Genomic DNA, 55,911 nt, shown 5'->3' with positions numbered 1-55,911 from the left:
ACAACAGCAACTGTAGTTGCAGGCCCTGATGGTAAGTGGACAGCGCCAAACCCAGGTGACTTGCTTGATGGTCAAACAGTGACTGCAACAGCGACTGACCCAGCAGGTAACCCATCATTACCAGGTACAGGCACTGTAGATGCATTGGCACCGACCGTTGCCTTGAGTGACGTGTTAACCAACGACAGCACACCTGCATTAACCGGTACAGTGAATGATCCGACTGCGACTGTGGTGGTGACTGTAGATGGTGTGGACTATCCAGCAGTCAATAACGGCAACGGTACCTGGACACTTGCAGACAATACGCTTCCAGTGTTGACCGATGGTCCACATACAGTAACTGTGACAGCGACCGACCCTGCAGGTAATGTGGGGATAACAGGTGCAGTGGTGACTATCGATACGACAGCACCGACAGTTGCGTTAAGTGATGTAACCACCAATGACAGTACACCTGAATTAACCGGTACAGTGAACGATCCAACAGCGACTGTTGTGGTGACTGTAAATGGTGTGGAGTATCCAGCGGTCAATAATGGCAACGGTACCTGGACACTTGCAGACAATACACTTCCAGTATTGGCAGATGGTCCACATACTGTGACTGTGACAGCAACCGACCCAGCAGGTAACGTGAGTACAACCAGTGCGGTGGTGACTGTAGATACTGCAGCAGCGAACCTACTTGGTGCGATTACAGTACCTGATGACTTAAACATTGATGGCATCATCAATGCAGCAGAACTTGGCGCAGACGGCAGCTTTGATGCCCGTGTTGCGTTGGGTCCGGATGCAGTGGTGGGCACTGTCGTGAATGTTAACGGCACTGACTACACAGTGAGTGCAACTGACTTGACGAATGGCTATATCACCGCAGCGATTCCTGTGACAGCAGATGGTCCAATCACTATCCATGCACAAGCAGTGGATTCACAAGGTCATATCAGCAGCCCGGCAGATGTCACAGTAACTGTAGACACGACTCCGGCGAACTTACTTGGTGCGATTACAGTACCGGATGACTTAAATACTGACGGTATTATCAATGCATCAGAACTTGGCGTAGACGGTAGCTTCAATGCCCGTGTTGCGTTGGGTCCAGATGCAGCGGTAGGTACTGTCGTGAATGTTAACGGCACTGACTACACGGTGAGTGCAACTGACCTAGGCAATGGCTATATCACCGCAGCAATTCCTGTAACAGCAGATGGTCCAATCATCATCCATGCACAAGCGGTGGATGCACAAGGTAATATCAGCAGTCCAGCAGATGTCACTGTAACTTTAGACACTACTGCGCCAACAGTTGTGTTAAGTGATGTAACCACCAATGACAGCACACCTGAATTAACAGGTACAGTGAATGATCCAGCAGCGACTGTGGTCGTGACTGTAAATGGTGTGGAGTATCCAGCGGTTAATAACGGCAACGGTACCTGGGCACTTGCAGACAATACACTTCCAGTGTTGGCCGATGGTCCACATACCGTGACTGTGACAGCAACCGACCCAGCAGGTAATGTGATTACAACCAGTGCGGTTGTGACTGTAGATACTGCGGCAGCGAACCTACTTGGTGCGATTACAGTACCGGATGACTTAAACAGTGATGGCATCATCAATGCAGCAGAACTTGGCACAGACGGCAGCTTTGATGCCCGTGTTGCGTTGGGTCCAGATGCAGTGGTGGGCACTGTCGTAAATGTTAACGGCACTGACTACACAGTAAGTGCAACTGACTTGACGAATGGCTATATCACCGCAGCGATTCCTGTGACAGCAGATGGCCCAATCACCATCCATGCACAAGCAGTGGATACCCAAGGCCATATCAGCAGTCCAGCAGATGTCATAGTGACAGTAGATACACTACCAGCGAACTTACTTGGCCCGATTACAGTACCAGATGACTTAAATACTGACGGCATCATCAATGCATCAGAATTGGGTACAGACAATAGCTTCAATGCCCGTGTTGCGTTGGGTTCTGACGCAGCGGTGGGTACTGTCGTGAATGTTAATGGCACTGACTACACAGTGAGTGCAACTGACCTTGGTAATGGCTATATCACCGCAACAATTCCTGTGACAGCAGATGGTGTAATTACCATCCATGCCCAAGCAGTGGATGCGCAAGGTAATATCAGCAGTCCTACCGATGTCACTGTAACTGTAGATACGCTTCCAGCGAACTTACTTGGAGTGATTACAGTACCGGATGACTTAAATACTGACGGTATTATCAATTCATCAGAATTGGGTACAGACAATAGCTTCAATGCCCGTGTTGCGTTGGGTCCAGATGCAGTGGTAGGTACGGTCGTAAACGTTAATGGTACTAACTACACTGTCAATGCAACTGACTTGACGAATGGCTATATCACCGCAGTGATCCCAGTGGTTGCTGATGGCCCAATTACCATCCATGCACAAGCGGTGGATGCGCAAGGTAATATCAGCAGTCCTACCGATGTCACTGTGACAGTGGATACAACTCCAGCGAACTTACTTGGTGCGATCACAGTACCGGATGACTTAAACACTGACGGTATTATCAATTCATCAGAATTGGGTGCAGACGGTAGCTTTAATGCCCGTGTAGCATTGGGTCCAGATGCAGCGGTGGGTACTGTCGTGAATGTTAACGGCACTGACTACACAGTGAGTGCAACCGACTTGACCAATGGCTATATCACCGCAGCGATTCCTGTGACAGCAGATGGGTCGATTACCATCCATGCACAAGCGGTGGATGCGCAAGGTAATATCAGCAGTCCTACCGATGTCACTGTAACCGTAGATACAACTCCAGCGAACTTACTTGGTCCGATTACAGTACCAGATGACTTAAACATTGATGGCATCATCAATGCAGCAGAACTTGGCGCAGACGGCAGCTTTGATGCCCGTGTTGCGTTGGGTCCGGATGCAGTGGTGGGCACTGTCGTAAACGTTAACGGCACTGACTACACAGTGAGTGCAACTGACTTGACGAATGGCTATATCACCGCAGCGATTCCTGTAACAGCAGATGGTGCAATTACCATCCATGCTCAAGCGGTGGATGCGCAAGGTAATATCAGCAGTCCTACCGATGTCACTGTAACTGTAGATACAACTCCAGCGAACTTACTTGGTGCGATCACAGTACCGGATGACTTAAACACTGACGGCATCATCAATGCATCAGAACTTGGCGCAGACGGTAGCTTTAATGCCCGTGTTGCGTTGGGTCCAGATGCAGCGGTGGGTACTGTCGTAAACGTTAACGGCACTGACTACACAGTGAATGCAACTGACCTAGGCAATGGCTATATCACCGCAGCAATTCCTGTGACAGCAGATGGTCCAATCACCATCCATGCTCAAGCGGTGGATGCGCAAGGTAATATCAGCAGTCCAGCAGATGTGACGGTAACTTTAGACGCTACTGCACCAACAGTTGCGTTAAGTGATGTAACCACCAATGACAGTACACCTGAATTAACAGGTACAGTGAACGATCCAACTGCGACAGTTGTGGTGACTGTAAATGGTGTGGACTATACTGCGGTGAACAATGGCAATGGTAGCTGGACACTTGCAGACAATACGCTTCCAGTGTTGACCGATGGTCCACACACTGTGACTGTGACAGCAACCGACCCTGCAGGTAATGTGGGCACTGGCAGTGCGGTGGTGACTGTAGATACTGCGGCAGCGAACTTACTTGGCCCGATTACAGTACCGGATGACTTAAATAGTGACGGTATTATCAATGCAGCAGAACTTGGCACAGACGGCAGCTTTGATGCCCGTGTTGCGTTGGGTCCGGATGCAGTGGTGGGCACTGTCGTAAACGTTAACGGCACTGACTACACTGTCAATGCGACTGACTTGACGAATGGCTATATCACTGCAGCAATTCCTGTGACAGCGGATGGCCCAATTACCATCCATGCCCAAGCAGTAGATTCACAAGGTCATATCAGCAGCCCGGCAGATGTCATCGTGACAGTAGATACGCTACCAGCGAACTTACTTGGTCCGATTACAGTACCGGATGACTTAAACACTGATGGCATTATCAATGCATCAGAATTGGGTACAGACGGCAGCTTCAATGCCCGTGTAGCGTTGGGCCCAGATGCGGCGGTGGGTACTGTCGTAAACGTTAACGGCACTAACTATACTGTCAATGCGACTGATCTTGGCAATGGCTATATCACTGCAGCCATTCCTGTGACAGTGGATGGTCCAATCACCATTCATGCCCAATCAGTGGATGCGCAAGGTAATATCAGCAGCCCAACAGATGTCACTGTGACTGTAGATACCATACCAGCTGATTTGATTAGTGCGATCACAGTACCGGATGACTTAAACATTGATGGCATCATCAATGCATCAGAACTTGGCGCAGACGGTAGCTTTAATGCCCGTGTAGGATTAGGTCCAGATGCAGCGGTAGGTACGGTCGTAAACGTTAACGGCACCAACTACACTGTTAATGCAACTGACTTGAGCAATGGTTATATCACAGCAGCAATCGCAGTAACTGCAGACGGCCCAGTGACTATCCATGCACAAGCAGTAGATGCACAAGGCAATGTCGATAATGCTACTGATGTCACAGTAACTGTGGATACTACGCCACCAGACATCAATACAGCTGCAATTGCGATTAATCCGATTACAGGTGATAACGTCCTTAGTCCGGTTGAGACTGCAGGAACAGTAAATATTACTGGAACGGTGACTATTCCTGCTGATGCAACTATTACTTCGGTTGTTGTTAACGTTAATGGCACAGACTACACAGCTGTAGTAGATCCAGTAAGTGGAACATGGACAATAGGTGTACCTGGTAGCCAGCTTGTAGCTGATACTGATTTGACAGTTGATGCAAAAGCAACCTTTACGGATGCTGCTGGCAACAGTAGTAATTTGCAAGCTACCCAAAGTTATACAATTGCAAGTTCTTCTATCATTGCATATGACAACTTTGATACGGCTGTTCTGGCTCCACAACCATTACAAATTGCAAATGATGCGGCTCTTGGTAGCAAAACTTACTTGGCGCTTGTATCACTTGCTGGTCTTAACCTACAACTTGGTTCTGAAGCGGTTAACTTTAATGTAGCTGCAAATCAAGAAGGTAATGCGACATTCACCTACAGTGCTTTAATTGGGGTTAATGCTCTATCTGATTACTCATTAGTTGTACAAAAATTTGATACAGCTACTGGTCAATGGACTTCTATATATGGTGGTGGTCAAGCAGATATTCTTCATCTGACTTTATTAGGTTCTACACCAGGTGTTGTTATCGATGGGCTTGAGCAAGGACAATACCGTGCGTTCATGACTTATAACGGTCTAGCAGGTATTGGTTTACTCGGTACTTTAACAGGTACTATGGATATTTATGATACAACTCAAATCGGTAGTTTCTACACAGAAACTGCGGATGGTAATGTGATCGTAGATATTAACTCAAGCGGCCAAGCTGATGTCGTAACTCCAAATACAGTTGTGAGTGAAGTTAATAACCAACCTGTTCTTGCTAATGGCACAACCATTAATGGTACATACGGTACGTTGGTGATCAACCTTGATGGTTCATACGTTTATACTCCAAATCAAAATGCTTCTGGAGTTGGGCAAGTCGATCACTTTGTATATACCTTAAAAGATTCTGTAACTGGTGATGTAGCCCAAGCAGCACTTAACATTCAATTAAGTTCTGTTAAAGCTGCAGATAACTTGGCAGTTGCTGAAATTAACCCAGAATCTTTACTTGTTGCGAATGATGTAGCGCTTGGTAGTGCAAGTTATTTAGCAGCAGTATCGTTAGCAGGTCTAAATTTACAACTTCTTGGTAACCCAACAGTTGCATTTAATGTAGATGCTGACCGTCAAGGTACCGCGACATTTACATTCAGTGGTTTACTCAACGCTGGTGTATTGAATGACTATTCGATTGTTGTTCAAAAATATGATGCTGCAACAGGACAATGGGTATCTATTGGCGGAAACAACCCACAAGCGACTTTAGTTAGCTTATCTCTAATAGGAGGTACTCCAACCGCAGTCATTGAAGGGCTAGATCCAGGACAATATCGTGCATTCATGGGCTACAGTGGTCTGGCAGGTGTGGGTATTGGTGGTACATTGACAGGTACAATGGATGTGTATAACCCATATGTTGTATCTGGATATTCAGTTGATCCGATCTCTGGTAACGTCATCAAAGATGCAGGTATTAATGGTGCAGTAGATGCTGCAAGCAATAATGCAGTGATCTCAGCGGTGAACGGAAATGCTGTTAATGCGACGGGTACAACTACAATCACTGGTACTTACGGTACGTTAGTCATTGATCAACATGGTAATTATACCTATACACCAAATGCAGATGGTCTCAACCTTGGTAAAGTGGATCAGTTCTCGTATACGTTACTAGACCCAGCAACAGGTAATACATCTCAAGCTATCTTGTATGTCCACTTGGATAGTAACAAGGTTGCTATGACTTGGAATGCAGCAGATCCATCACAACCTGCGGTTATTACAGGTCATGTTCCAGTTGATGCAATGGATAACGTTGCTTCAGCAGCAATTGATATGGTTTACCCGACTACACAACAAGTTCTTAATAACGCGATTAGCTATAGCTGGTTGTTAGGTGTTGGTGGCGTTGTTGTTGGTTCTAAACAAGGTACAGCAACTTTTAATGTAGCTGAAGGACATGTGTCTGAAGCTATCATCTCGGTTAACTTTGGTTCAGTAGCTACAGTTGTTGATGGTTTACATGTGGTATTAACACGAGTAAATCCAGACGGTACTCGTACAGTAATTGCAGATAGCGCGAATACTGGTGTGCTTGACCTATTAGGTATCTTCGGCTCTGAAGTGAAATTCAAAGTTGATAATTTAGGTTCTGGTAGCTATGAGCTATTTATGGAAAGCAATACGCTTCTAACTGCTCTAGGTAGTGTCACTGCAAGTATTACTTTGAATAATGGTGATATTACGCAAGTACCTAACTTGGTTGTAACTCCGGTTACAGGCAATGTTCTTTCAGACGACAACTCGGCTGTATATGGACCAAACTATACGCCAGACTATATTACGACTACGACAGTTGTGACTTCTGTGTCTTCTGAAACAGGTAATACATCGGCTGTGAATGTAGGTTCATCAACAGTTATTGTGGGTGCTTATGGTTCCTTAACGATTAATGCTGATGGTACTTACAGTTATCAAGCTACAGCGAACACACAAAATATAGGAAAAGTTGATAGCTTTACCTATACAGTGACGGACCCTGTAACTGGTAGAACAGACACAGCAACATTGCATATTCAAATTGGTTCTCCAGATGTGAATATCACTTGGAACAATGCTAACCCTGGTGCAGATGCGGTAATTCCGTTACCTGTAGCAAATGCTGATATTAATCATGCAACTGTTAGTATGAAACAAGTGACTGATGCAGTTGCTGATGTACCAAGTGGCACAGTCACTATTGGTAACCTTGCAGGCTTCCCACCATTACCTGTATTAAGCAGTACAGTGACTTCGAACCAATTCGTTATTGCTGCTAATACGGTAAGTGATGTTCATGTACAGTTAGACTATACGGCATCATTAAGCTTGTCGGCTCTTCCAACAACTGGTTATAAAATCCAGCAGTTGGTTGGTGCAACATGGGTAGATACTGTTTACTCAGGTTCTGCGACAGCCTTGGCAGGAGTTTTAGGTGCACCAGCATACTCAGCTGACGTATCTCACTTATCTGCTGGTACTTATCGAGTGGTATTTAGTTTATCTAGTCTGATTTCTTTAGGAACTGTGACTCTAGATTCTGTAGTAACTACAAAAGCTACACATCTAGATCAATACACACCTGATGGTTTAACAGATTGGATTCACGGCAATATCTTGTTAGGCGACACAACTGGTGGAGTTGCAGATACTTCAGCTGCTTCTCAACTATATGTTGAAGTTACACCAGGAAATTACCAAATTGCTGCTGGTCAGGCGATCAATACTGGCGAAGGTACGTTGTATCTCTACCATGATGGTTCGTACTACTATAAAGCTCTTGATACTGCGGCAAATGCTACGATTGATACGATTAACTACAAACTCGTATCGGTGACTGGTGCGGAGTCAACTAGCACATTAACCATCAACTTAAGTCAAGAGTTGAATAGCCTAGCTGTTAGTACAGGAGCAAATGATACATTTACGCTCGGTAATGGCGCGGATACCTTGATTTACAACACATTGACTGCTGCTGGTGTAAACAACCCAACAGGTGGTAATACAACTGCAGGTGGTGTAGATACATGGACTGATTTCCATGTGGGTAATACAGCAACTGATAGTCAAGCTGATAAGATCGATATTAGTAACTTGTTAGTTACTCATCCAAACAGTTTAACCATTGGTCAATATGTATCTGTAAGCTATGACGCTGCCACACAAAATGCCACCATTAGTGTAGACCGTGATGGCTTAGGTTTAACTTATTCAAGTACGCAATTGTTGACGATTCATTTGGATCAAGCTAGAACATCATTAACGCTTAATGATCTTCTCAACAATGGTCAAATTATCTATTAATAGATAATTAACCAAATAAAAAAGAGAACCCTAGGGTTCTCTTTTTTTATGTTTAAACAATACGTTAACTTAGCTTTTAAAGACTTCATGCTATGATGTATTGAAAATTTTATAGAACAACAAATAACGAATAGGGACTTAATTCGAGTGTCGGTATTTCTAGACTTTAAAAGACAACTTAAGTTTTGGTTGGAACATTTCGTTCAGCATGTTTCAGACCTTCCAGAAGAAACAATTTTGTTTATGTCATTTGGTCCTAAAGATCAAAGATGTAGTGTCTGGCATACCGAAAAAACAGCTTTTTCACAAGCAACTATACAATTACTCGATTTTATTGATAAACAGTTTTCTCCAGATCAACTTCCAGACTATATAAAAATTGATGTTGCGTACAACCTAGAAAAACAAAGTTGGGGGCAAATAGAACAACTTGTTCATCATCAATTCCACAATAACCACTATCGTAGAGGAATTGCATTTGATGAAGCATGTTCGGTAGTTTTTCTTGAGCAAGAGATATATGGCAAAGCAATTATCCGGGGCTTAAGTTATGACAAACCTAACTTTTTTGATGAAACCAATCTGAACTATGCAATTAAGCAAAAATATAACGCTACTAAACCACAAATTAGACTACAAGAGCTGCAAGACGTTTGGACTTTCGATACCTATGCAACTTTTTATGAAAATGGACAGTTTATTAATTTAGCAAGCCGTTATGATGCAAATGGTATTAGAGGTATTACGGCCAACAAGAAGCAGCATTTTAGAGAGCTCATCGAGAAAAATGCCGCGTTTTTGCACAGCCAAATTCAAGAAAAGGGCAAATTCATTTATGGCTATTTTCCTGCCTTTGATCGAGATATCCGCAACTACAATACTGTACGTCATTGCACATCACTTTATGCACTATTAGAAACTTTCGAAGTACAAAATAAACCTGAATATTGGCCTAAAATCGTGAGTGCCATCCAATATGCACTTACTCATTTTTATAAAGAAAAAGACTCTACAACTGCTTTTATGATCGATGGAAAAGAAGGGGAGTTTGAAATTAAATTAGGTGCAAACGCAGCAGCTATTTTAATGTTAACGAAATATCAGGAAATTACTCAAAAAACAGATTATTTAAAATATGCAGAGAAACTTGCAAATGGTATTTTAAAATTAGTTGATTCAGATGGATTAACTACTCATGTATTAAATTATCCAGGCTATGATTTAAAAGAAAAGTTTAGAATTATTTATTACGATGGAGAAGCAGCATTAGCTTTACTTAGGTTGTATCAAATAAATCAGGATAAAAGATTATTAGATACCGTTAAATTAATGTTTGAAAATTTTATTTATAAAAGATATGAAAAATATCATGATCATTGGTTAAGTTACTGTACCAATGAGCTTACAAAAATATGCCCGGAAGAAAAATATTTTATTTTTGGTTTAAATAATTATTTAAAACATTTTATTTTTATTCGAAATAGAAAAACAACATATGCGACTTTGTTAGAAATGCTCATGGCCGCTTATAAAATGGTAAACCGTTTAAAAGAGCAAGGCCATCAAAAACTTTTTGAACAAGCCTATATGCACGAGTTAAAAAAACTCATTACATTTCGGGCTGAGTTTCAAACTACAGGCTTTTTCTATCCAGAAATAGCGATGTACATGGCGCGTCCAGATAAAATATTGCATGCATTTTATGTACGACATGATCGCTTTAGAGTAAGAATAGATGACCAAGAACATAACTTATCGGGCTATATAGCCTATGTAAAAGATTTCGAAGGAGAGGAGATATGACTGATCCTCTGTTTGAAATTAAGTTATTGGCAGCTCTTGATAATACGAACTTTGATGATGCAGTTTGGGAGTTTGAAATTGATGGAGACATTTCAACTTTATTGCTCATTGATTATGCATTAGAGCAGTTTCATCAAAAAAATATCAAAGCAGATAAGACCTATGTTGTATCTGAGCAAAAGCTTAAGCAAATTGGTGAGCAAAATTTAGGTTTAGAAAAAAATGAAACGTATACATTTGTCGAGCTCTTGCAATTCTTAATTTTTACTCAGGCAAATGATGTCAAACATGCTTTAAGCAATATGCTTTTTGATTCAGTTGAGCAAGCACAATTGACCTTGTCTCAAAGAGCAGGAAACTATCATTTAACTTTAAATCCATCTAATCAATTAAAAAAACTCTTTCTATTAGTACAGCACATTTATAGCTATCCAGCCGAGCTAAAAAATCTTTTCTTTATTAAAAACCTTTCTTTTAAAAATAAAGTATATCAACCCATTACGCCTTTGCTTGCTCATCCTGTGTTAACTTCGGTTTTATATATCTCACATACAGTTAGACAAATTTATATTACTTATCTTGAAGATAACCAGAGCATTGGCTTTTTCTCTTTTTTAGATGTCATTCACCGTCTTGAGCATTTGGTTCCTTATTATCACTATTTCCAAGAAGAGTATGTAAACGCGAAGAGTTGTACTTCACAGACTGGGATCATCAATATTCTTGGAGATACATATTTCGGTGAAATGTACACTGAAAAGCGTAAGTCTAGAGGACAAACAGATGCTTTACAGCAGTATGGATATCACTATTCATTTGAAAAAATACAGCCATTTTTAGGTAAAAATGACATAAACATAGCTAACTTTGAAGCAGTCTTTTCTCTAGAAAACCAATCACCATTAAAAGATAAAAAGCCATTCATTCTAAAAGCCGATGCTAAAAAGACATTAGAAGAGTTTAATAACGTTCATCTTAACTATTTGGTGTTGGCAAACAATCATCTGAAGGATTATGGCGATGAAGGGTTGGCCTATACATTACAACAATTGGATCAGGCGAATGTTTCATATATAGGTGCTGGACTAAATCAAAAAGATGCCCACAATTACTTTGAAATATCTTTTGAAAATAAGCACTATGCGATTTTTAATGGTTACTGGCATAGAGACACCGCTTATCTAGACTACGATTTCTATGCATTAGGACCACGAAGCGGAGTAGCTTGCTTAAATGGTGTTTTACTTGAGCAAATAGTACGTTATAAGCAGGCTCATCCTAAGCATAAAATTATTGTTATTTGCCATTGGGGAATCGACTTTAAACCTCCTACAAAAGAGCAAATTAAACTTGCCGCTATTCTTACACAGGCAGGGGCTGACCTGATCATTGGTCATGGTGCTCATACTATTCAACCCATTCAGATCATCAACCAAAAGCCAGTTGTGTTGGGTATAGGCAATGCTGTGTTTAATAGTGATGGAGAGTATGAACAGCAAAATGCTTTGCCATTTGGCTGTATAGTGAGACTAGATCTAGCAAATGACTTGCTTCGACTTTATCCAATTTATACGAATAACTTAAAAACTTTTTGGCAACCGTATCCTGTAGATACTGAGAATTTCTCAAAGGCCAGTACTTATATGACATCTTTACTGGCCCATGAGGATTACCTTACTACCAAAGATAGCTTGGGGGCGTATATTGAAATTAAATTTTAAGTATATTGTTTATAACTAGATAAAATGGTTTGAAGCTGTGCTTGAGTAAAGCCTAAGTTTCTTAAGCCACCACTGCCTAATTTACATTCAGCACTGGCCATAATATTGGTCGGAGTAGTTTTAGTAGCATTAGGTGCACATACATGTTTTAAGCCGAAAGCATGACCCATCTCGTGAATACTACCTGCTTGAATATTATAATTTAAACGATTCCAGTCTAATAAAATAAAGGGTTTTCCGTTATTACGGAATGTTCGACTGGTAACATCATCAAACTCTAAGTTTTTTGAATATGCATCGTATATAAAGATGATAACTTCTTTACGTGCTGTGCGCTTAGGGAAGCAGGCATTGGCACTTGCAGGGATAGAGCCTATAGAAATAGGACGAGCTTGGTTTATTTCATTACCAAGTTCGCAGTGCATTTTTGAAAAATCTTGGTAAGAAATATAACGGTTTAATTTGAAATTAAAGATTTTATTTCCTTGGTCATCTAAATAGTATTTATTTAAGATGCGAACTTCTTTTCGCATTTGTGTCAGATTATCGAAGCGTGCAGCAGAAGGATTGTCTGTAGTAAAAACGAAAGTGACTGGAACTACAGGTCTATTATTGGCAGGCTCCTCTGATAAATCAGGCGTTTGTAGAGGAGGACGGGTCGTACAAGAAACACATAGAAGTGTCCCTGTAATCATCATCAAGGTTTTTTTCATATTCATCGCATTGTCTCTGCATATTCTTTTAAAGAGATTTAAAGTAAATTTTTATATGATATGAACGATGTCAATTTTTATGGATTCCATTTTGACAACTCAGTATGAACTACATCGACAAATTTTAGAAGTCATCGCTCTAATTCCATATGGAAAAGTAGCAACTTACGGACAAATAGCACGTATGGCTGGGTTACCTAAACACGCCAGATTAGTGGGTTATGTTCTTAAACATCTTGAAGCAGATCATCAAGTTCCTTGGTACCGTGTTATTAACTCACAAGGTAAAATTAGCCTAAGTAAATTTAATGAAAAAGGTGAAAATGTTCAGCAGTTAAAGCTTGAAGCTGAAGGAGTCTATTTGCTGAATGGTAAAGTGAACTTAAAGCAGTTTGCTTGGCAACCTTAAAATGATTAAAGAGAACAAATACAAATGCAGAATTATAAATGGCGGAGTGTAGCCATATTACTACTCAGTTTAATAGTGCAATCGAGTTTTGCAGAGCAGACTATTTCAGCTCAACCTTTTATCAATGTGAAAGCTTCATCACAAGATATACATTCGATCTGTCAGCAGTTGAGTCAGAAATGTAGCGATGACGCTAAGCTATGGAAAGCCAAAAATACACAAGATCAGTCTTATTATTTAATAGATGAGACTCCGCAAATTGCTCAAGTTAAAAAGCTAAATAACCAATACACAGTAATAAATCAGTGGAATTTTAAAAATTATGAACATAGTAATAAAGAGCCACATTCTGATGATTTAGGCCCTAATGGACTCAAAATCTTTCCAGCACTATATCCGCTTAATAAAAGTGAATATGCCATAGCAGTGCTAAACACATGGTTTACTGGTTATTCTGGAGGAGGGCGTTTTGAGGAAAATGCTGATTTTGTTGAGCTTAAGCCTAAAGGGCAGTATCAGGTTGCATTAAAAGATATTGCTTTTTCTTCGAATGAAATGATTCGGGCATGCTTTTCAGAACAAGAGTATAAGAAGTCACCGCATTGCCATGATGAAACATGGATGACATTAAATATTAGGTTTAAAGATATCGGCCAATCTTACTATTTATGGCAGTTAAATTATAAACATTATTCTTGGGATGCTTTTAAAAGTAAAAAAACAATAACGGTTGAGCAATCAGGAGAAGACATTATTCCTTTTAAAAAATAGGTGCCTATCTGGCTGAATTGAGCCAGACAGGCAATTTTTTAGCGAACAATTAAAACTGGAATATGGCTTTCACCTAAAACTTTTTGTGCGACACTTCCTAAAACAAGTTTTCGCACGCCTGTACGGCCATGAGAGCCCATTACAATCAGGTCAGCATTAAGTTCTTGTGCAGCTTGCATAATTTCTTCGTGAACAACGAAACCTTCAAGTAATTTGGTTTCTACAGTAAGGCCTTCTTGTAAAAATTGTTGTTTGGCTTGCTCTAAAATATCGAGTAAGTATGTTCTAGTCCGCTCAATTAGTTCATTGGTTTGACCAGTCTTCACATAAAGATCTGCAATAATTGGATCAAGTGCCATGACCTGTACGATAGTAATTTTACTATTTAATGCTTTGCCAAGTTTGATCGCTTCTTTCATAGCGACCATAGAAGTTTCAGAACCGTCAATTGGTACAAGAATATGTTGATATAACATGAGATTGTTCCTTATTGTAATGATGCTTATTTATTCAATACTTTATACTTCTTTTCTTACGATTTAAATTCGAGCACGTAATCATTTGTGATTTTTAAACAAGAAAAACTTGAGAATATATTTTATTTGTCTCTTAAATTTTCAACATGTGCTGTTAAAGCATCAATATCATCAGTTTGCAAATATTCCCGCATTTTTAAAACTTGTTTTTCATCTAAATCATAAAGCTTTAAAGCGAGTAGTTTTTCTATTTGCTCGGGAGGAAAACGGTATTTAATAATTGTTGCTGGTACACCACCAACAATTGCGTAGGGTGGAATGTCTTTTGTTACGACGGCTCCAGTTGCAATTACAGCACCTTCACCGATTTTTACACCTTGCATAATCATTGCACGGCTTCCAATCCAACAACCATCTGCAATGATGGTGTCACCAGCTGCTAAAAAACTGCGGGTATCAAAAGGGAAAGTCGAAATCCAGTCTGGTCTATGAAGCTGATTACCACCCATCATAATCACGCACTCAGCCCCAAAACACACAAAATTACCAATATAAAGCTGATCGATAGGTTTGTCTGGTGTCGCAGCTTTGTCGTGTAAATAGCGCACGACACAACGTTCAAAACCTTGATCCCAATAGGCTGAGTAGTAAGAATAATTACCTTTAATATGGATATTCGGATTTTTTACAGTTTTGGAAATAAACTCAAATTCGCACCAATGACGGACTGGTGTGTTAATCAGAGGCGTGTCCATAATCTATTATCCAAACAAAAATGAGCTAAACCATATTAAATAAAAACCCCTCAGGAAGAGGGGTTCAAGAGCAGTATCTTAGAGATATTCTACGCTTACAACTTCATACTCAACTTCGCCTTGAGGAGTGGTGATTTTTACTTCATCACCTTCATTTTTACCCAAAAGACCGCGAGCGATTGGTGAGTTCACTGAGATTTTATTAATTTTAAAATCAGCCTCATCATCACCAACAATTTTATAAGTCTTGCGTTCTTCAGTATCAAGGTTTTCAATCGTTACCGTAACACCGAATACAACACGACCGTTTTGTTCTAAGTCTTTAACATCGATGACTTGTGCAGCACCCAATTTTCCTTCGATATCTTGGATACGGCCTTCACAGAAACCTTGCTGTTCACGAGCAGCATGATATTCTGCGTTTTCTTTTAAGTCCCCATGTTCACGTGCCTCAGCAATCGCTTGAGTAATACGTGGACGTTCAACAGATTTCAGATGTTGTAATTCTTTCTCTAAGGCACTTTTACCTTCAGGGGTCATTGGATAACGTTGCATTTCGGTCCCTCTTAAGTTGAGAAAACACAGTTAAAAAAATGAAAAAATCCCGCCACCGATAAGGTGGCGGGACTTATCGGAAAAAAATTAACCTACAGTTAAATCTTGCAAGCGGTATACATCCATTGGCAATTTCACAGCAAAGGCTTGGCAAACCGCTTCTGCACCATTGATAGTCGTTGTGTAATACACTTTGCCTTGTAGGGCAGCACGACGGATCATTGCAGAATCATATTGAGCTTGTTTGCCTTCAGTAGTGTTGACAATAAGGTGTATTTCACCATTTTTCAAGCGGTCAACAATATGTGGACGTCCTTCAGTTACTTTATTTACAGGTTCACATTCCAAACCAGCTTCTTTAAGTACTTTATACGTTCCACCTGTTGCTACCAGTTTGAAACCATATGCCACGAACTTTTTAGCGATATCAGCAATATATTTCTTATCAGATTCACGAACAGATAAGAAAGCAATCTTTTCTTCGCCTTCAGTTGGTAGGCCTGGTAAACGATCATTCGAACCTAAAACGGCTTTATAGAACGCTTCGCCAAATGTCTTACCAACGCCCATTACTTCACCTGTAGATTTCATCTCAGGCCCAAGCATTGGGTCTACGCCTTGGAACTTAGCAAATGGGAAAACAGCTTCCTTCACAGCAAAGTGAGTTGGAATGATTTCTTTAGTAAAGCCTTGAGATTCAAGTGATTGACCTGCCATACAACGAGCAGCTACTTTTGCTAAAGAATCACCAATACATTTTGATACGAACGGAACAGTACGTGATGCACGTGGGTTTACTTCAAGAACGTAAATATCGTCGCCTTTAACTGCGAACTGAACGTTCATTAAACCAACTACACCAAGTTCTTTCGCCATAGCAACTGTTTGACGACGCATTTCATCCTGAACTTCTTTAGAAAGAGAGTAAGGAGGAATAGAACATGCTGAGTCACCAGAGTGAATACCAGCTTGTTCGATGTGCTGCATGATACCGCCGATTACGACATCTTTACCGTCAGATACGCAGTCAACGTCAACTTCAGTTGCATCATCAAGGAAGTGGTCAAGAAGAACAGGCGCTTCATTAGAAGCCTGTACCGCTTCGCGAAGGTAACGTTTAAGTTCATCTTCGTTATACACGATCTCCATTGCGCGACCACCTAATACATAAGATGGGCGAACAACTAACGGATAACCAACTTTCGCAGCTTCAGAGATACCTTCTTCAGCAGATTTTACAATGCTGTTGTTTGGTTGGCGAAGTTGTAAACGTTGAATCATTTGTTGGAAACGTTCACGGTCTTCTGCGCGGTCAATTGCATCTGGAGAAGTACCGATAATAGGAGTACCAGCTTCTTCTAAAGCACGTGCTAACTTAAGTGGAGTCTGACCACCGTATTGTACGATTACGCCTTTTGGCTTCTCAGTACGTACGATTTCAAGAACATCTTCAAGTGTTACAGGTTCGAAGTATAAACGGTCAGATGTGTCATAGTCGGTAGAAACAGTTTCAGGGTTACAGTTCACCATGATTGTTTCATAACCGTCTTCACGCATTGCTAAAGCAGCGTGTACACAGCAGTAGTCAAATTCGATACCTTGACCAATACGGTTTGGACCACCACCAATTACCATGATCTTGTCACGGTTTGATGGATTTGCTTCGCACTCTTCATCGTAAGTTGAATACATATATGCTGTACCAGATTCAAACTCTGCAGCACATGTATCAACACGTTTGTAAACTGGATAAACACCCAAGTTCCAACGTTGTTTACGGAATTGCTTTTGTGAAATACCCATGAGGTGCGCAATACGAAGGTCAGATAAACCTTTACGTTTGAACGAACGGATATTTTCAGCAGTTAGATCACCAAAACCTAAAGTTTTTACTTGAGCTTCTGTCTTAACGATATCTTGAATTTGGATCAAGAACCAACGGTCAATCTTAGTTGCTTCAAATACGTCATCTAAAGAGAAGCCATGACGGAATGCATCTGCTACGTACCAAATACGCTCAGGTCCCGGAACTTTAAGCTCTTTTAAAATGGTTTCTTTTACATTTGTTGCACCAGCTTCGATTTTTTCATCGAAACCGCTTACGCCAACTTCAAGACCACGTAATGCTTTTTGTACAGATTCTTGGAAGTTACGGCCAATTGCCATGACTTCACCAACAGATTTCATCTGAGTGGTAAGAACTGGTTCTGCTTGTGGGAATTTCTCGAAGTTAAAACGAGGAATCTTCGTTACGACGTAGTCGATTGATGGTTCAAAGCTCGCAGGAGTTACGCCGCCAGTGATGTCATTTTTCAATTCATCAAGGGTATAACCAACAGCTAGTTTCGCAGCAATTTTTGCAATTGGGAAACCAGTTGCTTTAGAAGCAAGAGCAGACGAACGAGATACACGAGGGTTCATCTCGATCACAACCATACGGCCGTCTTTCGGGTTAATACCGAACTGAACGTTAGAACCACCTGTCTCAACACCAATTTCACGAAGAACCGCAACTGAAGCATTACGCATCAATTGATATTCTTTGTCAGTCAATGTTTGAGCTGGTGCTACAGTGATTGAGTCACCTGTGTGAACACCCATTGGGTCAAAGTTTTCGATCGCACATACGATAATACAGTTGTCGTTTTTGTCACGAACAACTTCCATTTCGTATTCTTTCCAGCCAATTAAAGATTCATCAATCAATAATTGGTGAGTAGGAGAGAGGTCGAAACCGCGTTCACAAATTTCAAGGAATTCTTCACGGTTATATGCAATACCGCCGCCTGAACCACCCATTGTAAATGATGGACGGATAATTACTGGGAAACCAAAGCGAGATTGGATTTCCAATGCTTCTTCCATGGTTTCAGCAATAGCAGCTTTTGGACATTCCAAACCGATTTTGCGCATAGCGATGTCGAAGAGTTTACGGTCTTCAGCTTTTTCAATCGCTTCTTTCGTTGCACCAATAAGTTCTACGTTGTATTTCGCTAATACGCCGTTTTCATCAAGAGCAAGTGCGCAGTTCAATGCAGTTTGTCCACCCATAGTTGGAAGGACTGCATCTGGACGCTCTTTTTCAATGATTTGAGCAACAGTTTGCCAAGTAATTGGCTCAATGTAAGTTGCATCCGCCATTGAAGGGTCAGTCATAATGGTCGCTGGGTTAGAGTTAACCAAAATAACACGGTAGCCTTCTTCACGAAGTGCTTTACATGCTTGAGCACCTGAGTAGTCAAACTCACATGCCTGTCCAATCACAATCGGGCCAGCACCAATAATTAAGATGCTTTTAATATCCGTACGTTTAGGCATTATTCGCTCCGTAATTACTGTTTAGATGCTTCGATAAGTTCGATGAAGTGATCGAACAAAGGTGCACAATCATGTGGACCAGGACTTGCTTCAGGGTGACCTTGGAAGCTGAAAGCTGGTTTGTCAGTACGGTGGATACCTTGTAAGGTGCCATCGAACAATGATTTATGCGTTGCTTTTAAGTTAGCCGGTAATGTCTCTGCATCTACAGCAAAACCATGGTTTTGAGAGGTGATCATCACTGTACCGTTTTCAAGATTTTGTACAGGATGGTTTGCACCGTGGTGACCATGATTCATTTTTACAGTTTTTGCACCAGAAGCGAGTGCCAAGATTTGGTGTCCTAAACAGATACCAAATACAGGTAATGTTGTGGTTTCAACAATAGTTTTTACAGCTTCGATTGCGTAGTCACAAGCCGCTGGGTCACCAGGACCGTTTGAAAGGAATACGCCATCTGGATTAAGTGCTAATACTTTTTCAGCCGGAGTTTCAGCAGGAACAACTGTAAGTTTGCAACCGCGGTCTGCAAGCATACGCAAGATGTTGGTTTTGACACCATAATCGTATGCAACCACATGGTATTTTAACTCAGGTTGAGTAAAGCCCTTACCTAATACCCATGAACCTTCAGACCATTCAAAACCTGTAGGATCACAGCACTCTTTGGCAAGGTCTAAACCATTTAAACCACCAAAAGCGCGAGCTTTAGCAATCGCTTCTTCTTCAGTAATATTTTCGCCAGCAAGGATGCAACCATTTTGTGCACCTTTGTCACGTAAGATACGAGTGAGTTTACGTGTATCAATATCTGCAATTGCAACCACATTGTGCGCCTGCAAATATTCACCTAACGACTGCTCAGAACGGAAGTTACTGTGTAGTAGTGGAAGGTCACGAATAATTAAACCATTCGCCCATACTTTATGGATACGACCAGATTCAACGTCTTCTTCGTTGCAACCAGTGTTACCAATATGAGGGTAAGTTAATGTCACAATTTGTTGTGCATAACTTGGGTCAGTCAAAATTTCTTGATAGCCTGTCATGGCTGTGTTAAAAACGACTTCTCCAGTCGTACTTCCCGTTGCGCCGATTGACGTTCCTTTAAAGATCGTTCCATCTGCGAGGGCTAAAATGGCGGGGGTGCTCAAACCAAAGCTCCTGAATTTCGGCTGTAAAAAAGCGAGTAGACCTAAAAAAGATAGGCGATGTTCTAAAAAAACATGCCCCTCCCTATCGGTCTGCCCGCTTGTAACTTAACAGCGCATTATACGCATGGAACCCTAAAAAGTCTATTTATTTTCTATTAAAAAATATAATTCCTTGCTTGCTTTTTGCAAAAAAATTCATCCGCTTGTCTGAAATTGATACTTTTAGCAAATTGTCTAACAATCTAGTGGCTGAAATAAGTCAATTCCACTTATTGTAATGCTAGCTAAAAAATAAACAATATGAGGAAATAGCATGAGCAATAATCAAGTTTCAAAAGATATAGCTGAGAATGCTTCGTCTGTAGCAGAGACGGTTAAGACCGAAGTAACTGAAGCAAAAGAAGCTGTAGCGAAAACAACAACTCGAGCTAAAAAAGCAGTGAGTACTAAAGCAACACAGGTAAAAGAAGTTGTAGCTCAAAAAACAGAACAGGTGAAAGAAGTCGCTCATGAAGCAACTTCGCAAGTTAAAGAAGCTATTGCAGAAACTCAAGAACACGTCAAAGCTGTAATTAGCGAGACTGAAGAAAAAATTGAGGCTGAAACTCAAGAATTGAATCAGAATATTCAAAACCAGTTTGCTCAGATTAAACAAGATATTTTACAACGTCTTGATGTGATTAAAGCTCAGTTCAATACTTCTCAAGAAGGACTGAATGAACTGAAAAATACATTGAAAGCTGAAATTAATGCGTTAATTGAAGATTTAACGAAAGTGACTAAAGAACTTAAGGGTGACATTAGCCAGATTTCTTTAAAACATAAAGACTCTTTAAGTGAGAGCTTAAAGCGCACTAAAAATAATGCGGTTGAGGCTTGGAACAAAGCAAGAGATCACTAAAGATTTAAGATTAAAATTCAATAAAAAAGCGAGAATTAATTTCTCGCTTTTTTATTTTTTAAAACTGATGCAGCCAATCACGTTTATTGTGAAAATCAGCATTTTTTCCACTATGCTGCATTGCATAGTACTGCATACCATCTTTTGTTTTTAAAACAGCAGTTAAACCTAAATAAAGGTTTGCCCATTTCAAACGGTGCTGTTGCATAAACTGGCCTAAATCAAGACTTACATTTAAACCATAATGAGTACGCTTGAGATGATTTAGTTCGATATCGTAAGCAACGAGGGGAGGCATGCTTTCTGGATATCGATATTCTTCAAACTGGTAGGTCTGCCATGCTTGAGAAGGGGAAAGGTTAATTTCCCGGTAGAAATCTTCATCATGCACGCCGATAAAAATTTCAAAACAAGTCTCTTCCCACAAAAAATCTTGACGAGGATGAGCCGCGACTTCTTGGGGCCAGATAATAAGTTGGTTTGGATCACGAATCCAAAAACCCACATTTAATGTATGCGGGGCTTGCTGTTCAATTGCGCCAACAACAGAAACAGCATGAAAACGATCAAAAGCTGAAAGTTCGTAACTTGCCATAAGTAGTCAATAAGTTAGTTTGCTAAGTGAGCGTGACGAACGAGGTTAGATAAGTGTTGGTTTTGCTTAGCTGCTTTTTTGTAGAGTAAAACGATTTTGCCGATTTTCTGCACAGCTTCAGCGCCAGTCGCTTCTACAATTGCATCAATTACAGCTGCACGAGCTTCACGGTCTTCACCAGCAATTTTTACTTTGATGAGTTCATGATCATTTAAAGCACGAAGAGTTTCTTCGATTACAGCATCTGTTAAGCCTTGTCCACCAATCATGACAACCGGATTAAGCACGTGACCAATTTGACGTAAACGTTTACGTTCATGAATAGATAAAGCGGCCATTAAAAATACCTGATTTTAAAAACGACTTAGTATAGCAAAAAACTTAAAATCAAATGTACGAAAAACTGTATAAATAATCGATCAACATTATTGGAAAAAAACTGTAAAAGTTATTGAGATTAGGTTACATCCGTACTGTAATGAGAGTAATTTTCACGTACAATGAACAATCAGAAGTTTTTTTGATATTTAGTGAGTTATGGCAACACGCATCACAAACCAAAAATTGTCTAAAAGTAGTCGTGCGTGGATGAGGGAACATCTAGACGATCCTTTTGTAAAAAAAGCACAAAAGGAAGGATATCGTGCACGAGCAGCATATAAACTTCTTGAAATTCAAGAAAAATATAAGTTGATCAAGCCAGGCATGACAGTGGTTGATTTGGGAGCAGCTCCTGGGAGTTGGTCGCAAATTGCTGGGAAACTTGTTGGTAGCAAGGGTTTAGTTATTGCTTCCGATATTTTGCCTATGGATGCTTTGCCGGATGTCACTTTCTTACAAGGCGACTTCAGAGAAGAAGCTGTATTTGAAAAATTGTTAAATATTTTAAACGGAAGACAAGTAGACATTGTAATTTCTGATATGGCCCCCAATACATCAGGTAATAGGGCTGTTGATCAACCTAGACAGATTTACTTGTGTGAACTTGCTTTAGACTTTGCTCAGAAAGTCTTGGGTCCAAATGGACAGTTTGTTGTTAAAGTGTTCCAAGGCGCAGGATTTGATGAGTTTCGTAAACAAGTAGTTGATAGTTTTGATGTGTTAAAAACAGCAAAACCAGCAGCTTCTCGGGCACGATCTAAAGAAGTTTTTTTGGTTGGACAAGGGCGTAAGAAAGCATTGCAATAAAGTTTACTTGCCAAGCTCCTAAAAATTGTGCATTTTGTATCTTTTAGGTTATCCGCAAGCAAGACAATTGCTGTTTTTAAGACGATCGGCCAAGATTGGGCATGATCAAATTAGATCGATATGGGAATAAAGCTTTGAGCGATTACTTCAAGAATGCCGTATTGTGGCTAATAATACTGGGTGTTCTGATTTTAATTTTCAGTAATATCAGTGACCGCAATAAGCCTACTGCAATGAAATATTCAGATTTTGTTGCAGCGGTGAATGCTGGCCAAATTAAGCAAGTCACGATTGACGGTTTAAATATTAGTGGTGAAAAAACTAACGGATCTCAGTTTGAAACTGTTCGTCCGCAAGTTGAAGACACTGAACTTATGCCAAGCTTAAACAAGCAAAATGTTGTTGTAGAGGGCACAGCACCACAACGTCAAGGCATTTTGATGCAACTTCTCATTGCTAGTTTCCCTGTACTGTTAATCATTCTGTTATTCATGTTCTTTATGCGTAACATGGGTGGTGGTGCAGGCGGTAAAAATGGTCCGATGAGTTTTGGTAAATCGAAAGCGAAAATGCTTTCTGAAGACCAAATCAAAGTGACTTTTGCTGACGTTGCCGGTTGTGATGAAGCGAAACAAGAAGTTGTGGAAATTGTAGATTTCTTAAAAGATCCTGCAAAATTCAAACGCTTGGGCGCTACGATTCCACGTGGCGTACTTATGGTTGGTCCTCCAGGTACTGGTAAAACGTTATTAGCTAAAGCAATTGCTGGTGAAGCAAAAGTTCCATTCTTCAGCATTTCTGGTTCTGACTTTGTTGAGATGTTCGTGGGTGTGGGTGCGTCCCGTGTCCGTGACATGTTTGAACAAGCAAAACGTCATGCACCATGTATCATCTTTATTGATGAGATTGATGCAGTAGGTCGTCACCGTGGTTCGGGTACGGGTGGTGGACACGATGAACGTGAGCAAACCTTAAACCAAATGCTCGTAGAGATGGATGGTTTTGAAGGTAATGAAGGCGTAATCGTTATTGCTGCAACAAACCGTGTTGACGTATTAGATAAAGCGTTATTACGTCCAGGCCGTTTTGACCGTCAAGTTATGGTTGGTTTACCTGATATCCGTGGTCGTGAACAAATCCTGAATGTACATTTGAAAAAGTTACCTTCAGTCACTGGCGTAGATGTTAAAGTTTTATCTCGTGGTACACCTGGTTTCTCTGGTGCTCAGTTGGCGAACCTTGTAAATGAAGCTGCTTTGTTTGCTGCTCGCCGTAATAAGAACACTGTCGATATGCATGACTTTGAAGATGCAAAAGATAAGATCTATATGGGTCCAGAACGTAAATCAATGGTTTTACGCGAAGAAGAACGCCGTGCAACTGCTTACCATGAAGCTGGGCACGCAATTGTTGCTGAGATTTTACCGGGTACTGACCCTGTGCATAAGGTAACAATTATGCCGCGTGGTTGGGCTTTAGGTGTAACTTGGCAGCTACCTGAGCAAGATCAGATTAGCCACTATAAAGACAAAATGTTAAATGAAATTGCAATTTTGTTTGGTGGCCGTATTGCTGAAGAAGTCTTTATTCAGCAGCAATCGACTGGTGCTTCAAATGACTTTGAGCGTGCTACGAAAATGGCTCGTGCGATGGTAACGAAGTACGGTATGTCTGACAAAATGGGTGTTATGGTTTACGAAGATGAAAATCAAAATGGATTCTTCGGTAACGTAGGTAGCCGTACAATTTCTGAAGCAACTCAACAACAGGTTGATCAGGAAGTACGCCGTATTTTAGATGAACAGTATAAAGTTGCTCGTGATATCTTGGAAAATAATAAAGATATCGCACATGCTATGGTTAAAGCGTTGATGGAATGGGAAACCATTGATCGTGAGCAAATCCGTGACATCATGGAAGGACGCGAGCCTCAACCACCTAAAGTTTATATTGCTGAAAATCCGGTATCGGCATTTGAACCACCGAAAGATGGTCCATCTACTCCACCGCCATTACCAGCGATGAATTAAGTTCAATAATGAAAAAGCCACAGTCATGTGGCTTTTTTTTTATTTGTATTAAAACTGGGTAAAGCTGAAAAGAAATCAACAGCATGTAACGTATAGTCTTGCTAAAATAGTCGCTGTTTTTTAACCGGAGCTTGTTATGCAGTTAATATCTTTACCCAAGCAGATTTTACAGTGTGGACAGCTTCAATTAGATTTATCTCAGCCACATGTTATGGGCATTTTAAATGTTACCCCAGACTCTTTTAGTGATGGTGGTAAACATAACCAATTAGACCAAGCGGTTGGCTACGCGCTTAATATGATTGAGCAAGGCGCGACTATTATTGATATTGGTGGGGAGTCTACCCGACCTGGTGCTTCAGAAGTTGCAGTAGAAGAAGAAATGCGCCGTGTGGTGCCAGTAGTTAAAGCTTTATCTCATCATAATGTTATTTTGTCGATTGATACGAGCCAGCCAGAAGTTATTCGTGCAGCAAAAGCAGCAGGGGCACATATCTGGAACGATGTTCGTGCCTTAACACGTCCGAATGCTTTAGAAACTGCTGTAGAGTTGGATATCCCTGTAGTGATTATGCATATGCGTGGTGAACCAACCACAATGAATCAGTTGGATCAGTACACTGATGTAACACTTGATGTGATGCAAGAGCTGCAACAACGCATTGATGAGGCTTTGGCTGCCGGGGTAAAAAAGCATAATATTATTGTTGACCCTGGATTTGGTTTTGCAAAAAATGCTCAGCAAAATTTAAAACTATTAAAAGAATTTTGGAAACTTAATGAATTGGGCTATCCAATTTTATCTGGTCTTTCTCGTAAACGCTTTATCGGGGAGGCTTTAAAAGGAGCTGCTGCTGATCAGCGTGCTGTAGGAAGTGTTACTGGCCATTTGTTGAGTATTCAGCAAGGAGCGTCGATTGTAAGAGCACATGATGTGAAAGCGATGCATGAGGCTGTTTTAGTTTGGCAGGCTATGCAACAAGCTTGAAATGTCATCTTGGAAAAGTAGACTAGATCATTGTCTATTTAAATAAAGTGGAAGAGTGAGTCGGGTAAAAATCTCGTGATTTTTGCGAAAATATGTTATAAGCGGCAAGTTTTTGCTGTTGTGTAATCTTTTGTATGTTCGAAGACCTACTTCTCCCGATGTTTGATGATGAATATTATCCAGATATTTTGGTCGCTGAACTTAAGCAGCTCATTGAACAATTTGCCAAGAAAGTTCAAAAACCTGCTTTAGCTGATCAAGATGTTTATCGATATGCTCATCAGACTGTAAATGAAATTAATGAAATGAAACCACAGTTTGAAGATCTGGATTCATCGCTTGATGATAGTGCTGCTGATTATATTGCTGAGGCAATGATGATGGTGGTACAGGATGCAGGATTTTTAGATCTTGAAATGGAAGAGCTGGTTATGAATCGAGAGTGGTAATTACTCTCGATTCTCAAAATTTTTGATCGCATCTAATAAATGACATGTCTCGTCTAAATGAACTTCGTCTATTTTCTCAATTTTTAAAATTAAATTTCCATTCTGCTGTTCATTTACTTCTGCCAATACGCTGACCCAATAGTTTTTTTGTTGCTGCTGTAACTCTTTAAATTGAGTAAATATCTCTTGAGAAGCTTCAATCAGATAGTCATCTTGAGTAATAGAGCAGCGTACAAAGTGCCAATCATTATTTTTGAACAAGACTGTGCCGTTAAAAATATCTCCAGCATTTGCAATGGATATAAAGAGTAATGTGTTTATAAATATTAGTATTCTTATCATAAGTGTCATTTTTAACAGGCATAAAAAAACCAGCTTACGCTGGATTCTTTGTAGCACCAAATTCAATAGTTGAAAATGGTGCCCGGGGCCGGACTCGAACCGGCACGCTTTGAGGGCGGGGGATTTTAAATCCCCTGTGTCTACCTATTTCACCACCCGGGCATGAGCGCAATAATAGAGGACAAGTGCGCGATTGGCAAGAGAAAATCAGAGAGTTTGCTTTATTTTCAATCAGTTCTTGTTTGTATTTATATAAATTAATCAATTTTTGTCATGATTTGTTCATCAAACTGAGATCAGCTGTTCATCTTATGTACTTAAGTTTAAAGCACTCATTGCTTAAAACTTAGAGAATTTTATGTCAGAGAAAATTTCACGCCGAGAATTAATTCAAAAAAGTCTACTCGGTTTTGGGGCTTTATCTATGCCTGTTGCTTTTAGCGGTTGCAACGATGGTTCCGATGATGAAAGTCCGCAAATACAAGCAGATTTTCTTCATGGTGTCGCAAGTGGAGACCCCTTGCAAGATAAAGTCATCTTATGGACACGTGTAACACCTACAGACTTAGGAGTGCGCTTAAAAGTTGTGTGGGAAATTTCAACCGATAATCAATTTAAACAAAATTTAAAGACGGGAATGGTTGAAACAAGCAAGACTGATGATTTTACAGTGAAAGTTGATGCAACTGGTTTGCAAGCAGATACGGTGTACTACTATCGTTTTAAGTTTGGTAGCAAGGTCTCACCAGTGGGGCAGACGAAAACATTACCAACATCGACCAATAAAGTAAGCTTTGCAGTATGTTCTTGCTCGAACTATCCAGCGGGTTACTTTTATGTTTATCGTGAAATGGCAAAGCAGAATGTCGATGTCATTATTCATTTGGGTGACTATATTTATGAATATGGTTCAGATGGCTATGCGACAGAAGATGCTGCAAAACTAGGTCGTACGTTACCTGCTGACAATAATAAAGAAATTATTAAATTAGATGATTATCGCAAACGCTATGCACTTTATCGTCAGGATAAAGATTTACAGGCAGCCCATCAGCGCCATCCTTTCATTGTAATTTGGGATGATCATGAGTTAGCGAACGATGCGTGGCGTGATGGTGCAGAAAACCATCAAAGTAACGAAGGGTCTTTCTCAGATCGTAAATTAGCAGCTCTGCAAGCTTATTTTGAATGGATGCCGATTCGTCCGGTTTCTAGTACGGATCATTTAAATATTTATCGCCAGTTTAACTTTGGCTCACTTGTTCAATTAACCATGCTAGATACGCGTATTATCGCGCGTGATAAGCAGCTTGAATATAAAGACTACATGACAGCCTCGGGCTTGGATATTGCAAAATTTCAAGCAGACTTAACAAATCCTGCGCGTACTTTAATGGGGTATACGCAAAGAGATTGGTTGGTCGATAAATTAAAGCAATCTACAGCAACATGGAATGTAGTAGGGCAACAAGTCTTAATGAGTAAAATGTGGATTCCAGCTGAGTTATTGGCATCGTTAGGGCAAATTACTTCAGGAGGAACTTCATCTGAAGCACTTGCTAAGATGAACGCACAAATTATTGAGTTGGTCACTTTAAAACTTCGTTTACAAAAAAATGATCCGACATTAACAGTTCAAGAAAAAGCAAGGATTATGACGGTTGCACCATACAATCTTGATGCTTGGGATGGTTACTATGCTGAGAGAGAGTTTGTGTATGACAAATTGGCAGAGTTGAATAAAAAGATGATTGTACTAGCAGGAGATACGCATAATGCATGGGCATCTTATTTGTATAGTCAAAAAGGAAAATATGTTGGAGTTGAACTTGCGACGAGCTCTGTATCATCTCCTGGCTTAGAAAAATATTTAAGTATTCCTTTGGCACAGTTACAGCAGTTTGAATTTGCATTTACTACATTAATTGATGAATTGGCCTATTGTAATTTAAACCAACGAGGATACTTGCTGGTTACTTTGGATCAGGCACAAGTTCACTCGGAATGGGTATTTTTAGATTCTATTAAAAATGCTGAATATCAAATCGATTCAAGTAGACAAAATGATATTGTATTGGATCTGAATTTGATGCCGTTAAAACAAGGTCAAAAGACGGCTTAAAATTTTAGAAGAATAGAGGGTTACATAGTAGCCCTTTTTTTAGGTATAAAAAAACCAGCTTACGCTGGATTCTTTATGACACCATATTCAGTACTTGAAGATGGTGCCCGGGGCCGGACTCGAACCGGCACGCTTTGAGGGCGGGGGATTTTAAATCCCCTGTGTCTACCTATTTCACCACCCGGGCTTTACCAAATTTGGAGGCGGAGGTCGGAATCGAACCGGCGTCCACGGAGTTGCAGTCCGCTGCATGACCACTCTGCCACCCCGCCTACATTTGGTGATGCACATATTAGCAACCTTTACAGAAAAAACAATACTGTTTTGAGCGAAGATGCACATAAAAACAGCATCTAGAATAAAATTGTCGAAATTATCATGTATTATTAGCACATTAAATTCATGTCTACCTTGGAGATGTGCTGTGGCATTGGTTTTAGACGGTCGTGCATTAGCAAAGCAAATTGAAGAAAATTTGTTGGTACGTGTTGAAGCTTTAAAAGCGAAAACAGGTCGTACCCCGATTTTGGCGACTATTTTAGTTGGGGATGATGGTGCATCTGCAACTTATGTACGTATGAAAGGTAATGCCTGCCGCCGCGTAGGTATGGATTCATTAAAAATCGAATTACCACAAGAAACGACAACAGAACAATTATTAGCTGAAATTGAAAAGCTTAATGCCAATCCAGATGTTCACGGTATTCTTTTACAACATCCAGTTCCTGCACAAATTGATGAGCGTGCGTGTTTTGATGCGATCTCATTAGCAAAAGATGTTGATGGCGTAACTTGCCTTGGTTTTGGCCGTATGGCAATGGGTGAAGCTGCATATGGTTCAGCAACTCCTGCTGGCATTATGACGATTCTTAAAGAAAACAATATCGAAATTGCTGGCAAACACGCGGTTGTAGTTGGTCGTTCAGCAATTTTAGGTAAACCAATGGCAATGATGTTGTTACAAGCAAACGCAACGGTAACGATTTGTCATTCACGTACACAAAACTTACCTGAGCTTGTGAAACAAGCTGACATTATTGTTGGTGCTGTAGGTAAAGCTGAACTTATTCAAAAAGACTGGATTAAACAAGGTGCAGTTGTTGTAGATGCTGGTTTCCATCCACGTGATGGCGGTGGTGTTGGCGATATTCAATTACAAGGTATTGAAGAAATTGCTTCTGCTTATACACCAGTACCGGGTGGTGTTGGTCCAATGACAATCACAACTTTGATTCGTCAAACTGTAGAAGCTGCTGAAAAAGCTTTAGGTTAATTTAATTTATTCACGGCGGCGTCCTAGCATTTAATGCAAATGTTAGGACTTCGTATGCTACTTTTCTTTCGGGATGAGTAGCGAAGCTACACAAGACCAAACCGTTGCAGCAATTAATACAGTGGAATTGAACTAACGTATTTTTAGTAACTAGTCACTATCATGCTTTAAGCTACTGTTTTAGTCTTGCTCGCGATGCAGATGATCAAATAGTAATTATAAATTGTTGAGCTTATTTATGAGCTGCACCTTTCAACTGTCCAAAGCCCCTGAACATTTACTTCAAGCCTTACATGAAGTCATTCCTCATTGTGAATTAATGGCACAACAGTTGCCAGAAACTCCAATTTCTTTATGGTTGATTCCACCTGTTTTTCCAACTGATCGATTGGATGACGAAGTTATTCGCCGTATCTGGAATGACACGCCGTATTGGATTTTCTGTTGGGCATCAGGCTTGGCGATGGCTCAGTGGATACTTGCAGAGCCGCACCATGTTAAAGATAAAGTGGTGTTAGATTTCGGAGCTGGTTCTGGTGTAGTGGCAATTGCTGCAAAAATGGCAGGAGCAAAACGCGTAATCTGCTGTGATATTGATCAGGTTAGCTTAAATGCTTGCCGTGAAAATGCTTTACTTAATGATGTAGAACTCGAATATTTAGATGATTTATATAAGGCTGAACAAGTCGATGTTTTACTTGCTGCCGATGTGTTATATGACCAATGTAATCGCTTTTTCTTAGACGAATTTTTAAAATTTGCACCAGAAGTTTGGGTAGCAGATAGCCGAGTTAAAAATTTTAGTCATCCAAAATATGAAAAAATTGAAGAAAGAAGTGCTACTACGTGGCCAGATCTGGATGAAGCAAGAGAATTTAGAAACGTAAGTTTTTATAAGACGCTGTAAAAGAACAGCGTCTTTTTTATGTTATGAACAAGTATAACGAACCACTTTTAATGTGCTTGGGCGAGCTTCAAGTGCTTGGCGAGTCGCATAGTCTTCACCATTATTTAAACTAGGTGTGTTTGATAAACCGAAAGAAGCACGAGTTTCACCGAGTTGAATTCCATACTGCTCATCTTTAGCTGGGTTTGGAATTTCGTTGATACTTAAAATTGATAATTTATAAACTTTCTGAGCACCTAACACATTCTGACAAGCACGTTGTAATTTACGCTCATCAAGTTGCTGGTTACTACGACCAGCTAAAGTATAAGCTAAAGTCGCTGAAGTTTTAGTTTGGTTTTCAATCTGATAGCCAGTTGAACCATTATATTGGCGAGGTGTAGTCTGGCAAGCAGTTAAAATAAACATACTACTTAATGCCAAACATAAAATACTTTTATTCATCAGTATCGTCCTTATTTTCTTATATGAAGTATCTCATAAAATAGAAGTGTTGTTGGTGCTTAATTCGCTTGCTTAGAGCCAATATTGAATGACGATATTGGCTCTAATTGTAAAATATTAATGCTCTTTAATTTTTGAATGGTGCTTGGTGTCTTTCATAAATATATAGATCAGTAATGAAATGAAAATCATAATACTGACATAAATAAAGAACCATGATTCATGACCAGCTTCTTTGAAACTTAACGCGAAAAACTCGGCTGTACCGCCAAATAAAGTATTGGCAATTGCATAAGGTAAAGCCACACCCAAAGCTCGAATATGTGCAGGGAAAAGTTCAGCTTTTACAACAGCGTTAATTGAGGTATAGCCGGTTACCATGACCAGTCCACCTAAACATAACCAGAATGCTGTCCAGTAGTTATGCGTGTTTGCAAGTGCATCAAATAAAATGTAGGTGAATAAAACACCTGTTACCCCGAATGCAATCATAAGCGGTTTACGGCCAATTCGATCTGATAATGCACCTGCCAGCGGCTGTAAACACATAAAGATGAATAGGGCTAAAGTGGTAATTTGAGTCGCTTCAGGCTTGGTAAAACCAGAAGTATTCACTAAATATTTCTGTAAATAGGTGGTGTAAGTATAGAAAGCTAAAGTACCACCAGCAGTTAAAAATAATACGGTGAATGCTTCTTTTGGGTAATGTTTAAATAACGCAAACATGCCTGATTTTGGCTGGTCTGTTTCTGCTTGTGCATTTTTAAAAGATTGGGTTTCCATTAAACCACGGCGAATACGGAACACTACAATGGCTAAAAGAGCCCCGATGAAAAATGGTACACGCCATCCCCAGTCGTGTAATTGCTGCTCTGTAAGTACCATTTGTAAAATGAGAAGTACACACAAGGCAGTGAGCTGTCCGGCAATTAAAGTGACATATTGAAAGCTTGAGAAGAAACCACGTCGGTCTTTTTCTGCCATCTCACTTAAATAAGTGGCGCTTGCACCATATTCACCGCCTACGCTTAAGCCTTGAATTAAACGTGCAACAACCAGTAGTAATGGGGCAAATACACCAATGCTTTCATAAGATGGTGTAACTGCAATGAGTAGAGAGCCAACACACATTAAAGTAACGGAAAGTGTAAGACCGGCCTTACGTCCTTTACGGTCTGAATAAATCCCCATAATCCATGCGCCGATGGGACGCATAAGGAAACCTACTGCGAAAATTGCAGCTGCTTGAAGAAGTTGAGCAGTTTGACTTCCTTTTGGGAAAAAGGCATGAGCAAAATAGAGCGTAAATGCGGCATACACATACCAGTCGTACCATTCGACAAGGTTACCGGCAGAACCGCCCAAAATTGATTTTAGACGAGTTTTTGTATCTAAATTAGAATGTGGAGTTGTTGCGGTAGAAGGTTGATCAACCATGAGTCGCTCCATGTTTCGCTTGGGTTGAATGCTAAAAAAGAGAAGATTTATTCCGTTTTTACATATTATCTAGAGGAGTATTTCACTTTATTTTTTTTATGTCTGTAAAACAATGTTTATTATTTAAGTAAGGGAATAAGTTGAATATTTATGTGATTTCAAATTAGCCAATCAGCTCATTTTGATGATCTTATTCGGATCTTTGGCCTATTATTTTTTTCCAAGTAGTAAAAACTGATAAAGAATGAGTAATGTTTGGACGAAGAAAACCTATATCTCTTAAAAATAATGATATATTCCAAAGAAAATTTTAAATAAATACAGTTAGGCATGATGTCTTAGCATTGTGGACTAGATGTGTGTGGATAATGAAAAGGACATTCAGATGTCAAATTGCCCGAAAAAATATATTGTTGCTTTTGATCAGGGAACAACAAGCTCAAGAGCAATTGTTTTAGACCATGATGCGAATGTTGTCAGTATTGCTCAAAAAGAATTTACCCAAATATATCCTCAGCCAGGTTGGGTTGAGCATGACCCTATGGAAATTTGGGCAACACAAAGTGCGGTATGGGTAGAGGCATTGGCTCAAGCTGGCATTAAGAGCGAACAAGTTGCGGCAATTGGGATCACAAATCAGCGCGAAACCACAGTTGTTTGGGATAAAAAAACAGGTAAGCCGATTTACAATGCGATTGTTTGGCAGAGCCGACAGACGACTGAAATTTGTAATCAATTGCATAAAGCAGGTTGGCAAGAATATATACGTAAAACAACTGGTTTAGTCATTGATCCTTATTTTTCGGCCACAAAAATTAAATGGATTTTAGACCACGTTGAAGGAAGCCGTGAGCGTGCTGAGCGAGGAGAGTTGTTGTTTGGTACGGTGGACACGTGGTTAATCTGGAAATTAACCAATGGTGCTGTTCACGTCACTGATTTTACCAATGCTTCACGAACCATGCTGTTTGATATCGAAAAGCTTGAGTGGGATGAAAAACTTTTGCAGGCCTTAGATATTCCTAGAGCAATGTTACCTGAAGTTCGTAGTTCATCTGAGGTTTATGGATATACGCATACTATTAGTGGGCAAGAAGTAGGGATCCCAATTGCAGGAATTGCAGGTGATCAACAAGCTGCGCTTTTTGGTCAAATGTGTGTTGAGTCAGGACAGGCTAAAAATACTTATGGTACTGGTTGTTTTCTTTTAATGAACACGGGTAAAAAGATTGTCCGTTCAGAGCATGGATTACTCACAACTATTGCATGTGGTGCGAGTGGTGAGGTGAACTATGCCTTAGAGGGCGCTGTATTTAACGGTGGTTCTTGTGTGCAGTGGCTACGTGATGAGTTAAAGGTCATTAAGAATGCTAAAGACTCAGAGCTTTATGCAACACGTGTAAAAGACAGTAATGGTGTATATGTGGTTCCTGCTTTTACTGGGTTGGGTGCACCGTATTGGGACCCGACAGCTCGAGGGGCAATTTTCGGTCTGACACGTGGAGCCAGCATTGAGCATATTATTCGCGCAACTTTAGAGTCCATTGCTTACCAGACAAGAGATGTACTTGATGCCATGCAGCAAGATGCAGAAGAAGAGCTTCGTACGCTCCGTGTTGATGGTGGAGTAACGGAAAATAATTTCTTGATGCAATTTCAGTCCGATATTTTAGCGACACCAGTCGAACGCCCAATAATGAAAGAAACTACCGCTTTGGGTGCAGCTTTCCTTGCAGGGTTAGCAACGGGTTTCTGGCAAGATCTTCATGAGTTAAGAAATAAATCTGCCATAGAAAAGGTATTTGAGCCAAAAATGTCTGCTGAACAATCTGAGCTGATTTATAAAGGTTGGTTAAAAGCAGTGAAACGCAGTCAAAGCTGGGCAGAGGATTGAGCTTTTTCTTAACTAGTTGAATTCAATAGTAGGGTAGTCAATGGATAGTTAAATACTAAAGGATGCAAATTTGATTATTCTACTTTTTAGATTGTTGTTTCATCAATTTGATGTTTTAATTTTTATAAGATCAACAATAAAAAGAATATGAGAAATGACAATACAATCTAATGATTATTCAAAAGTATATGATATTGCCGTAATTGGTGGCGGTATTAATGGCGTCGGTATTGCTAATGATGCAGTAGGCCGTGGATTATCCGTATTTTTATGTGAAAAGGATGATTTAGCCAGTCACACCTCATCTGCTAGCAGTAAATTAATTCATGGCGGTCTACGCTATTTAGAACATAAAGAATTTAGACTGGTCAGAGAAGCATTAGCAGAGCGAGAAGTGTTGTTGGCAAAAGCTCCACATATTATTGCACCAATGCGTTTTATTATGCCGCATCGGCCACATTTACGTCCTGCGTGGTTAATTCGAGCGGGCCTATTTTTTTATGATCATTTGGGAAAACGAGAAAAATTATTAGGTTCAAATCTTATTTATTTCAAAGAAGATAGCCCTTTAAAGCCAGCTATAACGCGTGGCTTTGAATATTCTGACTGTACTGTAGATGACGCACGTCTTGTTGTATTAAATGCGCTACAAGCTAAAGAGCAGGGTGCCAAAGTCGTGACACGAACACGATGTGTGAAGGCTTATCAAGAACAAGAACTGTGGCACTTGGAATTACAAAGTGGAGCTGAGGTTTATCAGATACGTGCAAGAGCTTTAGTAAATGCAGCTGGTCCTTGGGTTGAAGAAATTATTAGTGAAAACCTAAATTTAAGATCGCCTTATCAAGTCCGATTGATTCAAGGAAGTCATATTGTTGTGCCAAAGCTATATGACTGTCATAAAGCCTTTATTATGCAAAATGAAGACCGACGCATCGTGTTTGCAATACCATATTTAGAAAAATATACCCTAATTGGTACGACAGATCAGGAATATACAGGTGATCCACAAAAGGTAGAGATTACTGATGTAGAAATAGATTACCTTTTGACAGTCACAAATTCACATTTTAAAAAGCAGTTAACGCGAGCAGATATTGTAAGTCAGTACTCAGGCGTACGTGCTTTATGCGATGATGAGTCTGATAACCCTTCGGCAATTACCCGTGACTATACTTTGGCACTACAGGCAGAAAATACTAACGCACCATTGTTATCGATATTTGGCGGCAAAATTACGACCTATCGAAAACTGGCTGAGGCTGCTTTAGAGCATTTGTCTCCGTTCTTTAGTGAAATGGCAGAGGAGTGGACTGCCAATAAGCCATTACCAGGTGCTGAGAACTGGACCACACTAGATGATTTAATCAACCAGATTCAATTACGTGTAAGTGGAATTTCAGAATCCCTTGCCAAACGTTGGACACATGCATATGGCACAAGGGTTTGGAACATACTTCAAGAAAGAAATGGTATAGAACAATTAGGGCAAAATTTTGGTCATGATTTATTTGAATGTGAAGTTAAATATTTATGTGAATATGAGTGGGCAAATACTGCAGAAGACATACTCTGGCGAAGATCTAAATTAGGTTTGGCGTTTAATGAGAAACAGGTAAAAGTGTTAGAAGCTTATTTATCTGAACGTCGACTAAAAGATGATGCCGCATAATAAAAAAGGCCGCATAAAGCGGCCTTTTTTATATTGAGCAATTAGAAGCCAGTTTTTACAGCTTCAAGTAATGCTGCTTGACGTTCTTTTAATGCTTTTGGTAAGCGCTCACCAAGTTTATTGAATAACTCAGTGTGGCTTTCAATTTCAGTAACCCACTGGTCTTTATCTTGAGTAGTGATAAGGTCAAATTGTTCTTTACTGAACTCAGTGCCTTTCCAGTTCAAGTCTTCATATGTTGGAACAAAACCGATTGGTGTTTCAACAGCATTTGCACGACCTTCACAGCGGTCAATGATCCACTCAAGAACACGCATGTTTTGACCGAAACCAGGCCATACGAAGTTGCCTTCAGCATCACGACGGAACCAGTTTACGTTGAAGATTTTCGGTAATTTGTTGCCAGAAGCTTCAGCTTTTTCGCTTACTTTTGCACCAAGGCTTAACCAGTGGTCAAAGTAGTCAGCCATGTTGTAACCAGCAAATGGAAGCATCGCGAATGGGTCACGACGAACGATACCTTGTTGACCAACAGCAGCAGCAGTAGTTTCAGAACCCATAGTTGCAGCTTTATATACACCGTCAACCCAGTCAAAAGCTTCAGAAACTAAAGGAACTGTATCTGCACGGCGACCACCGAAGATGAATGCAGAAATTGGAACACCTGCTGGGTTTTCCCAATCAGCATCGATAGATGGACATTGACCTGCTGCAACAGTGAAACGCGCATTTGGATGTGCTGCTTTTTCGCCGTTTACGTGAGGTTGACCTTTCCAGTTCGTTAAGTTTGTTGGAACTTCTTTAGAAAGACCTTCCCACCATACTTGACCATCTTCAGTTACCGCTACGTTTGTATAGATAACATCTTTATGAAGAGTTGCCATACAGTTCGGGTTAGTTTTGGTATTTGTACCAGGAGCTACACCGAAGAAACCAGCTTCAGGGTTAATCGCATATAAGCGGCCGTCTTCACCTGGTTTGATCCAAGCAATATCGTCACCTACAGTTTCGATTTTCCAACCTTCATAACCTGCTGGTGGAATTAACATCGCAAAATTTGTTTTACCACAAGCAGATGGGAATGCAGCAGCGATGTAGTGTTTTTCACCTTGAGGGTTAGTTACACCAAGAATAAGCATGTGTTCAGCTAACCAACCTTGTTCGCGGCCCATGACAGAAGCGATACGAAGAGCTAAACATTTTTTACCAAGTAATGCGTTACCGCCGTAACCAGAACCGAAAGACCAGATTTCGCGAGTCTCTGGATAATGAACGATATATTTCTCTGGGTTACAAGGCCAAGCAACGTCTTTTTGACCTTCAGCAAGTGGAGCACCTACTGTGTGTACACAAGGAACAAATTCGCCGTCTGTACCTAATACGTCATAAACTGCTTTACCCATACGAGCCATTTTGCGCATGCTAACAGCAACGTAAGGAGAGTCAGTTAACTCGATACCGATATGAGCAATATGGCTACCTAAAGGACCCATAGAGAAAGGAACAACGTACATCGTACGGCCTTCCATTGAACCTTCAAATAAACCATTTAATTTTTCACGCATAACAGCTGGATCTTCCCAGTTGTTTGTCGCACCAGCATCTTCTTTATTTTGAGAGCAGATGTAAGTACGATCTTCAACACGCGCAACGTCAGATGGGTCAGAATTTGCAAGATAAGAACCAGGATGTTTTTCTTGGTTTAATTTCTGCATGGTGCCGTTAGCGATCATCAAGTCGATTAGACGTTGATACTCTTCTTCGCTTCCGTCACACCATTCGATTTTTGCTGGTTTGGTTAAGTTTGCAATTTCTTCAACCCATGCTATAAGCTTAGGATGACGAACGAATTCTGGTGCGTTCACTGTGGTCATGGTGAGGCCTATTCAAAATATGTACAACGTACAAGTCTATTCATTGGGGTACAATGAAAGATCAAATAAAAAAGTGGCTGTATTAAAGCATAAAATCATAAAAAAAATAAGACTAAAGACTAACAATTAGATATTTGGAATTCCGATCATTTTTTGATGAAAATCATTTGTTTATAGTTTTTTATAAGGTTTTTACTTTTATATTTTTATGTTGTATGTGTGTTATTTACTTAAATTATTTTGTTTTAAATCAATAGATTAACTCTTAAATTTTTCTTGAGAATTATTATTGATTAAACAAATGAAGATCATTCAAAATTTACATAAAGAGACTTTTAATAGGTGATTTTGTGTACAAAATAGAATAAACATCCCACTTTACGATAATAAAATGCGGCCTTTGAAACCTCTTTCGATCATCTATAACGAAAAATCAGGATTTCATGCTTCAAAACATGAAGATGTTTATGAGCAACTGATGACTGTACTCACTGAACATGGTTTTGAGATACAAGTTTTTGAATTAAATGAAAATACATTGTTTGATGATCTGATGAATAACGTGATTCATCGACATTCACAAAACGAAAATATAGGGGTAGTTGTTGCAGCAGGTGGAGATGGCACTTTGAATGCTGTTGCATCTAAACTTAAAAATACCTCTATTCCAATGGGAATTTTACCTTTAGGTACTTTTAATTATGTGGCTAAAGTTTTAGATATTCCGCTAGATCTTTTGGACGCTGCCGAAGTTATTGCTACGGGGACTCCTCGATCGGTTCATATAGCCGCCATCAATGATCATATTTATTTGAATAATGCCAGTTTAGGTCTATACCCACTCTTTATTAAAAAGCGCGAACTCTACAATAAATATTTAGGAAGACTTCCTTTACACGCTTATACCTCAGCTTTAGATGTTTTATTAAGAGAAAATAAGTCAATGAAGCTATCTATAACAGTAGATGGGAAAAAATATCCCGTTAAAGCGCCTCTTATTTTCTTTGGAAATAACCAACTACAGTTATGCGATATGAAACTCAGGATTGCGGAGTGTGCGGCGCAGGGAAGAGTAGCTGGAGTTGTAATTACAAAAAGTGATAAGCTGAGTTTGCTGCATATGCTTTGGCAATGGGTTCAAGGTAAAGTTGAAGATGCAGAAGACGTATATAGTTTTTGTGCAGATCATGTTGTGGTGGAATGTGCAAAGAAATCGAAACTCACAGTGGCTTTAGATGGTGAAATCATAGAGATGAAACCACCTCTAAATTTCACTGTAGAAAAAAATGCTTTAAATATTATGGTGCCGAATGTTATTACATCTGTCTGATTTACACTTTGGGACAGAAAAAAAAGAGTGTTTAGAGGCAATAAGACATTTTTGTATTCAGCAAAAGCCTGAAGTGATTGTCGTGAGTGGCGATGTTACTCAACGTGCTAAATATGAACAATTTTTTAAATGTCGGCAGTTTTTAGATAGCCTCAATATTCCTTATCTTGTAGTGCCTGGAAATCATGATATTCCTTTGTATCATGTCTGGAACCGTTTTTTTTCTCCATTTACCCGATATCGATATTTCTTTGGTGAATTAGAGCCAACTTTAGAAACTGAACATTTTTATATTGTTGGGGTAAACAGCATACGTCGTCGTTATCACACACGTGGGCATATTTCGATTGAACAAATTCAAGATACTTATGAGCGTTTAGAAAAAGCGCCAAAAGATAAAATAAAGCTGGTAGTTTTCCATCAACCTTTTTATACACCACCCGATAATAAGCATGGCATAAAGGATTGTCCGGTTTTGGGGAAAATTGCTTTAGAAAAGTGGAGTACAACCGGATTATTTGGAATGCTGCATGGTCATCTTCATAAAACGGCTATATATGATTTAACTCAGATTTACCATCTGGAAATAGACCATCCTATATATGATATTCATGCTGGTACAGCAACTTCTACTCGTTTATATCATCATAATCCGAATAGCTTTAATACAGTTTCAAATACAGGAAAGATTCAGCATTACTGGTTCAATGAACAGTTGGCTGAATTCACTTCAGATTGATTTGGTTTAGATGAGATTAAATATTTGATTGTTTAAAAAATATTCAAAAAAGAAGAAAATTTTTCTTATTTCCCCTTGAAGCCATTTTTTTCATCCCCACAAAAGTGACATCTAAATATTTTGTTATTGCTCTGGATTAAGGCAATAACGATTAATCAAAAAGACTAAGTCTGATGGAGTTAATTATGAGCAACATTCGTCCATTACATGATCGCGTTGTGATTCGTCGTGTAGAAGAAGAAACCAAAACTGCTGGCGGTATTTTATTGCCAGGTTCTGCTGCTGAAAAACCATCTCAAGGTGAAGTAATTGCAGTAGGTAATGGTCAAATCACTGATAACGGCGTACGTGCTTTGGATGTTAAAGTTGGTGACAAGGTGTTATTTGGTACTTATGCAGGTACAACAGTTAAAGTAAACGGTGAAGAACTCTTAATCATGAAAGAGTCAGACATCTTAGCTGTATTAGAAGGCTAATCGATCCATAACTCAATTCATTATCAGATTCAGTATTTAAAAAGATTCGGAGTTTAATATGTCAGCTAAAGACGTAAAATTTGGTGATTCAGCTCGCTCAAAAATGATTGCAGGCGTAAACGTACTTGCAGATGCGGTTAAAGTGACTTTGGGTCCTAAAGGCCGTAACGTTGTGATCGACCGTTCTTTCGGTGCGCCGCACATCACTAAAGACGGTGTAACTGTTGCTAAAGAAATTTCATTAAAAGACAAGTTTGAAAACATGGGTGCTCAACTTGTTCGTGAAGTTTCAAGCAAAACTAACGACATCGCTGGTGACGGTACAACAACTGCGACTGTACTTGCTCAAGCAATTTTAAACGAAGGTATCAAATCAGTAACTGCTGGTATGAACCCAATGGATTTAAAACGTGGTATCGACATTGCAGTAAAAACTGTAGTTGAAAATATCCGTTCTATTGCTAAACCAGCTGATGATTTCAAAGCAATTGAACAAGTTGGTTCTATCTCTGCTAACTCTGATACTACTGTTGGTAAACTTATTGCACAAGCAATGGAAAAAGTAGGTAAAGAAGGCGTAATCACTGTAGAAGAAGGCTCTGGCTTCGAAGACGCATTAGACGTTGTAGAAGGTATGCAGTTTGACCGTGGTTATATCTCTCCGTACTTTGCTAACAAGCAAGATACTTTGACTGCTGAACTTGAAAATCCGTTCATCCTTCTTGTTGACAAAAAAATCAGCAACATTCGTGAATTGATTTCTGTTTTAGAAGCAGTTGCTAAAACTGGTAAACCACTTCTTATTATCGCTGAAGATGTTGAAGGTGAAGCGCTTGCAACTCTTGTTGTAAACAACATGCGCGGTATTATCAAAGTGTGTGCTGTTAAAGCTCCTGGTTTCGGTGACCGTCGTAAAGCTATGCTTCAAGACATCGCAATCTTGACTGGCGCAACTGTAATTTCTGAAGAAGTTGGTATGTCTTTAGAACAAGCGACTCTTCAAGATTTAGGTACAGCGCACAAAATCACTGTTTCTAAAGAAAACACAGTTATTGTTGATGGTGCTGGTGATGCTGCTGCTATCGCTGAGCGTGTTCAACAAATCCGTGCTCAAATCGAAGAATCTACTTCAGAATATGACCGTGAAAAATTACAAGAACGCGTTGCTAAATTGGCAGGCGGTGTTGCTGTAATTAAAATCGGTGCAGCAACTGAAGTTGAAATGAAAGAGAAGAAAGACCGCGTAGACGATGCTCTTCACGCAACTCGTGCAGCAGTTGAAGAAGGTGTTGTTGCAGGTGGTGGTGTTGCGCTTGTACGTGCTGTAAACGTTCTTGACGGCTTGAAAGGTGCTAACGAAGACCAAACTGCAGGTATCAACATTTTACGTCGTGCGATTGAAGCTCCACTTCGTCAAATCGTTGCGAACGCTGGTGATGAGCCATCTGTAGTAATCAATGCAGTTAAGAAAGGTGAAGGTAACTTCGGTTACAACGCTGCAACTGGTGAATATGGCGATATGTTAGAAATGGGTATTCTTGACCCAGCTAAAGTAACTCGTTCTGCGCTTGAGCACGCTGCTTCTGTTGCTGGTTTAATGTTGACTACAGAATGTATGATTACTGACATTCCTGAAGACAAACCAGCTGCTCCAGACATGGGCGGTATGGGTGGAATGGGCGGCATGATGTGATAAACATCAACGTCTAAATAAAAAAATCCCTGCATTTACAGGGATTTTTTTTATTTCTTATATAAATTAAGAAAAAGTTAAGTTGATATTCTTAAACTTATAGTCAGGAACAGTAGCTGTAGTTCCTCTTTTTTGTTACACCATGCTTATCCTTTTATAAGCATGGTTTTTTTTAGCCTAATAAAATGATAAGCCATGTCACTGCAATAATAGACAGTGCAACAAACTGTGCAGCACTTCCCATATCTTTGGCATTTTTAGAGAGTTGATGTTTTTCAAGTGATACGCGGTCAACTACTGCCTCAATCGCAGAATTGAATAGTTCTACAATAATTGCAAATAGACATACAACGACCATAAGTGCATGTTCGCCACGAGTCACATCTAGGAAAAAGCTAGTAGGGATAAGCACAACATTAATTAAAATAATTTGTCGGAAAGCGGCTTCATTTTTATAAGCTGCCTTAAATCCTGAAATTGAATAACCTGTCGCATTCAAGATGCGCTTAAGTCCGCTTTTGCCTTTGTAGGGAGAATAACTATTCATTCACTTATATTTTTAACACTTTTCATGCATTATATATCGCGGCCCTCAAAAAAAATATTAAATCTTTTTTAAAGATTTTGACTTTATAACTTGATAGAGAAGAAGAGATGAAAAAACTATTTGTAGCATTAGGACTTGTCATGGGTGGCTTACATGTAAGCTATGCAGAACCTGCCTCAGCTCAGCAAGTACCGGGATATTATAAGCATCAATTTGGTAATTACCGCATCACCTCTTTACTTGACGGCACCATTTATTTAGACCCTAAGTTGTTCAAAAATTTGAATCAGGCTGAGAAGACTAAAATTTTAACCAAGTACGCTGTTGTTAATGAGAAGGGGATTCAAACTTCGGTAAATGCATTCTTGGTAGATGACGGTAAAAGTTTAACGCTTGTTGATAGTGGAGCTTCAAGTTGTTTTGGCCCACAGTTGGGTTCAATTGCTAAAAATCTTGAACTGGCAGGCTATCAACTTGCGAATGTGAAAACGGTTTTGTTAACCCATCTACACCCAGACCATGTTTGTGGAATTGCTAAAGATGGAAAAGCAGTATTTCCTAATGCAACGATTTATGCGCATGAGCGTGAAGCAGATTACTGGTTAAACCCAGCTTCTGAAAAAACAGTACCAGCAAATCAAAAAGAAAATTATTTAGGCACTGTTAAAAATGTAAAAGCTGCACTTGCACCTTATGAAGCGAAAAAAGCATTCAAAACATTTAAAGATGGTGATGTCATTCAAGGTTTTGAAGTGATCAATACACAAGGACACACACCAGGTCACCATAGTTTCCGCTTAAAGAGTAAAGGTCAACAAATTGTCTTTGTAGGGGACATTGTCCACTCACATTCTTTACAGTTTGATGCTCCAAAAACTGGTGTAGATTTTGATGTAAATTCTGAACAGGCAATTAACACTCGTTTGAAAATGTTTGCTGAAATTTCAAATAAGCAGCAATGGGTAGCTGCTCCACATTTGCCATTCCCTGGAATTGGCCATGTATATAAAGTGAATGCAGAACAATATCAGTGGATTCCTTTATATTTTAATAACAGTCTTGATAAGTAAAAAAACAGGGCATTGAATGCCCTGTTTTTATTAAGCCTTTAACTATTTAGTTGCTTTCTCAAAATTATTGACTGCTTCACGGCCGAGTGCTGGATCATCTGTAAAGACACCATCCACACCTGCTTTGAAATATGCTTCAAACTCTTTTAGAGCACCTGTTAGACAACGTTCAGCAGGTTTATCGCTACATTTTAAAGGCTGTGGTAAGAAGTTATTTTCTGGGCGGAAAGTATAAGGATGTACTTTTAAGCCAGCGGCATGCGCATCTGTAATAAATGAAGTGGTTTGTACTGAACCATCATTATTGAAACTGAGAATATAGTTTTTACTTGGACCTACGCCATTTGCATATTGAGCAACATCTTTTAAGCTTTGTGCTGTGGCTAAATCACCATATGTTTTAGACACGCCAGATTCAACAAAGTCGGCTGGTCGAGATGTTTTTGCATCATATAACTGAATGATTTGTGCATGTTTAAGCGTCTTATGAAGATCAAGTTGATCTTTTAAATATTTTAAATTGCTGACTTCAAACGATTGCAAATAGATAGGTGCGATATCACGTGTATATTGATATTTGGCAAGAGTTTTAAGAAGTGTGTCCTCCATAGCCAAATTTTTATTTTTAAAATAAGTTGGATGCTTGGTTTCGATATATAAACCAATAATCTTGCCAGTTTTTTTATAATTTGCTTCGGCAAGTTCAATGACTTGTTCGAGTGTCGGAATTGAATAGAGGTCATTGTAAGCCGTATTTGCTGGTCGAAACTCAGGAATACGCTCACGTGCTTTAACTTGTTGTAATTCATTTAAGGTGAGGTCTTCCGTAAACCAACCCGTTAAATTTACACCATCAATATTTTTGGTGGTTTTACGGTCTGCAAATTGGGCGAGGGTACTGATATTGGTAGTTCCACCAATTTCATTTTCATGACGCGTAACCAATACACCATCTTTTGTTGACACTAAGTCGGGTTCAATAAAGTCTGCACCATCATCAATGGCTTTTTGATATGAAGCCAAAGTATGTTCAGGACGTAAAGCGCTTGCGCCACGGTGTCCGATGACTAAAATTTTAGGAAGTTGATACTCTGGTGTGGTCGGTGTTGTTTCAGTTTTATCATCGTCATTACAACCGACCAAGCTAATTAAACTTAAGCATAAAAGTGCTTTTCTAAACATAATTCTACTCATATTGTTTTAATTGAAACGACTCAAGTATTGGGATTTAGTTTGACGTGATGATGAAGAATTCATGAATTTTAAGTGACACTATTTAATTGGTTCTTTATTGCTTTGTTGGAAATAGTGAAACATGCTTTGTTTTTGTCTTAATTACATTTATTTTTTTAATTCCACTTGTCTTTTTTACACTGCTCGTTGATGATCACAAGGTCTCAAAGCGGCATTTTCTCCTGTTAATTAACGACACCATACCGAGCAGCCATGCTATCTAAATTTTTTATTCAGCGCCCCATTTTTGCCAATGTACTGGCGATCATTGTTATGGCTTTTGGTATTTTTTCGGTGATGCATTTGCCCGTAGAACGGTATCCCGATATTGCACCTCCGAAAATTACAGTGTCGGCAAGTTATAGCGGGGCAGATGCACAAACGGTTGAGCAAAGTGTTACCCAAATTTTAGAACAGCAAATACAAGGGATTGATCACTTACTCTATTTTAGCTCATCAAGTGATTCATCTGGGCGTAGCCGAATTACCATTAGTTTCGATAATGGAACCAACCCAGATACTGCTCAGGTACAAGTTCAAAATAGCATTAGTGGTGTCATACGCCGTTTACCCGATGAAGTTCAGCGCCAAGGTGTTACCGTTACCAAGTCTTTAGGCGATACTTTTATGGTGATTGGCTTATATGACTCAACTGGTAAAACCGGAAATATTGAGCTGTCGGATTATTTAACTACGCATGTCGTTGATAACTTAAACCGTATTGAAGGGGTGGGTGAAACAGATATATTTGGTTCACAATATGCAATGCGTATCTGGTTAAATCCAGACAAGTTAAAGCAATATAATTTAATGCCAAGTGATGTTGCGAGCGCAATCACTGCCCAAAATACCCAAGTTGCTGCAGGTGCAATTGGTGATTTACCAGTCATTGACGGTCAATATTTAAATACAAAAGTGACCGCAGGTTCTCGACTCAAAACAGTCGAGGACTTTAAAAATATTGTCGTAAAATCGAATAAATCGGCAGGTTATGTTTATTTAAAAGATATTGCTAGAGTAGAGCTAGGGGCAGAAAACTATCAATTTTTGAATACGATTAACGGTTATCCTGCCGCGGGTGTAAGTATTTCTTTATCTTCAGGTGCGAATGCGATTCAAACCTCTAAGCTCATCCATCAAACCTTAGATCAGCTTTCAACGAAACTACCGGCAGGCTATAAGATCGTTTATCCGCGAGATAATACGCCGTTTGTGCAAGAGTCAATTAAGGAAGTTGTAAAGACCCTTATAGAAGCCATTATTTTAGTAATTTTGGTGATGTTCCTATTTTTACAAAGCTGGCGTGCCACTCTTATTCCGAGTATTACCGTTCCAGTTGTTATTTTAGGAACTTTTGCAGTTTTATATGTGCTTGGGTTTAGTATTAACACATTAACGTTATTTGCACTGGTACTCGCCATTGGTTTGTTGGTCGATGATGCGATTGTGGTGGTCGAAAACGTTGAGCGGCTCATGCATGAACAGCACTTAAGCCCTAAAGAAGCTGCAATTGAGTCAATGGGTGAAATTAGTGGTGCCTTAGTCGGCATTACATTGGTTTTAACTGCTGTTTTTATTCCAATGTCTTTTTTAGGTGGCTCAATTGGCGTGATTTACCGTCAGTTTTCCATTACTTTAGTTGCCGCTATGGCATTATCGCTTACGGTTGCACTTATTTTAACGCCTGCATTGTGTGCATTAATTTTAAAACCGAACCCTGAACCTATGCGTTGGGCAGTTTGGTTTAACCAAAAAATTGATCAACTTAAAAATAAATATATCAAGCTTGTTCAGACGAGTATTCACTACAGTAAATCGGTTATTGTAATTTTTGTGGCGCTGATTGCTATTTTTTCGCTGTTCTATAGTGGTTTGAAAAGCGGATTTATTCCTAAAGAAGACCAAGGCATTTTAAGTGTTCAAATTAAGCTAGTAGATAGCGCTCCAATGTCTGAGAGTAAAAAAATTGGTGAGCAAGTGCGCCAGTATTTTCTCAGTAAAGAAGATAAGAATGTTGATCTGGTTTTAATTCGTTATGGTCGAAATAATGCCGGTACAGGGCAAAACTTAGCGCAAGGCTTTATTGCTTTAAAACCTTGGGATGTACGTACGGCTAAAGAGGACTCGGCTGACGCTATACAAAAGCGCGCAATGAAATATTTCAGAAATTTTAATAATGCTCAAATTAATGTGACCTTACCACCTTCGGTAAATGGTTTGGGGCAAACCGATGGTCTGGATTTTTGGATTCAAGATTTAAATGGTCAAGGGCAAAATTTCTTAGATGGTATGTTCCGTCAGTTACAGGCTCAAAGTAAAAACTATTCAACTTTCGAAAACTTTGATAAGCAGTCTACCAATAGTAAAGCAAATCTAAATATCAAGATTGACCAGAAACAGGCTTTGGCAAATGGACTAGAGTTATCAGCTATTAATAATACTTTGTCGAGTGCATGGGGCGGAACTTACGTAAATGACTTTATTGATCGGGGCCGTATTAAACGTGTCATGATTCAAGGTGATGCCGAGTTCAGATCTAAACCTGAAGATTTATATAATTGGTCTGTGCGTAATAGCCAAAATGAAATGGTGCCTTTTAGCTCATTTGCGAACTTTAGCTGGGGCGGAGCTCCGGAAATTGTAAAACGCTATATGGGATATAGTGCTTTACAGTTACAAGCAGATGTTGCGAGTAATAGCAGTTCTGGTCAGGCTATGAAAGATGTTGAGCAACTCGTCAACCAGCAAAAAGATATTGGTTTGGCTTGGACGGGATTGTCTTTTGAAGAACAGAAGTCGACAAATCAGGCGGTATGGTTATATCTGATTTCGGCAGGTTTTATTTTCTTATGTTTAGCGGCGTTATATGAAAGCTTGAGCATTCCTGCTGCCGTGATGACCTCTATTCCATTAGGTGTAGGAGGAAGTGTCATTTTCTCTTATATCTTTGGTTTGCCAAATGATGTGTATTTCCAAATTGCACTTCTAACCACGATTGGATTGTCATGTAAAAACGCAATTTTAATTGTTGAGTTTGCTGCATTAGCTCAAGAGAAAGGAAAGAATGCTATTCAGGCCGCTTTAGAAGGCGCGAGCTTGCGTTTAAGACCGATTCTAATGACTTCTTTAGCCTTCGGTGCTGGTGTGATTCCACTTGTGTTTGCACAGGGCGCTGGTGCGGTTAGCCGTCAAGAAATTGGTATTAGTATTTTAGGCGGTGTGATGTTTGGTACTGTGCTGGTTTTATTCTTTATTCCAGTTATGTATGTGTTATTACGCTCACTGTTTAAATCGAAAGCTTCGAGTTAAAAGCAAACAATTTAAAAACAGGCACTAAATCAAGTATATTAAGTTTAACTTCTCTTCATATATTTGATTTAGATGCCTCAAGAAAAAAAACTAACACAGCAACAGGTCATCGCATTAGAACGAGATCTGGCTAAATTCGCAACGATGATGGATAGTGCGGTCCGTATTCCTTTTACAAAGCAGGGTATTGGTGCCGATGCGGCTCTAAGTACTATTCCTATTGCGGGTGATGTAGCCGGTTTTGTTCTGACTTGCTATGCCATATATAAAGCCAAGCAAATTGGTGTGCCACAGCATAAGCTCACTCCCGTCATAAAATTGGCTGTAGTTGATGCTGTGGTGGGTTGTGTTCCAGTTGCAGGGACTATTTTCGATATTTTTATACGCCCTAGTAGAAAAGCATTAGATGTGGTTCATACCCACATACGCGAAGAATATGCGATTCAAAGTGATATGCATGTTGTTCATCCATATTTACACGAAAAGCTTGAAAAGAAGCAGCAACAGTCAGCCTTCTGGCGTAACCCTGTTGTGAGTTGGCTATGGTTACATATACCCGATTTATTAGGGGTATTTGTGCTTGTTCTGATTGGTTTTGCGATGTGGTGGGGAATCAGTTTTCTTTGGGGACTTGCTCATTCAGCCTAATAAAAAAGCCTCCAAAAGGAGGCTTTTTTATTTACTGTGTTATGGGCAATCTAACTGATGTAGAGCTGCTACACGTTGTTCGATAGATGGGTGAGTTTGGAACAAAGCAGCTAAACTAAAGCCTTGTTCTTTACCTTCCGCAATAGCGAACGCTTTCATTTCTTTTGGCATTTGGTCAGGTAACTCTGTTTCAGCCTGTAAACGTAATAAAGCAGAAATCATTGCTTGTTTACCAGCTAAACGTGCACCGGCTTCATCAGCACGGTATTCACGGTAACGAGAGAACCACATCACAATAGCTGAAGCAAGAATACCGAACACGATATCTAGAACCATCGTAATGAGGAAATAACCCATACCAGGGGCTTCATTGTCTTGACGACCAAAAACATTACGGTCGATAAAGTCACCTACTACACGAGCAAAGAACATCACAAAGGCGTTTACTACACCTTGAATGAGTGCGAGTGTAACCATGTCACCATTTGCAACGTGGCCGATCTCGTGCGCAAGTACTGCACGTAACTCATCTTTGTTCATACGCTCAAGTAGACCGCTTGAAACGGCAACTAAGGCATCATTTTTATTCCAGCCTGTTGCGAAAGCATTAGACTGATATGAAGGGAAGATACCAACTTCTGGCATATTAATACCAGCACGTTGAGAAAGTTCAGCGACTGTTTGCAATAACCAGCTTTCAGCTTGGTTACGAGGAGCATTTGGGTCAATCAGTTCTGTACCAGTAGTTTTCTTAGCCATCCATTTGGACATAAATAGAGAGACTAAAGAGCCCACCATACCAAACACAAAACAGATGACTAAAAGGTTGCCTAGATTCAAGCCACCCGCGCCATGGTAACTACCGACACCGAAGAGTGACAAAATAATGCCAGCTACAACCAGTACCGCGAGGTTGGTAAGCAAAAACAAACCAATCCGCATCATTGAGAAAATCCTCTTATAAATAAAATATTATCTGATTTATAAATTATAAATCACTCAGCTAATATGCGGCGCTTAGGGGAAAAATTCAAGGAAAAAATAAGGAATCGATACATTCTTTAGTGGATAAGAATGTATTTAAATTAAACAAGTTATTTAGAAGGCCCGTCTAAACACTCGGGTAGGGGTAATAGATCATTACAATTTTTAGACAATGGGCCTCGTTAAAAGATTAACCGCAATACATGCGGTTTTAAACTTTACTCGATTCTAATATGCGCAATTGCTGTTGCGTTATTGGTGACATAAGTACCCGTCGGGGCATCTGTATAAGTGCCATCTGACAATGTTACGATTTGGCGCCCAGAAGAGTATTTAACAGGTTTAGCCGATACTTGTTGAGGTGTGGTGGCTTGTGGCGAAACAGGGGGATTTACTGCTTGAGCAGAAATATTTGAGTTACTAAACGATGAAAGGCTTACCCCAGAAGAATATAAGTTTTGATATCGACTAGTTACACGGCGAACATAATCTTGGGTTTCACGAAATGGAGGGATACCACCATACTTATCTACGTTACCTTCACCAGCATTATAGGCAGCAAGCGCCATTTGCGTATTGCCATTAAAACGCTTGAGCAACCAACCTAGATATTTCGCACCAGCAAAGATATTTTGCTGAGGATCATAGGCGTTAGATACATTAAAACGGCGAGCAGTTGCAGGCATCAGCTGCATTAGGCCTTGAGCACCTACTGGAGAGTGAGCATTCACATTAAAACCAGATTCGGTATGCATGACTGCCTTAATTAAACCTTCTGATACGCCGTGCTGTTGTGCGGCCTGTTTAATAATATGGTCAAACGCATTTTTATTTCTGCTATAACTCGGTAGAACAGAAGCTTCTGAAGCGCCCCAGTTGGTATAACTATGAATATTACTATCGGGATAGTAAGTCACTTTTACTTTCTTGAGTGAATTGTCATAGCTTTTACGGTTAGTCAGTAAAGTACTGCCATTTTTGTCTTGGTAAACGTACATCTGACCCGCAAAAGTCGGCATTATACCTACCGAAAAAGTGGTCATCCCCAGCAAACAAGAAAAAAGATATTGAACCGAATTTTTCATTTTATGTTATTCACAATTTTAAGGTATTCGAAACTTGTCAAAGAGTTTATCAAAAAATATTACAGAAAGAAGTTTTGTGTAATTTTTTTTATTTTGGCTGTTTTAAAAAATCAAGCTGTTTTGTTCGAATGATCATCAAAAAAAATTAAAAAAAATTTTTAAAATGATTCTATTGACTTGAATAACTATTTGAAAATTAAAGGTAAAAATCATTGGTTAAAAAATGATCAATTTAAATAAAACCCTTAACAGAAGGTGAAAACAGTTTGTCAAGCACGAAGAAATCCACAATTTTATCCACAGGTTTTGTGGAAAACTGTGGAAAAGTCCAAAAAGTAAGCATTTTGCGCAAAAAATGAACTCATCGGTCAAAATGGAGCACTGCTTTTGCATCATGCCTGAGCATTATGACGACTTCAAGAATTGAAACTATTCTTTTGATGCGATTCCCGTCCGAATCATATAAAATTGCGCGGTATTTTTATTTATGGGTATATCTCGTCTATGTACGCGCCAGTTGAGTCCAACGAAGGATTTAATTTTAAGCCTGAACTTCCAACAAGCTCGGTCTATTATCGTTTGCTTAAGAAGCTTCGCCGTCAAGTTGGACATGCCATTCGTGACTTCAATATGATTGAAGATGGTGACAAGGTCATGGTGTGTGTGTCTGGTGGTAAAGACAGTTATACCTTGCTCGACATTTTGTTGCAGTTCAAACGTATTGCACCGATCAACTTTGACATTGTTGCGGTTAACCTTGACCAAAAGCAGCCGGGCTTTCCTGAAGATGTCTTACCACGTTATATGGAAGAAAATAACATTCCATATTACATTTTGGAAAAAGACACTTACACCATTACCAAGCGTTTAACACCTGAAGGTAAAACATACTGTGCAGTGTGTTCACGTTTACGTCGTGGTTCGCTTTATGGCTTTGCTCAAGAAATTGGTGCCACTAAAGTTGCGTTAGGCCATCACCGTGATGACATCATTGCAACTTTTTTCTTGAACTTGTTCCATGGCGGCAGCTTAAAGGCGATGCCACCTAAGCTTTTGTCGTCAGATAAGAAGAATATTTTGATTCGTCCTTTGGCTTATGTTGAAGAAAAAGACATTATCAAATATGCAGAATTACGTAAGTTCCCAATTATTCCGTGTAACCTTTGTGGTTCACAAGAGAACTTACAGCGTGCCATGCTTAATGAAATGCTACGTGAGTGGGATAAACAATATCCGAAACGTTTACACAGCATTTTTGGTGCTTTACAAAACGTATCTCCGTCTCAGTTAGCGGACCGTGATTTGTTTGATTTTGAAGCGCTAGATTCTCAGCGTGAGATCGACTTTAAAGACCCTGAAGAACTTAAAAAACGTTTAGATGTAGTGAACTTAAGTTTTGCTGCTGAATAAAACGATTAAGTAAGTCAATTAAAGGCACTTTATAAACAAGTGCCTTTAATGTATCAAAATACTAAAAAATGAATGTTCCGTACAAAAAGTCATAGCCCAACCTTAAAATTACATGCTATAACAACGCACAAGCAGAAGTGCTTCATATGATGTTGTCTGGATAGGCAACTAACTAGAGAAATTGAACAAATAAATTTGAGGAAGAATCATGCCTGCATTTTTAACTGATGATTGGTTTGCGACTGTCGAAAAATTAACTGCTGAAGCAGGTGATCTTAATTTGCCACCAGCTCTTGCGAATTTGGCAATTAATTTAGTAGTTACAGATGCTTCTGGAAATACCGAATTAGCGTTAGATGGGGGTAAAATCCAAAAAGGTTTGTCTTCAAATGCCAAAACAACTTTGAACATGGATGCTGAAACTTTACGTAAAGTATTCCTTGAGTTTGATATGGCAGCAGCTATGCAAGCATTCATGACTGGTAAAATTAAAGTTCAAGGCGACATGTCTCAGTTAATGGCTTTACAAACAGCTAAACCAAGCCAAGAACAAAAAGATTTGTTCAAGAAAGTATTAGAACAAACAGCTTAAGTCTAAAAGAATTTATATAAAAAGCTTACCCCAAGAGGTAAGCTTTTTATTGATACAAACAATGAATTTATCAACTTTTAAAAACAATAAAACTAGATATTGATTCGCGTTTGCGCCGTTTTAATATGCTCAAGATAAGCACGAATACGAGTCACGTACTGCACCGCTTGTTTGTATCGACCATTTCGCATTTGATTGCGCTGTAAATAGTCATAGAGATTTACCCACTGGTTTGGGTCTTTCCCTTGAGTTTGTAAGCGCTTCTGGATCTGGTTGACTGCGCCTGGACCCATATTGTAGGCCACAAGGGCATACCAGTTACGATCTGGGAAGGGAATATCACCATACTCACTTAGCATGAGATCATAATATTTCGCACCGCCCTGAATGCTTTGCGCTGGATCGCTACGGTTACTTACACCCATTGCCCGAGCTGTACTGTTGGTTAACATCATTAATCCGCGTACGCCTGTTGGTGAAACAGACTCTGGCTTGAGATACGATTCTTGATAGCTCATTGCTGCAAGCAAATGCCAATCTAAATCGTACTTCGCCGCGCTTTGTTTAAAGCTGGCTTTGTAAATAGGTAAACGCGTACTGATGTCACGTTGAATCGTAGACCAAGACTCAGGTTTTACAACGTTACGGTTGTAAAATGAAGCCAGTTGTTGAGTCAGACCATTTTGCTTGCTTTGACAAACAAAACCACTGGCAGTTTGTGTAAGAGGATCATCTGCTTGTTTAAACACCCAGCTTAAATCGGGATTTAATCCATTTTTTTGCAAATTTACGATGTCACCACAACTTGCAGAAAAAGACATTAAACCTTTGTTCTCGATTGAGCTTAAGCTCGCGGTCGTCATGGCAAGATTTGCTTTACCTTGCTGGATCCATTTGAGTGCGGTGGCGTTATCTGCCACGATTTTGAAGTCCAACTTTACATTTAAGCTTTGCGCATAGTTACGAGCCAAGTCATAACCGAAGCCATGTAAAAATTGATCTTCTTTAAAAACAGTAGTTGGGCTTTCTACAGCAACTACGGTTAATGTGTTTGTGTTAACTACAGTATTGTACTGTAGGGTTTTTCCTGCATTGATACTATGAAAGGGAAAAAACATAGTGCTGAGTGCAAGAACTTTCAATGGGAGAGAAGAAAATAAAGAGTTAAGGCTAAGCCTCGACCCAGAACTTGAATTACTGTGCATGTTGTCTCCGCTACAGATAATTTATGCCCTAGAAAGCCAGGCAAAAAGCTGCCATAACTTCTAAAAGTTGATAAATTCAATAAGGGGTGGGCAGTCATGACGTCATTCAAAATGACATGAAATGAAAAAAATAAACTGTGTAGAAAATCTACATAGTTGCTGGTTGGGTTAAAAAATACTCAACATTTAAGATGCGCGCATCATAATATTCAAAAAAAAGATTGTCAAATTTTGAACAATTAAATATTCGATATATCAACATAACAACATGAATTTATTAAGGAAGAAAATTTATACACTTCTGATATGGGTAAATAGGGTATAAAATGCTACATCTTGTAAGCAGTATGTTGTTCATCAGTGGTTTTTTATCATGAAATCTAACTTAATCACTCGGTCAGGACATGACAAATTAGTTGCTGAATTAAAACAACTTTGGCATGAAGAACGACCAGAAATCACAAAGAAAGTGAATTGGGCTGCAAGCCTCGGCGACCGCAGTGAAAATGCCGATTATCAGTACAATAAACAGCTACTGAGAAAAATTGATCGCAGAGTACGTTATTTAGGAAAACGTTTAGAAGAGTTAAAAATTGTTGATTATGCTCCGGAGCAAGAAGGCAAAGTTTATTTTGGAGCTTGGGTCGAAATTGAAAATGAAGAAGGGGAACAAAAAACTTTACGAATTGTCGGGATTGATGAAATTTATGATCATCATCCTCAGCATATCTCGATTGAGTCACCAATGGCGCGTGCACTGTTGAGTAAAGAAGTCGATGATGAGGTTGAAGTGCACACTCCTTTAGGTAAAAAGCTTTGGTATATCAATGCAATTCGTTATGAAAAGCCTAAAAATGATGAAATTTAAATAGATTTGTTTTTATTTTGAGCGTTTGAATTAAAAATTAAATAAAAGATTTGCCAACTTGCATTTTTGTTTATATTATAGCGCTCGTTGGAAGCGTGGCAGAGCGGTTTAATGCACCGGTCTTGAAAACCGACGAGGGTGTGAGTCCTCCGTGAGTTCGAATCTCACCGCTTCCGCCAAAATTCTTAAAAAGCCCTTGTTATTGACAAGGGCTTTTTTTTATCTATTATTTTATCCCTCAACCCCTTCACATTAAAACCTGGATTGGAATAATCCGAATAAGAATAAATCTAATGGCTGTGCATAATAGATGAA

The 55,911-nt window shown here is 39.6% G+C and carries 42 protein-coding genes and 4 tRNA genes; 26 read left to right on the top strand and 20 right to left on the bottom strand.

Translation table 11 applies throughout. The features are described from left to right. From ACG59Z_RS04135 to ACG59Z_RS04125, 3 genes are all read left to right on the top strand, one after another. The coding region (locus tag ACG59Z_RS04135; protein ID WP_400198006.1) for a BapA/Bap/LapF family large adhesin at window positions 1-8,616 on the top strand (8,616 nt) is incomplete at its 5' end. Between the two features lie 147 nt (window positions 8,617-8,763). Further along, window positions 8,764-10,419, top strand: a complete 1,656-nt coding sequence (locus tag ACG59Z_RS04130; protein ID WP_400198005.1) for a poly alpha-glucosyltransferase — start codon at window positions 8,764-8,766, stop codon at window positions 10,417-10,419. Continuing rightward, window positions 10,416-12,140 carry a CapA family protein gene (locus ACG59Z_RS04125; RefSeq protein ID WP_400198004.1) on the top strand — a complete coding sequence of 575 codons (1,725 nt, stop codon included), beginning with the start codon at window positions 10,416-10,418 and terminating at the stop codon, window positions 12,138-12,140. The genes ACG59Z_RS04130 and ACG59Z_RS04125 overlap by 4 nt, the downstream gene beginning before the upstream one ends. On the opposite strand, the gene ACG59Z_RS04120 is transcribed toward ACG59Z_RS04125, so the two are convergent. Continuing rightward, on the bottom strand, window positions 12,137-12,853 hold the full coding sequence (locus ACG59Z_RS04120) for a metalloprotease (RefSeq protein WP_400198003.1): 717 nt from the start codon (window positions 12,851-12,853) through the stop codon (window positions 12,137-12,139). The genes ACG59Z_RS04125 and ACG59Z_RS04120 overlap by 4 nt on opposite strands. 79 nt (window positions 12,854-12,932) lie before the next feature. Between ACG59Z_RS04120 and ACG59Z_RS04115 the strand changes: the two genes are divergently transcribed. Together ACG59Z_RS04115 and ACG59Z_RS04110 are read left to right on the top strand one after the other, a co-directional pair. Then, window positions 12,933-13,262 (top strand): MGMT family protein, encoded by a 330-nt coding sequence (locus ACG59Z_RS04115; protein WP_077164276.1) that lies wholly within the window; start codon window positions 12,933-12,935, stop codon window positions 13,260-13,262. 24 nt (window positions 13,263-13,286) lie between these two features. Further along, on the top strand, window positions 13,287-14,033 hold the full coding sequence (locus ACG59Z_RS04110) for a hypothetical protein (RefSeq protein WP_400198002.1): 747 nt from the start codon (window positions 13,287-13,289) through the stop codon (window positions 14,031-14,033). A gap of 38 nt (window positions 14,034-14,071) precedes the next feature. Here ACG59Z_RS04110 and ACG59Z_RS04105 read toward each other — a convergent pair whose 3' ends face one another. The 5 genes from ACG59Z_RS04105 to carA all read right to left on the bottom strand — a co-directional run bounded on the left by ACG59Z_RS04105 (window position 14,072) and on the right by carA (window position 20,291). After that, the gene (locus tag ACG59Z_RS04105; RefSeq protein WP_400198001.1) at window positions 14,072-14,509 is read right to left on the bottom strand and encodes a universal stress protein; all 438 of its coding nucleotides are present in this window, start codon (window positions 14,507-14,509) and stop codon (window positions 14,072-14,074) included. A gap of 122 nt (window positions 14,510-14,631) precedes the next feature. Next, on the bottom strand, window positions 14,632-15,264 hold the full coding sequence (locus ACG59Z_RS04100) for a CatB-related O-acetyltransferase (protein ID WP_400198000.1): 633 nt from the start codon (window positions 15,262-15,264) through the stop codon (window positions 14,632-14,634). Between the two features lie 78 nt (window positions 15,265-15,342). After that, on the bottom strand, window positions 15,343-15,819 hold the full coding sequence (gene greA / locus ACG59Z_RS04095) for a transcription elongation factor GreA (RefSeq protein WP_191010364.1): 477 nt from the start codon (window positions 15,817-15,819) through the stop codon (window positions 15,343-15,345). Window positions 15,820-15,906: 87 nt separating this feature from the next. Next, window positions 15,907-19,137: a carbamoyl-phosphate synthase large subunit gene (carB, locus tag ACG59Z_RS04090; RefSeq protein WP_400197999.1), complete on the bottom strand. Its 3,231-nt coding sequence runs from the start codon at window positions 19,135-19,137 to the stop codon at window positions 15,907-15,909. Between the two features lie 14 nt (window positions 19,138-19,151). Continuing rightward, window positions 19,152-20,291, bottom strand: a complete 1,140-nt coding sequence (gene carA / locus ACG59Z_RS04085) for a glutamine-hydrolyzing carbamoyl-phosphate synthase small subunit (protein WP_191010362.1) — start codon at window positions 20,289-20,291, stop codon at window positions 19,152-19,154. A gap of 313 nt (window positions 20,292-20,604) precedes the next feature. Between carA and ACG59Z_RS04080 the strand changes: the two genes are divergently transcribed. Next, window positions 20,605-21,192 carry a hypothetical protein gene (locus tag ACG59Z_RS04080; RefSeq protein WP_400197998.1) on the top strand — a complete coding sequence of 196 codons (588 nt, stop codon included), beginning with the start codon at window positions 20,605-20,607 and terminating at the stop codon, window positions 21,190-21,192. 58 nt (window positions 21,193-21,250) lie between these two features. On the opposite strand, the gene ACG59Z_RS04075 is transcribed toward ACG59Z_RS04080, so the two are convergent. Both ACG59Z_RS04075 and yhbY read right to left on the bottom strand, forming a co-directional pair. After that, the gene (locus ACG59Z_RS04075) at window positions 21,251-21,787 is read right to left on the bottom strand and encodes a DOMON-like domain-containing protein (RefSeq protein WP_002048508.1); all 537 of its coding nucleotides are present in this window, start codon (window positions 21,785-21,787) and stop codon (window positions 21,251-21,253) included. A gap of 14 nt (window positions 21,788-21,801) precedes the next feature. Next, window positions 21,802-22,125: a ribosome assembly RNA-binding protein YhbY gene (yhbY, locus tag ACG59Z_RS04070; protein WP_000729551.1), complete on the bottom strand. Its 324-nt coding sequence runs from the start codon at window positions 22,123-22,125 to the stop codon at window positions 21,802-21,804. A 199-nt stretch (window positions 22,126-22,324) separates the two neighbouring features. Here yhbY and rlmE point away from each other — a divergent pair, with 199 nt between their 5' ends. From rlmE to ACG59Z_RS04050, 4 genes are all read left to right on the top strand, one after another. Next, window positions 22,325-22,975 carry a 23S rRNA (uridine(2552)-2'-O)-methyltransferase RlmE gene (gene rlmE, locus ACG59Z_RS04065; RefSeq protein WP_000235573.1) on the top strand — a complete coding sequence of 217 codons (651 nt, stop codon included), beginning with the start codon at window positions 22,325-22,327 and terminating at the stop codon, window positions 22,973-22,975. Between the two features lie 134 nt (window positions 22,976-23,109). Further along, window positions 23,110-25,005 (top strand): ATP-dependent zinc metalloprotease FtsH, encoded by a 1,896-nt coding sequence (ftsH, locus tag ACG59Z_RS04060; RefSeq protein ID WP_263614916.1) that lies wholly within the window; start codon window positions 23,110-23,112, stop codon window positions 25,003-25,005. A gap of 136 nt (window positions 25,006-25,141) precedes the next feature. Continuing rightward, window positions 25,142-25,993 (top strand): dihydropteroate synthase, encoded by an 852-nt coding sequence (gene folP / locus ACG59Z_RS04055; RefSeq protein ID WP_400197997.1) that lies wholly within the window; start codon window positions 25,142-25,144, stop codon window positions 25,991-25,993. A 134-nt stretch (window positions 25,994-26,127) separates the two neighbouring features. Next, complete coding sequence (locus ACG59Z_RS04050) at window positions 26,128-26,442, top strand: DUF5713 family protein (protein WP_004699637.1); 315 nt, start codon at window positions 26,128-26,130, stop codon at window positions 26,440-26,442. Here the strand turns inward: ACG59Z_RS04050 and ACG59Z_RS04045 are convergent, their stop codons facing one another. Next, window positions 26,443-26,703 carry a hypothetical protein gene (locus ACG59Z_RS04045; RefSeq protein WP_400197996.1) on the bottom strand — a complete coding sequence of 87 codons (261 nt, stop codon included), beginning with the start codon at window positions 26,701-26,703 and terminating at the stop codon, window positions 26,443-26,445. Window positions 26,704-26,860: 157 nt separating this feature from the next. Next, window positions 26,861-26,946 (bottom strand) — tRNA-Leu (locus ACG59Z_RS04040). A 196-nt stretch (window positions 26,947-27,142) separates the two neighbouring features. Here ACG59Z_RS04040 and ACG59Z_RS04035 point away from each other — a divergent pair. Then, window positions 27,143-28,906 (top strand): alkaline phosphatase D family protein, encoded by a 1,764-nt coding sequence (locus ACG59Z_RS04035; protein WP_400197995.1) that lies wholly within the window; start codon window positions 27,143-27,145, stop codon window positions 28,904-28,906. 101 nt (window positions 28,907-29,007) lie between these two features. On the opposite strand, the gene ACG59Z_RS04030 is transcribed toward ACG59Z_RS04035, so the two are convergent. Further along, window positions 29,008-29,093: transfer RNA gene (locus ACG59Z_RS04030), tRNA-Leu, on the bottom strand. Window positions 29,094-29,104: 11 nt separating this feature from the next. Beyond that, window positions 29,105-29,178: transfer RNA gene (locus ACG59Z_RS04025), tRNA-Cys, on the bottom strand. A gap of 152 nt (window positions 29,179-29,330) precedes the next feature. On the opposite strand from ACG59Z_RS04025, the gene folD reads away from it, so the two are divergent. Beyond that, complete coding sequence (gene folD / locus ACG59Z_RS04020; protein WP_001229846.1) at window positions 29,331-30,179, top strand: bifunctional methylenetetrahydrofolate dehydrogenase/methenyltetrahydrofolate cyclohydrolase FolD; 849 nt, start codon at window positions 29,331-29,333, stop codon at window positions 30,177-30,179. A gap of 238 nt (window positions 30,180-30,417) precedes the next feature. Further along, window positions 30,418-31,086 (top strand): methyltransferase, encoded by a 669-nt coding sequence (locus ACG59Z_RS04015; RefSeq protein WP_212283121.1) that lies wholly within the window; start codon window positions 30,418-30,420, stop codon window positions 31,084-31,086. Window positions 31,087-31,107: 21 nt separating this feature from the next. Here the strand turns inward: ACG59Z_RS04015 and ACG59Z_RS04010 are convergent, their stop codons facing one another. Then, entirely contained in the window at window positions 31,108-31,530 is a 423-nt protein-coding gene (locus ACG59Z_RS04010) for a hypothetical protein (RefSeq protein WP_343569027.1), read from the bottom strand. Between the two features lie 117 nt (window positions 31,531-31,647). Continuing rightward, entirely contained in the window at window positions 31,648-32,979 is a 1,332-nt protein-coding gene (locus ACG59Z_RS04005) for an MFS transporter (protein ID WP_263614444.1), read from the bottom strand. A 373-nt stretch (window positions 32,980-33,352) separates the two neighbouring features. Between ACG59Z_RS04005 and glpK the strand changes: the two genes are divergently transcribed. Both glpK and glpD read left to right on the top strand, forming a co-directional pair. Next, window positions 33,353-34,861, top strand: a complete 1,509-nt coding sequence (glpK, locus tag ACG59Z_RS04000; RefSeq protein ID WP_320139233.1) for a glycerol kinase GlpK — start codon at window positions 33,353-33,355, stop codon at window positions 34,859-34,861. Window positions 34,862-35,015: 154 nt separating this feature from the next. Continuing rightward, window positions 35,016-36,533 carry a glycerol-3-phosphate dehydrogenase gene (gene glpD, locus ACG59Z_RS03995; RefSeq protein ID WP_400197994.1) on the top strand — a complete coding sequence of 506 codons (1,518 nt, stop codon included), beginning with the start codon at window positions 35,016-35,018 and terminating at the stop codon, window positions 36,531-36,533. 41 nt (window positions 36,534-36,574) lie between these two features. Here glpD and ACG59Z_RS03990 read toward each other — a convergent pair whose 3' ends face one another. Then, window positions 36,575-38,407, bottom strand: a complete 1,833-nt coding sequence (locus ACG59Z_RS03990) for a phosphoenolpyruvate carboxykinase (GTP) (RefSeq protein WP_233929914.1) — start codon at window positions 38,405-38,407, stop codon at window positions 36,575-36,577. A gap of 391 nt (window positions 38,408-38,798) precedes the next feature. Here ACG59Z_RS03990 and ACG59Z_RS03985 point away from each other — a divergent pair, with 391 nt between their 5' ends. The 4 genes from ACG59Z_RS03985 (at window position 38,799) to groL (ending at window position 42,645) form a co-directional block, all read left to right on the top strand. Continuing rightward, window positions 38,799-39,737, top strand: coding sequence for a diacylglycerol/lipid kinase family protein (locus ACG59Z_RS03985; RefSeq protein ID WP_400197993.1), 939 nt, complete (start codon window positions 38,799-38,801; stop codon window positions 39,735-39,737). After that, window positions 39,718-40,476 carry a metallophosphoesterase family protein gene (locus ACG59Z_RS03980; RefSeq protein WP_343569036.1) on the top strand — a complete coding sequence of 253 codons (759 nt, stop codon included), beginning with the start codon at window positions 39,718-39,720 and terminating at the stop codon, window positions 40,474-40,476. The genes ACG59Z_RS03985 and ACG59Z_RS03980 overlap by 20 nt, the downstream gene beginning before the upstream one ends. 185 nt (window positions 40,477-40,661) lie before the next feature. Beyond that, a complete protein-coding gene (gene groES / locus ACG59Z_RS03975; protein WP_000065579.1) occupies window positions 40,662-40,952 on the top strand; it encodes a co-chaperone GroES in 291 nt (96 codons plus the stop codon). A 58-nt stretch (window positions 40,953-41,010) separates the two neighbouring features. Next, on the top strand, window positions 41,011-42,645 hold the full coding sequence (gene groL / locus ACG59Z_RS03970; protein WP_134263511.1) for a chaperonin GroEL: 1,635 nt from the start codon (window positions 41,011-41,013) through the stop codon (window positions 42,643-42,645). Window positions 42,646-42,817: 172 nt separating this feature from the next. Here groL and ACG59Z_RS03965 read toward each other — a convergent pair whose 3' ends face one another. Then, window positions 42,818-43,192 (bottom strand): diacylglycerol kinase, encoded by a 375-nt coding sequence (locus ACG59Z_RS03965; RefSeq protein ID WP_396482068.1) that lies wholly within the window; start codon window positions 43,190-43,192, stop codon window positions 42,818-42,820. 107 nt (window positions 43,193-43,299) lie between these two features. On the opposite strand from ACG59Z_RS03965, the gene ACG59Z_RS03960 reads away from it, so the two are divergent. After that, window positions 43,300-44,262: an MBL fold metallo-hydrolase gene (locus tag ACG59Z_RS03960; protein ID WP_400197992.1), complete on the top strand. Its 963-nt coding sequence runs from the start codon at window positions 43,300-43,302 to the stop codon at window positions 44,260-44,262. Between the two features lie 42 nt (window positions 44,263-44,304). Here the strand turns inward: ACG59Z_RS03960 and ACG59Z_RS03955 are convergent, their stop codons facing one another. After that, window positions 44,305-45,444, bottom strand: a complete 1,140-nt coding sequence (locus tag ACG59Z_RS03955; protein WP_400197991.1) for a glycerophosphodiester phosphodiesterase — start codon at window positions 45,442-45,444, stop codon at window positions 44,305-44,307. A 264-nt stretch (window positions 45,445-45,708) separates the two neighbouring features. Between ACG59Z_RS03955 and ACG59Z_RS03950 the strand changes: the two genes are divergently transcribed. Both ACG59Z_RS03950 and ACG59Z_RS03945 read left to right on the top strand, forming a co-directional pair. Next, complete coding sequence (locus tag ACG59Z_RS03950; RefSeq protein WP_400197990.1) at window positions 45,709-48,804, top strand: multidrug efflux RND transporter permease subunit; 3,096 nt, start codon at window positions 45,709-45,711, stop codon at window positions 48,802-48,804. Between the two features lie 72 nt (window positions 48,805-48,876). Then, window positions 48,877-49,452 (top strand): DUF4112 domain-containing protein, encoded by a 576-nt coding sequence (locus ACG59Z_RS03945; protein ID WP_107972571.1) that lies wholly within the window; start codon window positions 48,877-48,879, stop codon window positions 49,450-49,452. Between the two features lie 39 nt (window positions 49,453-49,491). Here the strand turns inward: ACG59Z_RS03945 and htpX are convergent, their stop codons facing one another. Next, complete coding sequence (gene htpX / locus ACG59Z_RS03940) at window positions 49,492-50,397, bottom strand: protease HtpX (protein ID WP_004699673.1); 906 nt, start codon at window positions 50,395-50,397, stop codon at window positions 49,492-49,494. 257 nt (window positions 50,398-50,654) lie between these two features. Next, the gene (locus tag ACG59Z_RS03935; RefSeq protein WP_396463446.1) at window positions 50,655-51,521 is read right to left on the bottom strand and encodes a lytic transglycosylase domain-containing protein; all 867 of its coding nucleotides are present in this window, start codon (window positions 51,519-51,521) and stop codon (window positions 50,655-50,657) included. Between the two features lie 504 nt (window positions 51,522-52,025). Here ACG59Z_RS03935 and ttcA point away from each other — a divergent pair. Both ttcA and ACG59Z_RS03925 read left to right on the top strand, forming a co-directional pair. Further along, complete coding sequence (ttcA, locus tag ACG59Z_RS03930; RefSeq protein ID WP_107972573.1) at window positions 52,026-52,931, top strand: tRNA 2-thiocytidine(32) synthetase TtcA; 906 nt, start codon at window positions 52,026-52,028, stop codon at window positions 52,929-52,931. Between the two features lie 208 nt (window positions 52,932-53,139). Continuing rightward, a complete protein-coding gene (locus ACG59Z_RS03925; RefSeq protein ID WP_001110719.1) occupies window positions 53,140-53,523 on the top strand; it encodes an SCP2 sterol-binding domain-containing protein in 384 nt (127 codons plus the stop codon). Window positions 53,524-53,615: 92 nt separating this feature from the next. On the opposite strand, the gene ACG59Z_RS03920 is transcribed toward ACG59Z_RS03925, so the two are convergent. Further along, window positions 53,616-54,728, bottom strand: a complete 1,113-nt coding sequence (locus ACG59Z_RS03920) for a transglycosylase SLT domain-containing protein (protein WP_400197989.1) — start codon at window positions 54,726-54,728, stop codon at window positions 53,616-53,618. Between the two features lie 373 nt (window positions 54,729-55,101). On the opposite strand from ACG59Z_RS03920, the gene greB reads away from it, so the two are divergent. Then, window positions 55,102-55,596 carry a transcription elongation factor GreB gene (gene greB / locus ACG59Z_RS03915; protein WP_396463447.1) on the top strand — a complete coding sequence of 165 codons (495 nt, stop codon included), beginning with the start codon at window positions 55,102-55,104 and terminating at the stop codon, window positions 55,594-55,596. 89 nt (window positions 55,597-55,685) lie between these two features. Beyond that, a tRNA-Ser gene (locus ACG59Z_RS03910) sits at window positions 55,686-55,775 on the top strand. Window positions 55,776-55,911: the final 136 nt, after the last annotated feature.

It is taken from the genome of Acinetobacter sp. ABJ_C1_1 (assembly GCF_044684115.1).
GTDB lineage: Bacteria > Pseudomonadota > Gammaproteobacteria > Pseudomonadales > Moraxellaceae > Acinetobacter > Acinetobacter nosocomialis_A.
Note: the sequence above shows the minus strand (reverse complement) of the source record. Positions and strands in the feature narration are given on the sequence as shown.

Excerpts from the sequence above, each read along its gene's own strand:
- ACG59Z_RS04125 (WP_400198004.1), top strand. The coding sequence starts at position 10,416 with ATGACTGATCCTCTGTTTGAAATTAAGTTATTGGCAGCTCTTGATAAT.
- ACG59Z_RS04120 (WP_400198003.1), bottom strand. The coding sequence starts at position 12,853 with ATGAAAAAAACCTTGATGATGATTACAGGGACACTTCTATGTGTTTCT.
- ACG59Z_RS04115 (WP_077164276.1), top strand. The coding sequence starts at position 12,933 with ATGGATTCCATTTTGACAACTCAGTATGAACTACATCGACAAATTTTA.
- ACG59Z_RS04110 (WP_400198002.1), top strand. The coding sequence starts at position 13,287 with ATGCAGAATTATAAATGGCGGAGTGTAGCCATATTACTACTCAGTTTA.
- ACG59Z_RS04105 (WP_400198001.1), bottom strand. The coding sequence starts at position 14,509 with ATGTTATATCAACATATTCTTGTACCAATTGACGGTTCTGAAACTTCT.
- ACG59Z_RS04100 (WP_400198000.1), bottom strand. The coding sequence starts at position 15,264 with ATGGACACGCCTCTGATTAACACACCAGTCCGTCATTGGTGCGAATTT.
- greA (WP_191010364.1), bottom strand. The coding sequence starts at position 15,819 with ATGCAACGTTATCCAATGACCCCTGAAGGTAAAAGTGCCTTAGAGAAA.
- carB (WP_400197999.1), bottom strand. The coding sequence starts at position 19,137 with ATGCCTAAACGTACGGATATTAAAAGCATCTTAATTATTGGTGCTGGC.
- ACG59Z_RS04080 (WP_400197998.1), top strand. The coding sequence starts at position 20,605 with ATGAGCAATAATCAAGTTTCAAAAGATATAGCTGAGAATGCTTCGTCT.
- ACG59Z_RS04075 (WP_002048508.1), bottom strand. The coding sequence starts at position 21,787 with ATGGCAAGTTACGAACTTTCAGCTTTTGATCGTTTTCATGCTGTTTCT.
- yhbY (WP_000729551.1), bottom strand. The coding sequence starts at position 22,125 with ATGGCCGCTTTATCTATTCATGAACGTAAACGTTTACGTCAAATTGGT.
- rlmE (WP_000235573.1), top strand. The coding sequence starts at position 22,325 with ATGGCAACACGCATCACAAACCAAAAATTGTCTAAAAGTAGTCGTGCG.
- folP (WP_400197997.1), top strand. The coding sequence starts at position 25,142 with ATGCAGTTAATATCTTTACCCAAGCAGATTTTACAGTGTGGACAGCTT.
- ACG59Z_RS04050 (WP_004699637.1), top strand. The coding sequence starts at position 26,128 with ATGTTCGAAGACCTACTTCTCCCGATGTTTGATGATGAATATTATCCA.
- ACG59Z_RS04035 (WP_400197995.1), top strand. The coding sequence starts at position 27,143 with ATGTCAGAGAAAATTTCACGCCGAGAATTAATTCAAAAAAGTCTACTC.
- ACG59Z_RS04015 (WP_212283121.1), top strand. The coding sequence starts at position 30,418 with ATGAGCTGCACCTTTCAACTGTCCAAAGCCCCTGAACATTTACTTCAA.
- ACG59Z_RS04010 (WP_343569027.1), bottom strand. The coding sequence starts at position 31,530 with ATGAATAAAAGTATTTTATGTTTGGCATTAAGTAGTATGTTTATTTTA.
- ACG59Z_RS04005 (WP_263614444.1), bottom strand. The coding sequence starts at position 32,979 with ATGGAGCGACTCATGGTTGATCAACCTTCTACCGCAACAACTCCACAT.
- glpK (WP_320139233.1), top strand. The coding sequence starts at position 33,353 with ATGTCAAATTGCCCGAAAAAATATATTGTTGCTTTTGATCAGGGAACA.
- glpD (WP_400197994.1), top strand. The coding sequence starts at position 35,016 with ATGACAATACAATCTAATGATTATTCAAAAGTATATGATATTGCCGTA.
- ACG59Z_RS03990 (WP_233929914.1), bottom strand. The coding sequence starts at position 38,407 with ATGACCACAGTGAACGCACCAGAATTCGTTCGTCATCCTAAGCTTATA.
- ACG59Z_RS03985 (WP_400197993.1), top strand. The coding sequence starts at position 38,799 with ATGCGGCCTTTGAAACCTCTTTCGATCATCTATAACGAAAAATCAGGA.
- ACG59Z_RS03980 (WP_343569036.1), top strand. The coding sequence starts at position 39,718 with ATGTTATTACATCTGTCTGATTTACACTTTGGGACAGAAAAAAAAGAG.
- groES (WP_000065579.1), top strand. The coding sequence starts at position 40,662 with ATGAGCAACATTCGTCCATTACATGATCGCGTTGTGATTCGTCGTGTA.
- groL (WP_134263511.1), top strand. The coding sequence starts at position 41,011 with ATGTCAGCTAAAGACGTAAAATTTGGTGATTCAGCTCGCTCAAAAATG.
- ACG59Z_RS03965 (WP_396482068.1), bottom strand. The coding sequence starts at position 43,192 with ATGAATAGTTATTCTCCCTACAAAGGCAAAAGCGGACTTAAGCGCATC.
- ACG59Z_RS03960 (WP_400197992.1), top strand. The coding sequence starts at position 43,300 with ATGAAAAAACTATTTGTAGCATTAGGACTTGTCATGGGTGGCTTACAT.
- ACG59Z_RS03955 (WP_400197991.1), bottom strand. The coding sequence starts at position 45,444 with ATGTTTAGAAAAGCACTTTTATGCTTAAGTTTAATTAGCTTGGTCGGT.
- ACG59Z_RS03950 (WP_400197990.1), top strand. The coding sequence starts at position 45,709 with ATGCTATCTAAATTTTTTATTCAGCGCCCCATTTTTGCCAATGTACTG.
- ACG59Z_RS03945 (WP_107972571.1), top strand. The coding sequence starts at position 48,877 with ATGCCTCAAGAAAAAAAACTAACACAGCAACAGGTCATCGCATTAGAA.
- htpX (WP_004699673.1), bottom strand. The coding sequence starts at position 50,397 with ATGATGCGGATTGGTTTGTTTTTGCTTACCAACCTCGCGGTACTGGTT.
- ACG59Z_RS03935 (WP_396463446.1), bottom strand. The coding sequence starts at position 51,521 with ATGAAAAATTCGGTTCAATATCTTTTTTCTTGTTTGCTGGGGATGACC.
- ttcA (WP_107972573.1), top strand. The coding sequence starts at position 52,026 with ATGTACGCGCCAGTTGAGTCCAACGAAGGATTTAATTTTAAGCCTGAA.
- ACG59Z_RS03925 (WP_001110719.1), top strand. The coding sequence starts at position 53,140 with ATGCCTGCATTTTTAACTGATGATTGGTTTGCGACTGTCGAAAAATTA.
- ACG59Z_RS03920 (WP_400197989.1), bottom strand. The coding sequence starts at position 54,728 with ATGCACAGTAATTCAAGTTCTGGGTCGAGGCTTAGCCTTAACTCTTTA.
- greB (WP_396463447.1), top strand. The coding sequence starts at position 55,102 with ATGAAATCTAACTTAATCACTCGGTCAGGACATGACAAATTAGTTGCT.